The organism is Candidatus Amarobacter glycogenicus (assembly GCF_016704105.1).
GTDB lineage: Bacteria > Chloroflexota > Dehalococcoidia > Tepidiformales > Tepidiformaceae > Amarobacter > Amarobacter glycogenicus.
In genome coordinates this window covers 57116-114575 of sequence record NZ_JADJAT010000002.1, presented here as the reverse complement: position 1 = coordinate 114575, position 57460 = coordinate 57116, and the positions used below count along the sequence as shown (strand labels likewise).

51 protein-coding genes, 1 tRNA gene, 1 other RNA gene, 1 pseudogene and 1 riboswitch (2 of these 55 cut by a window edge) are annotated in these 57460 nt (G+C 64.5%); of the genes and pseudogenes, 26 read left to right on the top strand and 28 right to left on the bottom strand.

Annotation, left to right across the window (positions count from 1 at the left end; all coding sequences use genetic code 11):
• The 3 genes in view from IPG14_RS05290 to IPG14_RS05280 are tightly spaced (at most 3 nt apart) and all read left to right on the top strand, a layout consistent with a single transcriptional unit that may run on beyond the window.
• Positions 1–431, top strand: partial view of a hypothetical protein gene (locus tag IPG14_RS05290; protein ID WP_343384412.1) — the 3' portion only. Its footprint begins 532 nt before the window's first position; the window shows 431 of its 963 coding nt (coding positions 533–963); the start codon falls outside the window, past its left edge; the stop codon is at positions 429–431.
• 3 nt (positions 432–434) lie between these two features.
• Positions 435–1445, top strand: a complete 1011-nt coding sequence (locus IPG14_RS05285) for a phosphotransferase family protein (RefSeq protein ID WP_343391111.1) — start codon at positions 435–437, stop codon at positions 1443–1445.
• On the top strand, positions 1445–1837 hold the full coding sequence (locus tag IPG14_RS05280) for a DUF6285 domain-containing protein (protein ID WP_343389551.1): 393 nt from the start codon (positions 1445–1447) through the stop codon (positions 1835–1837). The genes IPG14_RS05285 and IPG14_RS05280 overlap by 1 nt, the downstream gene beginning before the upstream one ends.
• A 41-nt stretch (positions 1838–1878) precedes the next feature.
• On the opposite strand, the gene IPG14_RS05275 is transcribed toward IPG14_RS05280, so the two are convergent.
• The 3 genes from IPG14_RS05275 to IPG14_RS05265 form a co-directional block, all read right to left on the bottom strand.
• Positions 1879–1954, bottom strand: a tRNA-Phe gene (locus IPG14_RS05275).
• Between the two features lie 98 nt (positions 1955–2052).
• Positions 2053–2634, bottom strand: a complete 582-nt coding sequence (locus IPG14_RS05270) for a hypothetical protein (protein WP_343384415.1) — start codon at positions 2632–2634, stop codon at positions 2053–2055.
• 44 nt (positions 2635–2678) lie between these two features.
• Positions 2679–3443, bottom strand: coding sequence for a response regulator transcription factor (locus IPG14_RS05265; protein ID WP_343384416.1), 765 nt, complete (start codon positions 3441–3443; stop codon positions 2679–2681).
• Between the two features lie 185 nt (positions 3444–3628).
• Here IPG14_RS05265 and IPG14_RS05260 point away from each other — a divergent pair, with 185 nt between their 5' ends.
• The 13 genes from IPG14_RS05260 to tilS all read left to right on the top strand — a co-directional run bounded on the left by IPG14_RS05260 (position 3629) and on the right by tilS (position 12237).
• Complete coding sequence (locus IPG14_RS05260; protein ID WP_343384417.1) at positions 3629–3775, top strand: hypothetical protein; 147 nt, start codon at positions 3629–3631, stop codon at positions 3773–3775.
• A 95-nt stretch (positions 3776–3870) separates the two neighbouring features.
• Positions 3871–5526: a methylmalonyl-CoA mutase family protein gene (locus IPG14_RS05255; protein WP_343389552.1), complete on the top strand. Its 1656-nt coding sequence runs from the start codon at positions 3871–3873 to the stop codon at positions 5524–5526.
• A complete protein-coding gene (locus IPG14_RS05250; RefSeq protein ID WP_343384419.1) occupies positions 5526–6044 on the top strand; it encodes a DinB family protein in 519 nt (172 codons plus the stop codon). The genes IPG14_RS05255 and IPG14_RS05250 overlap by 1 nt, the downstream gene beginning before the upstream one ends.
• Before the next feature lie 35 nt (positions 6045–6079).
• A complete protein-coding gene (mce, locus tag IPG14_RS05245; protein ID WP_343384420.1) occupies positions 6080–6496 on the top strand; it encodes a methylmalonyl-CoA epimerase in 417 nt (138 codons plus the stop codon).
• 1 nt (position 6497) lies between these two features.
• On the top strand, positions 6498–6914 hold the full coding sequence (locus tag IPG14_RS05240) for a VOC family protein (RefSeq protein WP_343384421.1): 417 nt from the start codon (positions 6498–6500) through the stop codon (positions 6912–6914).
• Positions 6911–7300 (top strand): VOC family protein, encoded by a 390-nt coding sequence (locus IPG14_RS05235; protein ID WP_343384422.1) that lies wholly within the window; start codon positions 6911–6913, stop codon positions 7298–7300. Before IPG14_RS05240 ends, IPG14_RS05235 begins: the two co-directional genes overlap by 4 nt.
• A 35-nt stretch (positions 7301–7335) precedes the next feature.
• Entirely contained in the window at positions 7336–7743 is a 408-nt protein-coding gene (locus tag IPG14_RS05230) for a cobalamin B12-binding domain-containing protein (RefSeq protein WP_343384423.1), read from the top strand.
• A 3-nt stretch (positions 7744–7746) separates the two neighbouring features.
• Complete coding sequence (meaB, locus tag IPG14_RS05225; protein WP_343391110.1) at positions 7747–8682, top strand: methylmalonyl Co-A mutase-associated GTPase MeaB; 936 nt, start codon at positions 7747–7749, stop codon at positions 8680–8682.
• 23 nt (positions 8683–8705) lie between these two features.
• Positions 8706–9392 carry a TIGR03936 family radical SAM-associated protein gene (locus tag IPG14_RS05220; protein WP_343391109.1) on the top strand — a complete coding sequence of 229 codons (687 nt, stop codon included), beginning with the start codon at positions 8706–8708 and terminating at the stop codon, positions 9390–9392.
• Positions 9389–9886: a GNAT family N-acetyltransferase gene (locus IPG14_RS05215; protein WP_343391108.1), complete on the top strand. Its 498-nt coding sequence runs from the start codon at positions 9389–9391 to the stop codon at positions 9884–9886. The genes IPG14_RS05220 and IPG14_RS05215 overlap by 4 nt, the downstream gene beginning before the upstream one ends.
• Entirely contained in the window at positions 9883–10500 is a 618-nt protein-coding gene (locus IPG14_RS05210) for a histidine phosphatase family protein (protein WP_343384427.1), read from the top strand. The genes IPG14_RS05215 and IPG14_RS05210 overlap by 4 nt, the downstream gene beginning before the upstream one ends.
• Positions 10501–10526: 26 nt before the next feature.
• Positions 10527–10868, top strand: coding sequence for a septum formation initiator family protein (locus tag IPG14_RS05205; RefSeq protein ID WP_343384428.1), 342 nt, complete (start codon positions 10527–10529; stop codon positions 10866–10868).
• Positions 10777–12237: a tRNA lysidine(34) synthetase TilS gene (tilS, locus tag IPG14_RS05200; protein WP_343391107.1), complete on the top strand. Its 1461-nt coding sequence runs from the start codon at positions 10777–10779 to the stop codon at positions 12235–12237. The genes IPG14_RS05205 and tilS overlap by 92 nt, the downstream gene beginning before the upstream one ends.
• A gap of 85 nt (positions 12238–12322) precedes the next feature.
• Here tilS and IPG14_RS05195 read toward each other — a convergent pair whose 3' ends face one another.
• From IPG14_RS05195 to IPG14_RS05185, 3 genes are all read right to left on the bottom strand, one after another.
• Entirely contained in the window at positions 12323–13090 is a 768-nt protein-coding gene (locus IPG14_RS05195) for a 3'(2'),5'-bisphosphate nucleotidase CysQ (protein ID WP_343384430.1), read from the bottom strand.
• A gap of 37 nt (positions 13091–13127) precedes the next feature.
• Positions 13128–14033: an LLM class flavin-dependent oxidoreductase gene (locus IPG14_RS05190; RefSeq protein WP_343389558.1), complete on the bottom strand. Its 906-nt coding sequence runs from the start codon at positions 14031–14033 to the stop codon at positions 13128–13130.
• A gap of 100 nt (positions 14034–14133) precedes the next feature.
• Positions 14134–15597: a D-aminoacylase gene (locus IPG14_RS05185; RefSeq protein WP_343391106.1), complete on the bottom strand. Its 1464-nt coding sequence runs from the start codon at positions 15595–15597 to the stop codon at positions 14134–14136.
• Positions 15598–15694: 97 nt separating this feature from the next.
• Between IPG14_RS05185 and IPG14_RS05180 the strand changes: the two genes are divergently transcribed.
• On the top strand, positions 15695–17755 hold the full coding sequence (locus IPG14_RS05180) for a thioredoxin domain-containing protein (protein WP_343391105.1): 2061 nt from the start codon (positions 15695–15697) through the stop codon (positions 17753–17755).
• A 3-nt stretch (positions 17756–17758) separates the two neighbouring features.
• On the opposite strand, the gene IPG14_RS05175 is transcribed toward IPG14_RS05180, so the two are convergent.
• Entirely contained in the window at positions 17759–18127 is a 369-nt protein-coding gene (locus IPG14_RS05175) for a cupin domain-containing protein (RefSeq protein ID WP_343384434.1), read from the bottom strand.
• A gap of 108 nt (positions 18128–18235) precedes the next feature.
• On the opposite strand from IPG14_RS05175, the gene IPG14_RS05170 reads away from it, so the two are divergent.
• A complete protein-coding gene (locus IPG14_RS05170; RefSeq protein ID WP_343384435.1) occupies positions 18236–18814 on the top strand; it encodes a TetR/AcrR family transcriptional regulator in 579 nt (192 codons plus the stop codon).
• 155 nt (positions 18815–18969) lie between these two features.
• Here IPG14_RS05170 and IPG14_RS05165 read toward each other — a convergent pair whose 3' ends face one another.
• The 10 genes from IPG14_RS05165 to IPG14_RS05120 form a co-directional block, all read right to left on the bottom strand.
• Positions 18970–21717 carry a pitrilysin family protein gene (locus IPG14_RS05165; protein WP_343391104.1) on the bottom strand — a complete coding sequence of 916 codons (2748 nt, stop codon included), beginning with the start codon at positions 21715–21717 and terminating at the stop codon, positions 18970–18972.
• 39 nt (positions 21718–21756) lie between these two features.
• Positions 21757–22206, bottom strand: coding sequence for a hypothetical protein (locus IPG14_RS05160; protein WP_343391103.1), 450 nt, complete (start codon positions 22204–22206; stop codon positions 21757–21759).
• Positions 22207–22307: 101 nt separating this feature from the next.
• Positions 22308–23522 carry a GNAT family N-acetyltransferase gene (locus tag IPG14_RS05155; RefSeq protein ID WP_343391102.1) on the bottom strand — a complete coding sequence of 405 codons (1215 nt, stop codon included), beginning with the start codon at positions 23520–23522 and terminating at the stop codon, positions 22308–22310.
• A gap of 58 nt (positions 23523–23580) precedes the next feature.
• On the bottom strand, positions 23581–24414 hold the full coding sequence (locus IPG14_RS05150; RefSeq protein ID WP_343391101.1) for an MBL fold metallo-hydrolase: 834 nt from the start codon (positions 24412–24414) through the stop codon (positions 23581–23583).
• Between the two features lie 39 nt (positions 24415–24453).
• The gene (locus IPG14_RS05145; RefSeq protein ID WP_343391100.1) at positions 24454–25251 is read right to left on the bottom strand and encodes an ECF transporter S component; all 798 of its coding nucleotides are present in this window, start codon (positions 25249–25251) and stop codon (positions 24454–24456) included.
• Positions 25244–26080, bottom strand: coding sequence for a hypothetical protein (locus IPG14_RS05140; RefSeq protein WP_343391099.1), 837 nt, complete (start codon positions 26078–26080; stop codon positions 25244–25246). Before IPG14_RS05140 ends, IPG14_RS05145 begins: the two co-directional genes overlap by 8 nt.
• Positions 26067–27659 (bottom strand): ATP-binding cassette domain-containing protein, encoded by a 1593-nt coding sequence (locus IPG14_RS05135; RefSeq protein WP_343391098.1) that lies wholly within the window; start codon positions 27657–27659, stop codon positions 26067–26069. Before IPG14_RS05135 ends, IPG14_RS05140 begins: the two co-directional genes overlap by 14 nt.
• On the bottom strand, positions 27656–28744 hold the full coding sequence (locus IPG14_RS05130; protein ID WP_343391097.1) for an energy-coupling factor transporter transmembrane component T: 1089 nt from the start codon (positions 28742–28744) through the stop codon (positions 27656–27658). The genes IPG14_RS05135 and IPG14_RS05130 overlap by 4 nt, the downstream gene beginning before the upstream one ends.
• Positions 28745–28755: 11 nt before the next feature.
• Complete coding sequence (locus tag IPG14_RS05125; RefSeq protein ID WP_343391096.1) at positions 28756–29856, bottom strand: prenyltransferase/squalene oxidase repeat-containing protein; 1101 nt, start codon at positions 29854–29856, stop codon at positions 28756–28758.
• Between the two features lie 143 nt (positions 29857–29999).
• A riboswitch (cobalamin riboswitch) is annotated at positions 30000–30131 on the bottom strand.
• 41 nt (positions 30132–30172) lie between these two features.
• Positions 30173–31405, bottom strand: a complete 1233-nt coding sequence (locus IPG14_RS05120) for a PLP-dependent aminotransferase family protein (RefSeq protein ID WP_343384445.1) — start codon at positions 31403–31405, stop codon at positions 30173–30175.
• A gap of 252 nt (positions 31406–31657) precedes the next feature.
• Here IPG14_RS05120 and gltB point away from each other — a divergent pair.
• Positions 31658–36212 (top strand): annotated as a pseudogene (gltB, locus tag IPG14_RS05115) (glutamate synthase large subunit).
• Positions 36205–37644, top strand: coding sequence for a glutamate synthase subunit beta (locus IPG14_RS05110; protein ID WP_343391095.1), 1440 nt, complete (start codon positions 36205–36207; stop codon positions 37642–37644). The pseudogene gltB and the gene IPG14_RS05110 overlap by 8 nt, the downstream one beginning before the upstream one ends.
• Here IPG14_RS05110 and IPG14_RS05105 read toward each other — a convergent pair.
• The 5 genes from IPG14_RS05105 to IPG14_RS05085 all read right to left on the bottom strand — a co-directional run bounded on the left by IPG14_RS05105 (position 37637) and on the right by IPG14_RS05085 (position 43237).
• Positions 37637–38224 carry a serine acetyltransferase gene (locus tag IPG14_RS05105; RefSeq protein ID WP_343391094.1) on the bottom strand — a complete coding sequence of 196 codons (588 nt, stop codon included), beginning with the start codon at positions 38222–38224 and terminating at the stop codon, positions 37637–37639. The two genes, IPG14_RS05110 and IPG14_RS05105, sit on opposite strands and share 8 nt — an antisense overlap.
• 41 nt (positions 38225–38265) lie before the next feature.
• On the bottom strand, positions 38266–39276 hold the full coding sequence (locus IPG14_RS05100; protein ID WP_343391093.1) for a polyprenyl synthetase family protein: 1011 nt from the start codon (positions 39274–39276) through the stop codon (positions 38266–38268).
• A 1-nt stretch (position 39277) separates the two neighbouring features.
• Positions 39278–41197, bottom strand: coding sequence for a 1-deoxy-D-xylulose-5-phosphate synthase (gene dxs / locus IPG14_RS05095; protein WP_343391092.1), 1920 nt, complete (start codon positions 41195–41197; stop codon positions 39278–39280).
• A gap of 116 nt (positions 41198–41313) precedes the next feature.
• The gene (locus IPG14_RS05090) at positions 41314–42573 is read right to left on the bottom strand and encodes an ATP-binding protein (RefSeq protein WP_343391091.1); all 1260 of its coding nucleotides are present in this window, start codon (positions 42571–42573) and stop codon (positions 41314–41316) included.
• A gap of 1 nt (position 42574) precedes the next feature.
• Positions 42575–43237 (bottom strand): response regulator transcription factor, encoded by a 663-nt coding sequence (locus tag IPG14_RS05085; RefSeq protein WP_343384451.1) that lies wholly within the window; start codon positions 43235–43237, stop codon positions 42575–42577.
• A 222-nt stretch (positions 43238–43459) separates the two neighbouring features.
• Here IPG14_RS05085 and IPG14_RS05080 point away from each other — a divergent pair, with 222 nt between their 5' ends.
• Positions 43460–44563: a class I fructose-bisphosphate aldolase gene (locus IPG14_RS05080; RefSeq protein WP_343391090.1), complete on the top strand. Its 1104-nt coding sequence runs from the start codon at positions 43460–43462 to the stop codon at positions 44561–44563.
• Between the two features lie 71 nt (positions 44564–44634).
• Here the strand turns inward: IPG14_RS05080 and IPG14_RS05075 are convergent, their stop codons facing one another.
• Positions 44635–45405: a response regulator transcription factor gene (locus IPG14_RS05075; protein WP_343384453.1), complete on the bottom strand. Its 771-nt coding sequence runs from the start codon at positions 45403–45405 to the stop codon at positions 44635–44637.
• A 264-nt stretch (positions 45406–45669) separates the two neighbouring features.
• Complete coding sequence (locus IPG14_RS05070; RefSeq protein ID WP_343384454.1) at positions 45670–46404, bottom strand: FliA/WhiG family RNA polymerase sigma factor; 735 nt, start codon at positions 46402–46404, stop codon at positions 45670–45672.
• A gap of 336 nt (positions 46405–46740) precedes the next feature.
• Between IPG14_RS05070 and IPG14_RS05065 the strand changes: the two genes are divergently transcribed.
• The 4 genes from IPG14_RS05065 (at position 46741) to ssrA (ending at position 50212) form a co-directional block, all read left to right on the top strand.
• Positions 46741–47859, top strand: a complete 1119-nt coding sequence (locus IPG14_RS05065) for a hypothetical protein (protein WP_343391089.1) — start codon at positions 46741–46743, stop codon at positions 47857–47859.
• A gap of 104 nt (positions 47860–47963) precedes the next feature.
• Entirely contained in the window at positions 47964–49286 is a 1323-nt protein-coding gene (locus tag IPG14_RS05060; RefSeq protein WP_343384456.1) for a S41 family peptidase, read from the top strand.
• Between the two features lie 74 nt (positions 49287–49360).
• A complete protein-coding gene (gene smpB / locus IPG14_RS05055) occupies positions 49361–49813 on the top strand; it encodes an SsrA-binding protein SmpB (protein WP_343391088.1) in 453 nt (150 codons plus the stop codon).
• A 34-nt stretch (positions 49814–49847) separates the two neighbouring features.
• Positions 49848–50212, top strand: a transfer-messenger RNA (tmRNA) gene (gene ssrA / locus IPG14_RS05050).
• A 1058-nt stretch (positions 50213–51270) separates the two neighbouring features.
• Here the strand turns inward: ssrA and IPG14_RS05045 are convergent.
• Complete coding sequence (locus IPG14_RS05045) at positions 51271–52230, bottom strand: LLM class F420-dependent oxidoreductase (RefSeq protein ID WP_343391087.1); 960 nt, start codon at positions 52228–52230, stop codon at positions 51271–51273.
• Positions 52231–52500: 270 nt separating this feature from the next.
• Here IPG14_RS05045 and IPG14_RS05040 point away from each other — a divergent pair, with 270 nt between their 5' ends.
• Positions 52501–54228: an FGLLP motif-containing membrane protein gene (locus IPG14_RS05040; protein WP_343391086.1), complete on the top strand. Its 1728-nt coding sequence runs from the start codon at positions 52501–52503 to the stop codon at positions 54226–54228.
• 81 nt (positions 54229–54309) lie between these two features.
• Here IPG14_RS05040 and IPG14_RS05035 read toward each other — a convergent pair whose 3' ends face one another.
• From IPG14_RS05035 to IPG14_RS05025, 3 genes are all read right to left on the bottom strand, one after another.
• Positions 54310–55020, bottom strand: coding sequence for an MOSC N-terminal beta barrel domain-containing protein (locus IPG14_RS05035; RefSeq protein WP_343391085.1), 711 nt, complete (start codon positions 55018–55020; stop codon positions 54310–54312).
• Positions 55017–56183: a (E)-4-hydroxy-3-methylbut-2-enyl-diphosphate synthase gene (ispG, locus tag IPG14_RS05030; protein WP_343391084.1), complete on the bottom strand. Its 1167-nt coding sequence runs from the start codon at positions 56181–56183 to the stop codon at positions 55017–55019. Before ispG ends, IPG14_RS05035 begins: the two co-directional genes overlap by 4 nt.
• Before the next feature lie 73 nt (positions 56184–56256).
• On the bottom strand, positions 56257–57460 hold the 3' portion of the coding sequence (locus IPG14_RS05025; protein ID WP_343391083.1) for a heavy metal translocating P-type ATPase. 1169 nt of this gene lie beyond the right edge of the window; 1204 of the gene's 2373 nt are visible here — the last part of the coding sequence; the start codon falls outside the window, past its right edge; it ends in the stop codon at positions 56257–56259.

Sequence of the window (57460 nt, the reverse complement as noted above, 5' to 3'; positions counted from 1 at the left end):
GCCCAGTACTGGAAATCGCCGGCCACGGCCTGCGCGACCATTCGTGGGGCCCGCGATACTGGCAGTCGACGCCGTCGTATCGCTGGATCACCGGCAACTTCGGCGACGACATCGGCATGGTGCTTTCGGTCGTCGGGGGGCGAGTCGGTGGTGTGTTCCACCGTGGACCGGACGAGTTGATTCGCATCACCGAGGCGGAGCTCGACACGAGTTACGAAGGCGACACCAACTACCACCAGGGCCTCACCGCGAAGGTCAAACTCGAGAATGGCGAGAGCCACACGATCGTCGGCAAGGTGACCGGGTTCATTCCGCTGCGAAACCGGCGGTCGGGCATGTTCACGCACATCGGCGAGGGGATGACCGAATACACCCTGGATGGCCAGCGCAAGGGCTACGGCCTGAGCGAATACCTCGACCAGGCGGAGTAGTCCGTGGATACGGCGACCGTCGAAGCGGGACTGAGGAAGTTCCTTCACAAGAACACGGGCCACGACCCGGCCTTCGCCGGCCTGGCGCGGCTTTCGGGCGGGGCCGGGCGGGAAACGTGGACGTTCGATGCACAGCTGGGCGATGAGAAGCTCGAGGGCATTTTCCGTTGCGACCCAGTGGCGGGGATCGAGTCGAGCGCCCCACGCATCCTTGAGTTCCACCTCCTGAAGGCGGCGATGGATGCCGGTGCGATCGTCCCGGAACCGCTCTGGGATGGCGACGAAACGTTCCCGGTGAAGTTCTTCGTCATGCGGCGGGTGCCTGGGGAAGCCCTGGGAGGCCGGCTGATCCGCGGCGAGCAGTACGCGCACGCTCGCGAGATTATCCCGACCCAGCTGGCCCAGAGCCTCGCACGCATCCACCGCATCGATCGGGCGGAGCATCCGGAGTTCGAGATCCTCCCGGCACCGGTCGAGGGTGCTTCGCCGGCGCGGCACGAAGTGGAGAACTACGAGCGGATCTTCCGCGAGGTGTCGCCGGACCCGCATCCGGTGTTCGAACTCGCATTTCGCTGGCTCTACCAACACTTGCCGAACCCGCCGGAGCGAGTCCTTGTGCACGGCGACTACCGGTTGGGCAACTTCCTCTACGGTGAGGATGGCCTCAGGGGCATCATCGACTGGGAACTCGCACACTGGGGCGACCCGATGGAAGACATCGGATGGCTGGCGGTGAAGTCGTGGCGCTTTGGCGGCGATAAGCCGATGGCGGGCATCGGAGACTACGAACCGTTTTTCGCAGATTACGAAGCCGCGGGGGGTTGCCCCGTGGATCGGGACCGTGTCCGCTTCTGGGAACTGTTCGGCAACCTGAAGTGGGGCGTGATCACGATCACGCAGGCGGCCAACTACTTCTTCGGCCGCAACAAGACGGTCGAGATGGCGAGCATCGGCCGCCGGACCGCGGAGACGGAGTGGGAGCTACTGCGGCTCCTGGAACAGGCAGGCATCTGATGCAAGACCGACCGACGATCGACGAGTTGCTCGAGGCGGTAGCGGGGTATCTCCGCGATGACGTGATGGTGAACACGACCGGGCGGACCAACTTCCACGGCCGTGTCGCGATGAACGCGGTCGAGATGCTCCGGCGGGAGATCTCGACGATCGAGGACCACTATGCCCGGGAGTGGGACGGGCTCGACCACCTGCTCGGAGTGGAGCCGATGCCGCCTCACCTCGCCGCGATGCGCGAATCGTTGCTGGCCCGCAACCGCTCGCTCAGTACCCGCATCCGAGAGGGTGACGCCGACTCGGGGGACTTCCGCCACCAGGTGGTCAACCACCTGCGCAAGGTGATCCACGACAAGCTGGTGGTCTCGAACCCGGCGCTGGCGGCCGAGGGATAAGAAGGAGCCCGATGTTGCCATCGGGCTCAGATTCAGAAGTGTGGTGCTGAGGCCCAGGGTCGAACTGGGGACACCGGCATTTTCAGTGCCGTGCTCTACCAACTGAGCTACCTCAGCAACCGGTCGATCGTAGGTTTGCCGGGCCCCTCGGTCAAGATTCAGCCTCGTCGGACAGGGCCGGCGTCACGGTGTCTGCGCTTTCGCCGAAGGCAACGTCAGGGGTGTTCGAGTTCCACCACGAGAGTCGCCCGTTCGTTGTCGATGGCGCTGATCGACACTCGCGAGACCCCGACCAAGTTGGAGAGCCGTTCCTGGAAATCGAGGAGTTCGCCGAATCCAGACCCTTTCACATCGACCTGCATCCTGTGGACCTTGCCGGGAGCAGCCGGTTCCGCGGGCTCGTGAGTTGCTGGCGCTGGCGCGATGGGTGCTGCCGGGCTGTTGGCGACGGCGTGCTGGCCTTTGAACCCGGAGGCGAGGCCTTCGAGGCCCGTCACGACGTTCTGAATACCAGATACGGCCGAGAGGTAGTCGTCTCGGAGCCGGAGGAGCGGCGCGGTGATGGCCTCGGCGATTGTCTCGGCGAGTGCTGACGGAGGGAGTGGCGCCGCCGCGGGCTGGGTTGCCGCGGCATTCAGGCGATCTTCGAGTTCTCCGAGGCGGTCGAGGAGTTGTTCGTAGTCGTGCCGAAGCAGGTCGTACCGCCGTCGCAACTGGCGCACAGCAGCATCGCCCGATGCGGCTTCGTTGAGCCGTTCCAGGAGGAAATCCTCCGGCCCTTGACCCTGTTCGCTCACTATCTCTCCCCGGAGGTGCCAGACATCCCCGGGAAACCGGGGTATCAGGCGGTCGTCGCTGCACTCCGGAGAGCGGGGGTGATGGCACTCCCACCCTCAAGCCGGTAGCCAAACCCGCGGACCGTCACCAGGTAGCGCGGTTCGCTTTCGTTCGGTTCCAACTTGCGCCGGATACGACGGACGTAGACCTTGAATACGTCCTGAGCTTCCCGCGGAAGGTATTCGTAATCGCTGGAGACGGCGTTGAGGACTTCGTGGGACTTGAGGACTCGGCCGCTGTGGCGGGCCATGTACTCGACAATCCGGAATTCCGACGCTGTCAGCGCTACGAACGTTCCCGCGCGTTGCACCTCGCATCTATCTACATCGACGCTAAGGTCCCCAACCTGAAGAAGGCCGGAAACTTCTGCTGGCGCTGCATCATATGCGCCTGCGCGCCGGAGTACGGCGCGAACCTGGGCAGAAACGACTCGCGCGTCCGTCCCAAGGTCGAGACATGCATGGGCGCCGGCCGAGAGCATGTCGGCGATGAGGTGTGCTTCCGCGCTATCGTGGAGACCGATGACGGGCACGCCGGCGCCGGCGAGCTGGGAGACTGCGAGCGGTCCCGCTGCTGACCGAGGGTCGACCATCCACGCGACGACGTGGAATTCTCCAGAGAGCGCCAACTGGAGAGCGCTGTGCCCCGGCTCTCGCTCGAGGACGGCGATGCCGCCGCCATGAAGCGCCCGGACAAACCCGAGCGTGCCGCAATCCGAAGGTGCGACGAGCAGGCAGCTCACAAAGGAAGACTGGGTGCGAGTGGTCACATTCCCCCAAGCTGTCCAAAGGCCCACCACCTCTGGGTAGCGCGATTATAGGGAGATTTGTCAAGAGGTAAAGCCCCTATTTATGACTCGTCGGTTTCCTGATACCCGGAGGGGGTGGCGGCCGTGCCGTGACGAGGGGGAATCCCCGATTGCAGAAGGAGCGTGCGACCGTCGATGGTACTGGTATGGGACATCCACAACGGATCCACACCTACGATGACGAACTCCATGAGCGCCGGCGCCATCTCGCCGTGGTCCGCGAGCCACTCGACTTCGAGGCAGAACGGCTGAGGCGGCTCCAGGAGAAATCGAAGGACACCGTCAACCCGTAGTCCGGTTTGGCGCGGAAATACGAGAACTCCTATACTCCGGGGTACCGTGCGCCGATTCCGGCGCTACCTGTTTGTCTGCTGGAGTCTCCACATAAATGCCAATCACTACGAAGCGCGAGTGGCTCCAGGGGCCCTACGCCAAGGCCATCGAGCGCGCGCCTGAACGCGCCAAAGCGTTTGAAACGACCGGGAAGATGCCGGTCGACGCTGTGTACACCGCTGACGACCTGAACGGCTGGAACCCGAATGAACAACTCGGATTCCCCGGCGAATACCCGTTCACCCGCGGCATCCAGCCGACAATGTACAGGGGCCGCTTCTGGACGATGCGGCAGTACGCTGGCTTTGGCACGGCCGAGGAATCGAACCAGCGCTACCGGTATTTGCTTTCCCAGGGTCAGACCGGGCTTTCCGTTGCCTTCGACTTGCCGACCCAGATCGGTTACGACTCTGACGACCCGATGGCGGCGGGCGAAGTCGGCAAAGTCGGAGTCGCCATCGACTCCATCGAGGACATGCTGACGCTGTTTGACCAGATCCCCCTGGACAAAGTCACGACCTCGATGACGATCAATTCGACGGCAGCGATCCTCCTGGCGTTCTACGTAGCGGTTGGAAAACAGCAGGGCATCTCACCGGACAAGCTGGGCGGAACCGTCCAGAACGACATCCTGAAGGAATACATCGCACGCGGGACGTACATCTACCCGCCGCAGCCGAGCATGCGGCTGATCACCGACATCTTCGCTTACTGCAAAGACGTGGTGCCCCAGTGGAACACGATTTCGATATCGGGTTACCACATGCGCGAGGCTGGCTGTACGGCCGCGCAGGAGATTGCGTTCACGCTCGCCGACGGGATCTCGTACGTTGACGCGGCGATCTCGGCGGGCCTCGATATCGATGACTTCGCCGGGCGACTGAGCTTCTTCTTCGCCTGCCACAACAACTTCCTGGAGGAAGTTGCCAAGTTCCGGGCCGCGCGGCGGCTCTGGGCGAAAATCATGCGGGACCGGTTCGGGGCGAAGAGCGCGCGATCCCAGATGCTGCGGTTCCACACGCAAACCGGCGGCGCAACGCTCACGGCGCAGCAGCCTGAGAACAACATCGTACGCACGGCGGTGCAGGCCCTGGCAGCGGTCCTCGGTGGCACGCAGTCGTTGCACACAAACTCGATGGACGAGGCGCTCGCCCTGCCGACGGAGAAGGCCGTGCAGATTGCCCTCCGGACGCAGCAGATCCTCGCCTACGAAAACGGGGTGGGTGATGTTGCCGACCCGCTGGGCGGGTCGTATTTCGTCGAAGACATGACGAACCGGCTCGAGGCGGAGGCCGAAGAGTACATTCGCACGATCGACAACATGGGCGGCTCGCTCGTCGCTATCGAGCGCGGGTTTCAGCAGAGAGAGATCCAGGAAGCGGCGTACCGCTTCCAGATGCAAGTGGAGGCGAAGGAGCGCGTCATCGTCGGCGTCAACGACTTCATCAATGTGGAAGAGAACGCGCCAGACCTCCTTCGCGTCGACCCGGCGCTGGGACAACGCCAGGCGGCGAAGCTCGCGAAGCTCCGCGCGAACCGGGATGGTGCGGCCGTGGAAGCGCTGCTCCACAAGCTCGAGCAGGCGGCGCGCGGCACCGAGAACCTCCTTCCGATCATGGTTGAGTGTGTCGAGGCCCGCGCCACGCTGGGCGAAATCAGCCACCGCCTCCGCAGAGTGTGGGGCGAACAGCGCGAGCCGGTGTTCATCTAGTGACTGACGACGACGTACGGGTGCGGTCCGATGAACGGCGACGGTTGCTAAATGAGCTGGAGCTCGAGCGCAACCAGTTGATGCGTAACATCGAGACGTGCCGCATTCGCGATATCGACCGGCCGTTCATCGGGGTTTGGTCGCTGAAGGACATCGTCGGGCACGTCGCCACCTGGGAAGCGCACTACGTTACGGCCATTCGCGAGGTGCGCGCGGGGAAACCGTCACCGCTGCAGGATTTCGACGAATCAAAGCGCGATGCATGGAACCAGGATCACGTCGAGCGCAAGGCTGACCTGAACTTCTGGAGCGTCCTTGAGCAGCTCCGGGGCGGCCGGCATCGTTTGCTCGATGAACTGGAACAGATCAGCGACGAAGAGCTGACGGCGGAGGACGGCGAGTACGTGCCGATCGTCCGCTCCACACTCGAACACGACCGCGAACACTGGCACCAGATCGCCGCGATCCTGGCCGGGATGGCGGGCGTTCGCAAGACGACAGCCGAGGAAACTGACTAGGCCGGCCCTGCCGTGCCGAGGGAGAAACGCAAAGCATGCTCACGAAAATCCACCATGTCGGGGTCGTCGTTCACAACGCCGACGAGGCCATGAAGTTTTACCGCGATGCGCTCGGTTTGAAGGTCACCGCTGACCGGGTGATCGAGGACCAGGGAGTTCGCGGCGTGTTGCTTGAAATCGGCGGCTCGGAAATCGAACTTCTCGAACCGACCCGGGAGGACACGGGCGTGGCGAAGTTCCTGGCGACGCGCGGCGAAGGCATGCACCATATCTGTTTCGAGTCAGACGACGTCGATGCAGAACTCGACGGGGCGCGTGCGAAGGGAATTGAGCTGATCGACCAGAAGCCGCGGCTCGGGCTTGCCGGCATGATCTGCTTCCTTCACCCGAAGTCGAACCATGGCGTGCTCGTGGAGTTCGCGACGCCGGTCAAAGACGGGCACGGTCACTAGAATGGCTATCGGCGCAACACACATCGACCACATTGTCATTTCCTCGAACAACAGCGGCGCAGTCGCTCAGACGTTCGCAGACAACCTCGGGATCGAGATCAAGCGCAAGATGATCCGTCCGGGGACATCGGCTCAGCTCGCGTTCGCGAAGCTGCAAGAAGTGGTGCTCGAGTTCGCCGGTCCGCCGCAGGTGAACCCGGACGAAGAAGTGAAAGCGAAGCTCTGGGGCATGGTCCTCGCTGTGGAGGACATCGACGCGGCGGTAGCAGACCTCCGCTCGAAGGGCTACACCGTTGGAGACCCCACGAAGGCCGTCCAGCCGGGGGCGAAAATCGCCACCGTCAAGGGCGGGACCAGCGGTGTGCCGTTTGCGATGATCCAGTACAACGCGCTGCCGATCGAAGGTGCTTCCGCATGAGGGTGAAGCGCATCGACCATGTCGGGATTGTCGTTAAGGACCTTGATGCCGCACTGACAACCTATGCGCGGAATTTCGGGTTCGCCGCGGACGCTTCGCGCGGCGGGGATGTCGCGGCCCTCGGCATAAGAAACGCATTCATGCCGGTGGGGGAGAGTGACCTGGAGTTCATCCAGGCCGTCGCCGATGAAGGTCCGGTCGCGCAGTTCGCGAAGGAGCGCGGCGAAGGCACCTTCATGCTCTCAATCGAGGTCGAAGACATTGATGCCGCCGTCGAACGCCTGCGCGGGACTGGCGCACGGGTTGGGTCACCCAACAACGGCGTAGCGTTCGTGTCGGCCAAGTCCGCACACGGCGTCAATTTGCAACTCGTGCAACGCAAGTAACGGCGCCACACACTTCAAGCACAAACGAGGTTCCCATGAGCACTACCGCAACGGCACAAATCCGCGTACTCATCGCCAAGCCCGGCCTCGACGGCCACGACCGGGGCGCCAAGGTCGTCGCACGGGCTCTGCGGGACGGTGGTTGCGAAGTCATCTACACGGGGATTCGCCAGACGCCTGAGATGATCGCCGAAGCGGCACTCCAGGAAGATGTGGATGTGGTGGGCCTGAGCATCCTATCGGGCGCCCACCTGGAGCTTTTCCCGCGAGTCGTGGATGAGTTGAAGAAGCGCGGGGTAGACGACGTGCTCCTGTTCTGCGGCGGAATCATCCCGGAAGAGGACACGGCAGCATTGACCAGTCTCGGTTTCAAGGCGGTGTTCCGGCCGGGTACGAATACCCAGGACATCGTGAAATTCGTCTACGAGAACGTGAAGAAGTAACCAGTGGATGACCTCGTCGAGCGGTTCTTGAAGAAGGACCGCCGGGCTCTCGCGCGCATCATCAGCCGGGTCGAGAACGAGACACCGGAAGGCAGGGAGTACCTACGCCTGCTTTTCCCCCACTCGGGGAAGACACACATCATCGGGATCACCGGTGGGGCCGGTTCGGGGAAGAGCACCCTGACCGGCGCGCTCGCCGCCGCCTACCGAAAGCGTGAAAAGACCGTCGGGATTGTTGCGGTCGATCCGTCCAGTCCCTTCACGAAAGGGGCGATTCTCGGCGACCGTATCCGCATGCAGGACCTGGCACTGGATCCGGGCGTCTACGTCCGCAGCATGGCGGGACGCGGGGCACTTGGGGGCCTGGCGCCGACCATCGCCGACGTGGTCGCAGTGATGGACGCATTTGGATTCGATGTCGTGATGATCGAGACGATCGGCGCGGGACAGGACGAAGTCGAAATTGCCGGGACGGCAATGACCACGATCCTCGTGAACAACCCGGGCACAGGAGACGACATCCAGGCGCTTAAGGCCGGGATAATCGAGATCGCCGACATCCTCGTGGTGAACAAGGCGGACCACCCCGGCGCCGACATCCTCGTGAGCCAGCTGCAGGCCTTACTCGCCCTCTCTCCGGCCGGTTCGCGACGCCCCCCGATCCTGAAGACAACGGCCACCAAGGGCGATGGGCTGGATGAGCTCCTCGATGCGGTCGCCGAGCACTACGCTTACCTCCAGTCGTCGGGACTGCTGTCGAAGCACCGGGAAGAAGATGCCAGGCACCAGGTGCTCTCGATTGCGCGCCAGATCTTGCTGGAGCGGATCCGGCAGGCGACCCCGGAGGAAGCCCTGCAGGCACTTGTCGAACGGATCGCCGCGCGCGAGTTGGACCCTCACACCGCGGCGGAAGAGCTCGCGGGCAACGTGCTGGCTTAGCGCTGGATGGTACGATTCAGCGTGTGACAACCCAACGCATCCGCGTCTGGTTTCGGAAGAGCGAACGACTCCGCTACATCTCTCATCTGGATGTGCTGCGCGCGTGGGAACGCGCCTTGCGCCGGGCCGAGCTCCCCCTGGCCTATTCCCAGGGCTTCACGCCCCATCCGAAGCTCGCCTTCGGTTCGCCCTTGCCGATGGGATTCTCTTCGGAAGGCGAGGTGATGGACGTTACCCTCGACGACCGCATCGAAGTCCCGGAGTTCGTCCGGCGGCTGGGAGAGCAGACGACGGAAGACCTGGCTGTTGTGCGGGCTGAGGAGATTGCGCCAACGGCGCCGGCACCGCAGGCATCGATGCTCTGGGCGGACTACCGGCTCTCGCTTCCTGTGCCGCCAGAGGAGGCGGCGGCGCGGGTGAAGCAATTCACGGCGCTTGCCTCGCTCGCGTGGCGCGAAGAACGGGGAGAGCGCGTGCGGGAGTACGACCTGCGGGCCGCCTGCAGCTGGCTACGCTCGAAGGCAACCGAAGGCGGCACGGAGTTCGAGATGCGCCTGCGAGCGGACCAGGACCTGACAGCACGGCCAGAGGCCCTGGTCACCGCGCTTTTCCCGGAGCTGACGCCGCCGCTGATAACGCGGGTTGGCATCGTCCTCGACGAACCGTCGCCGGCACGAGACCTTTGGCGGCGGGTGGGACAGTACCAGTGACCGGGTACCGCATTCGCCCGGCGTCCGAAAGTGACGGACCGGCCCTCTATGAGCTCTGGCAAGGCCTGAGGCAACATAACGCGACGGTCGACCGGCGAGTCATCCCCGCCCCAGTGGCTGAATCCGAATTCATCGTGGACTTCCGGGAGGTCCTGGCGCGGCCACGATCGGCGGCATTCGTGGCCGCAGTCGACACGTCTTTGGCGGGGTTCATCGCCGGGACCATCGAACGCAACCTCCCGGACCGATTGCCGGCGGAACATGCGACGGTCGGATACCTGTGGGTGGAGGAGCGCTTCAGGCGCCAGGGGATCGCTCGTGCCCTGTTCGCGGAGGTGACTGGCTGGGCCCGGACCCAGAACGGCGTCTCGCACTTCGAGATGGCCGTACTGAGCGCGGATGACGCTGCCGCCGGATTCTGGCGCTCCATCGGATTTTCGCCTTTCATCGAGCGCCTGTGGGCCCCACTCGGCGGCGCGGAGGAAGACGCGTGACCCTGTACCTCGTGCGCCACGGCGAGACGGCATTCAACCGGGACGGCCAGGGCCTGGGCCGCAAGGACGTCCCGCTGACGGAGCGTGGGTTAGCGCAGGCGGAGGCCGTGGCCGGGCGGTTCGCCACGGTAAAGGTCACGCGGGTTCTCTCGAGCCCACTGACACGCGCGCTCACGTTGGCCGGACTGGTCGCTGCGAGACATCAACTCCAGCCCGAGGTCATGGAATCGCTGACGGAACTCGACATCGGCGAGACTGACGGAATGAGTTTCGCAGAGATGCGGGGACGCTTTCCCGATTTCCTGAAGACGTGGGCGAGCGACGACGGCTGGCAGGCGCGAATGCCCGGCGGCGAGAGCATCGAGGACCTCGGGAGGCGAGTCGAACCGTTGGCGCAGGAACTGCTCAGGGGTTCCGTGGGGGATGTGGTCGTCGTGAGCCACAACTTCACCCTTCGCGTGCTTATCTGCGAGATGCTTGGGCTTTCGCCGGCTCGCTTTCGCTCGTTCGAGATGGGACTGGCGGCCGTCACTTCTCTCTGGGTGCGCGACGGCCGGGCTGGTGTGCACAGCGTAAATGACTCGTGCCACCTCTCGAACTTGAACCTTGCATAAGGGAGACGTAGCTTTCCCCAAAGCGAATGGGAGCGCTCACTACCACCCGCACGCGCCTGTTGATCGTCCTGTGTTTCGCTGTCGCGGGATACGGTCTCTATACGGCTGCGACCGGGTGGTACCGCAACAGCCAGCTCGAGAGTGATCGCACGGCGGCGGAACAGCGCGTGCGCGCACTCGAAGAGGAGAAGGCGTACCTCGAAGCGGTACGCGCGTACGTGGCCTCGGATGCGTACGTGGAACAGCAGGCGCGGCGTCAGCTTGGATACGCCCGCGATGGGGAGACCGTCTTTGTCGTCAGCAGCCCCCCGGTCGAGCAAGGGAGGGAGCAGAGCGGCTCCTGGTGGCAGCGGCTCTTCCCAAGGTAGGGCCGTCACCGAGTCCGTCTTGAAGCGCGTCCACGCGTTGAGCCAACGGGAGCGGATGTTTCGGCGCGTTGGGAAGGTGTTGGTCGCCGTTTCGGGAGGCGCGGACTCGATGGCGTGCCTGGTCATCCTGCGGGAGCTCGGGAGAAGCAGCGGATTCACGGTTGAGGCATGCCATTTCGACCACAAGCTTCGGGCGAATTCGGGGGACGACCTCGATGCCGTCCGCACGATGTGTGCCGGCCTGGGTGTCGAGTGCATCACCGGTGAGGGCGATGTGGCAGCCGTGGCAGCGCAGATGCGGCGCGGCATGGAAGACGCGGCGCGCGAGATGCGCTACCAATTCCTCGCTTTCGTTGCGGAGAAACAGGGAGCGGACTGCATCGCGACGGGGCACACTGCCAACGACCAGGCAGAGACCATCCTGATGCACATTATCCGCGGAAGCGGTGTGCGCGGCATTCGGGGGATGCTGCCCGTGTCTGAAGTTCCCGGTTCTGAGGCACAACGGCTCATCCGGCCGCTCCTGGAATGCTCGCGGGGCGAAACGGAAGCGATCTGCGCGGAACACGGAATTACACCGCTCATCGACCCCTCGAACGAAGACGAACGCTTCACGCGGAACCAGGTGCGGAAGCAGTTGTTGCCGGTGCTGGAGCGGTTCAACCCATCCGCGACCGAAGCACTGATAGGCCTCGGAGAGAGCGCGCGCGAGGCATTCGCGCCCATCGAGCGCCGGTCGTTCGAGGTCCAGCCGATTGAGCGGGGACCGATCGGCGCGCTGTTCGCACTCGCGGCGTTCGATGGCGTACCGGCTGAAGCACTGGGACTCATCATCGAGCGAGAGGCCACGTTCCACCATCTCAGCCCGGAGACGAATCGAACGCGAGTGAGGAACCTGCAAGAGGTGCTGGCGAGCGGCTCGGGTTCGGTGCTCTTCGGAGACACCGAAGTCGAGGCTTCTTGCGGCTTCGTCCGTCTTGGGCCGCCGCTTGAGACGGTTGCACCGTTCGCGCCCGCTGTGCTGGATGTCCCGGGCGTTACACGCGCCGGGCCAGGTCAGGCCCTGGTGCGTACCGACGCCATCGAGGCAACACCGAGCGCGCCCGTGGCAGCCATCGACTCCAAAGTCTGTTCGGGGACGCTGCGCATCCGGCCAGCCGAAGCGGGCGACCGTATCACCTGGCACGGCCTAGAGCGCAAGGTTTCCGACCTGCTGATCAACGAGAAGGTGCCGGTGTGGGAACGTGCCGGGATGGTTGCCATCTCGGATGCGCTCGGCGTGGTGGCTCTCTTCGCAGCGAAGCGCATCTTCGTCCGGGACGGTGGCGAGCCAGACCTCTGGATCCGCCTGAGCGCGGTCCCGCGGTAAAAGGCGACGAGGTCGGACCCGGTTGCCCAGCCAGAACGTCCGTGGAACGCGGCGCGATGCGACGTGTTCTGATAGTGGCGCCCGGTCACTCCCTGCGGAGGCGCCGGAAGAATGTGGCCAGGCGGCTATGGAGCCCTGGTTCCGCCACGAGCAGGCCGCGGACGTAGGGATCCGCCTGGTTGAACGGCATCGCTTCGCCGAAGATATCGGATGCGCGGAGTCCGGCCGCCCGACAAAGCGCGATCCCCGCGGCGACATCCCACTCGGCGCGGCCGTGACCGCTGAGGGCGGCGTTTCCCTGGCCGCTCGCAAGAAGCGCGAGCCGGTATGCGACGCTGCCGACGCCGCGCGTTTCCGTCCCCTCGGGGAGGGGCGGGAGTTCGTCGTGTAGTTGTTCGCCGCGCCCCACCAGCACCTCGATGGAGTGGCCGGTGGATTCCGTCGGCACTCTTTCGGGGGCGGAGAGGCACTCGGCGGCGAAAAGCTCGCCCGTGGCGGGGTTGTGGACGACACCGAGCACCGGAAGGCCGCCGATGGCAAGGCCGATCGAGATGGCGTACTCGTCGATGCCCTGGAGGTACTCCCTGGTCCCATCGATCGGGTCCACGATCCAGACGCGGTCACGGCCGAGTCGTTCGGAGGTGTCGCGGTGTTCTTCGCTCAACCAACCGTCGGACGGGAATGCTCCGGTGAGAGCGGCGTGCAGCATTTCGGCGGCGCGGATGTCCGCTTCGGAGACGAGCTCCCAGCCATCTTTGCGCCCGTAACGGACACCGTCACGCCGAAGCCGGGCGACTTCTACCCCCGCCTCGAGGGCAGCATCGACCGCGACCTTCAGTTCCTGTTCGAGCACCGAGGCTATTGTCGTCCAGGCGGGGGTACCGCGCAGTTCAGGCGAAGGCCGCGAAGAGTTCGTCCATGGCCTTCACCTGGCCGCCGCTGGTGGAGGAAGGGACAAGGATGGGGGTCTTTACGCCGGCAGCGAACCAGGCTTCGAGACCTTCCAGTACATGCTTCCGGGTGCCGAAGAGCGTCGAATCGGCGAGCCAGCGATCGGTCATAAGGCCGGGGAGGGCGTCACGGTCGCGCCGTTCGAGCGCGGATTCGATCGCCTCCATCTCCTCTACATAACCGGCTTCCTTCCAATAGTTCCGGTAATTCGGAAGCATTAGATAGCTCGTGAGCGTCCTCTTGCTGACGTTCGCCGCTGCCGCCGGGTCGTTGTCGTCGATGCAGGTGGGGATCATGTCGCCGATGAAGAAGTCGCCTTCACGCTTCGTGGCCGGAATGTGGGAGAGCGAATCGGCCATATGAGAGCGAGAACCGTTGGCCCAGACCGCCCCTTCGGCGATTTCGGTAGAGAGTTCGACCATCCTCGTACGGAGGGTGGCCAGGACGATGGGCGGTAGAGGCCCTGTTTGCTGGGCGGCCGCGCGCATCGCGGCCACGTAGTTGCGCGTGTCCGTCAGTGGTTTGCCCGCCTTCACGCCCATGCGAACAAGTGCCGGTTCATGGCTCACACCGATCCCCAGGTAGAAGCGGCCATCGCTGATCTCGTGGATGTAGGCAGCGGATTGGGCGAGGTCGAACGGCACGCGGTAGTAGATCGGCATGATCGATGTGCCGAACTTGATGGTCCGGGTCGCGTGGGCCATGGAGAGGCAGAGGCCCATGCCGTCGCCGAAGCTGGCGCAATAGATCCCCTGGAAGCCTTTTTCTTCGAGTTTCTGGGCGATTTCGACGGTCCACTTGCGCCGTCCGGGCGCGGCGGCGAGGGAAACAGCAGGCATCTGCATGGTGGGTGCTCCGAAAAGAGGGAAGTAGTGGCGGACTATACGGGGTGGGATGCTTACGGCCTGTTGCGCCACCGATCGGATAGCGCTGGCTCCGGCCCTCTCAACGCTTGAAGCGAAGCATGCGCCCGCTCCCGACGCCGGTGTGCCTCCCGTTTTCGCAAGCGACCTCGCCGTTCACGATGACCATCGAGATCCCCGCCGGTTCCTGCTTGGGCTGCTCGTAGGTTGCGAGGTCCTTGACGGCCCCCGGATCGAAGAGGACGAGATCGGCGTAATAGCCCTCACGGACGAGGCCGCGGTCGACAAGGCCGAAGCGGAGGCAGGAGGCGTGCGTCATCCGGCGGACAGCGTCTTCAAGCGTGAGGACGTTGCGTTCGCGGACATAGCGAGCAAGAACCCTTGGCATAGTGCCAAAGAGGCGCGGGTGCGGGTTGCCCTTGAGTTCAGGGATGCCGTCGGAGCCGATGAGCATCTTCGGGTGGCGCAGATTCGTCTCGATGTCCGCTTCGTCGATGATGAAGTGAATGCAGATTACCTGGCGGCCGCGGGGGCTGGTGACGATTTCGCGGACAGTCTCGTCGATCGTCCATTCCTGTTCGGTGGCGATATCGGGGACCATCCTGCCCTCGAAGTCGCGGTGGTCCGGGCAACTGGCGATCATGACACCTTCGGCCCATTCCGTGTCGATACTGTCGAGGTTTACGTATTGCCACATTGGACCGCTGCCGGCGGTGTAGGGGTACACGTCGAGTGTGACGTCCATGCCGGCGGCGTTGGCAGCATCGATCTTCGCCAGCGAGTCCGTCACCCGGCCCCAGTTCCGGCGGCCCGCGGACTTGTGGTGCGAGATGTGGAGGGGGATGGCGGCCTCGCGGGCAATGTGGAGTGCTTCGTCGACTGCCTCGAGGAGCTTGTCGCCCTCGTTGCGCATGTGGGTCGCATAGATGCCGGTGTAGGGGCGGCACTCTTTTGCGAGGGCGACCACTTCGTCGGTCGTGCTGTAGCGGCCGGGTTCGTAGATCAAGCCGGTGGAGAAGCCGACGGCGCCCTGTTCCATCGCCGTCGCGATGTGCCCGCACATCTCAGCGACTTCGGCCGCCGTGGCAGGCCTTTTCTCCAGTCCGACGACGTGGGCACGCACGCGGTTGTGGCCGACCAGCATCGCGTTGTTGATGGCCGGCTTCTGCGCGAGGCAGGCTTCGAAGTAGCCTTCGAGGTCGCGCCACATGGTGCCTGGCCCGGAGATATCGCCCGGCATGTACTCACGGCCCGGCTCGTTGGGAATGGTGCTGAAGCCGCAGTTACCACTGATGTCGGTGGTGACGCCCTGTGCGAGCTTGAAAGCCATGTCCGGGTGAAGCAGGAAGGCCCCATCATCGTGGGAATGGGTATCGACGAAGCCGGGCGAGAGGACCTGGCCCTTTGCATCGACCTCTCGGGCGCCCGCGCCGGCGGTGCCGACTGCGGTGATCCGATCGCCTGAAATCGAGACGTCGGCGGGAAAGGCGGCGGCCCCGGAGCCGTCGATGATGCGGGCGTTGCGGATGACGAGGTCAGCGGGCATGGCGGGATTCTACGTCGGCGGAGCCAGTATTGGACGCTATCGTTGACGAAAGGTGCGCTCATGCCACGAATTGAGCCTCGTCCTGTACGCTCGATCGATGCCGAACCGCCTTGCCAACGAGACCAGCCCCTACCTGCTCCAGCATGCCGGAAACCCGGTGGACTGGTACCCGTGGGGCGACGAAGCGTTCGAAAAGGCCCGCTCCGAAGACAAGCCAATCCTGCTCTCGGTCGGGTACAGCTCATGCCACTGGTGCCACGTGATGGCCCATGAATCGTTCGAGGACCGGACCACCGCGGCACTCATGAACGACTACTTCGTCAACATCAAGGTGGACCGAGAGGAACGACCTGACGTCGACAGCGTGTACATGACGGCGGTCCAGGCGCTCACCGGGTCCGGCGGCTGGCCGATGACGGTGTTCATGGACGCCGAAGGCAGGCCGTTCTACGCGGGCACCTACTTTCCGCCCGATGACGGACACGGCCGGCCCGGCTTCGGGCGATTGCTGAGCTTCCTCCACGAGAAGTGGATGTCGGCCCGCGAGGAGGTATTGAGTTCGGCGGAAACGATTTCCCACCACTTGAAGCTGGCGGCTGAGCGCGTGCCGGGGCCGGGCGAGGCGCCGTCGCATCAGACGGCGAGCCGCGCGGTCGAGCTCTTTGGAGAAGCGTTCGACATGGAATGGGGCGGCTTTGGGGCTGCGCCCAAGTTCCCGAGCCCGTCGAACCTCGCTTTCCTGCTCTCGGTGCACGCTCGCGAGAAGGAAAGCGAGGTCGGCCAGTCCGCCCTGGACATGGTGGTACACACCCTCCGCGCAATGGCAACGGGAGGGATGTACGACCAGCTGGGCGGTGGGTTTTCGCGGTACAGCGTCGACGGCGAATGGATGGTCCCGCACTTCGAGAAGATGCTCTACGACAACGCCCAGCTCGCCCGCGTCTATCTCAATGCGTACCAGGTGACGAAGGATGAGGGCTTTGCCCGCATCGTGAGAGAGACGCTCGACTTTCTCCTGGAGGAGATGCGGGACGATGAGGGCGGGTTCTACGCGGCACTCGATGCGGACAGCGAAGGAATTGAGGGCAAGTACTACGTCTGGACCGCCGAAGAGATCCGCGAGGTGGCGGGCGACGACGCGCAACTGGTACTGGCATGGTACGGCGTAACCCGGGATGGCAACTTCCGCGACCCCCACAACCCCGAGCTCGTCGGGCGCAACGTGCTAAGTGCCCGGGCGAACCTCGAAGACCTCGTGATGCGCTTCTCCGTGCCGCCGGAGACGGTGCTCGAACGCGTGGAGGCAGCAGCCGAGGCGATGCTCGCCGTGCGGGCGAAGCGGGTTCCGCCCGCACTCGACGACAAAGTGCTCACCAGCTGGAACGGGCTGGCGATGGCCGCGTTCGCCGAGGCCGGGCGGGTCCTCGGGGAAGTCCGCTACCAGGTCGCGGCAGCGGAACTGGCGGCCTTCATTCGCTCGTCCGCATGGCGGGAGGGTCGCCTGTCGCATACGTGGAAGGCTGGCCAGGCCAAAGTCGAAGGCATGCTCGATGACTACTGCTTCGTAGGCCTGGGACTGGTCGAGCTGTTCAAGCTCACCGGGGACATGGCACTCCTGGAGTGGGCGAGGGAACTCTGGGAAGCCGTCCTCAGCCGCTTCCGGGACGTCGAAGGAGGGGGATTTTTCGAAACGCCGGCTGACAGCGAGCCCCTTCTGCTCCGGCAGAAAGCATTCTTCGATGCAGCGACTCCATCCGGAAATGGAGCTGCCGCGTTGTTGGGGCTCTGGTTGGGCCGCTACTACGGAAGAAACGACTGGGAGCTGCAGGCGGAGGAAGTCGCGGGGCAGGTCGCCGACCACCTGTTACGAGCCGTCGCCGGGTTCGGAACGATCCTCCAGGTGATCGAGTTCCTGGCTACACCGGGCCGGGAACTCGTTATCGTCGGGCCACCCGAGCGGCGAGTTGCATTCGAGGATGCCGCGGCTACCCGGTTCCTCCCGTGGACGGCCATCGCGCCGACGGCCGACGCGGATGGCCTGCCGATGTTCGAGGGCCGCGAGCCGAGCGGGGACGCAGCCCTCGCCTACGTTTGCGAGAACATGATGTGCCTCATGCCGGCACGCACACCCGAGGAACTCGTGGCGTTACTTGGGTAGCGGTCAGGCGCGGGCGTAATCGGTTGCACCGTACCAGTCGATCGTGACGACGGGTTCATCGCCGATGACCCAGGCGTCGTGGCCGCTCGGGAGCGAGGTGATGTCGCCGGGTCCCGCGACGATTTCGGTGCCATCGTCCATCCGAATGCCGAGCTGGCCGCTGACGTGGTACTGGAAGTGGGGGGCTTCGCAGCTGGAAGTCCCGGCAAGGGGCTTCACATCGTTGGACCAACGCCAACCTGGTTCGAAGGACAGCCGGCCGATGGCCGCGCCGCCAACCTGAAGGATTTCAGCGCGCCCGTTAGGAAACTCGCGGGTTTCTTCGGGCTTCGCGAAGGTCTTGTGCTCAGTTGCCTGCAATGTGATGGTCATGTCACTTCTTCCTGCGTGAGGGTCATTCCTGTGGAATGCCGACGTGTGTCTACCAACTAGTAGATAGCCTGTCAAGATGAACGATCCAGTTTTGGTAGGATTGCGAGCATGAAGCTGGAAAAGGGTGCAACGGCAAAGGTGATCCTCGATGCCGCGGAGGCGCTAACGCAGACGAGGGGATTCAACGGGTTTAGCTACGCCGACATCTCGGAGGCCGTAGGGCTTACCAAAGCGAGCCTGCACTATCACTTCCGGACGAAAGCGGAACTTGGCCGGCAACTCATCGTGCGGTACAGCGACACTTTCGAAGTGGCCCTGGCGGAGATCGGTGTTCGCGCGCCAGACGCGCCGGAGAGGCTGGAGCGCTACGTCAGCCTGTACACCGGCGTCATCGCGGGAGAGCGCCTCTGTCTGTGCGGCATGCTGGCCGCGGAAGTCACGACCCTGCCCCCGGCGATGGGGGACGAGATCCGGCGGTTCTTCGACCTGAACGAAGCCTGGCTGACGAATGTGCTTGAGCAGGGGCGTGAAGCCGGCTCGTTGCGATACGAGGGAAGCGCCCTCGGGGCTGCGAGGCTGCTCCTGGGTACGCTCGAGGGCGCGATGCTCGTTGCCCGTTCGTATGGGGATCCAGGCCGTTTCGAAGAGTCAGCGCACCAGTTGCTGGCGCAGTTCACGAAGGCGTGAAGTGCCTCCGGGATTCGAGCGGCGGACGAGTTCCGGGTCCTCATCGCTTACGACAAGCCTGGTGGCGGCGGATACCTCCATCAGGGCAGGCCACCGAGCCGATCCCAGCTATAGCGACCAGCCTGGCGCCACTGGCACTCCAGGGCTTCGCGGGTTCAGGCGAAGACGGCGTCCAGCGGCGTGATCCGGATGTGCTCAGGAGCCAACCCAAGTGGATACGCTCCGACTTCGCGGTCCTCGACCAGCAGGGGGCCGGCTTTTTCGCCGTCGTATGCGATCGTTGCCGGCACCGAGGAGAGAAGCTGGTCGCGCAGGGCCGCGGCGTTCGCCGAGATCATGACGATTTGGAGGTTGTCCGGGGAGATGTGCGCCCGGATGACTTCATTCACGCGCTCGGCCGTGAGTTTCGCCAGTTCTTCGCGGATGTAGCCGGTGTACTCGGGGATCCCGTACCAGTCGCTATCGAGGGCATAGCCGAGTTGTTGGTCCTGGGTCTTTGTGAGGACAAAGACGTTCTTCGCCAGGTATTCGCGGGTGGCTTCGAATTCCTCCGTGGGAATGCCGATTTCCACCATTTTTCGCAATTCGAAGAGGGCGAGCTTGAGCCCGAAGACCGCCTGCTCGGGGCGGAGCGGCCGGAGCCAGAGTTCGAATAGCTGGGCCCTTCGCCCGAGGTTCGGGTCGGGGAAGAACTGGTACATGCCTCGGGGGAATGCCTCGATGTAGGCATAGTCGCCATAGTTCATCCCGCGCACTTCCCGGATGCGGTTGTAGAGGCGGCCGTTGGATGCCCGGTGCTCACCGAGCCAGGCGCGGGCGAGCCACAGCGCGACGAAGTCGGGGTGGCCGCGACGAATGGCGATGGGGTGACCGATCGAGACCCCGACCGAGCGCGTGTCCTTCTCGATGACCTCCACGCGGAGCCCGTGCGGCTGGTTGCCGGTGACGGGGTAAGCGAGGCGAGGCTTGCCTTCGGGCAGTGCACCGAGGGCCTGTTTGAGCGCGTCTCCCGCGGCGGGCGCAATGTCCCCGGTGATGCCGAGAACCAGGTTGGCCCGGGTGTAGTGGCGGGAGACAAACTGACGCACGTCGTCCAGTGTGATCGCGGTAAGCCCGGAAATGGAGCCGAGTGTGGTGTGACCGTACGGCGTCCCGGCGAATAGGAGTTCCTGGAGCCGCTCTTTCCCCAGCTCCTCTTCGTTGTTCGACCTCAAGTCCTGCGTCAGCTCGTTGAGGTGCTGCGCCTTCAAACGCGAGAAATCTTCCTCGCGGAATCCGGGCGAGAGGAGCTGCGGCAGGGCGATTTCGAGGAACCGGTCGAGCGTGTCGCGATGGGCGACGCCCGTGAACGTGGTCATGTCGCGGTCGACTTGCGCCGAAAAGGATGCGGCGAGGGGAAAGAGCGCGCGGGTGATCTCATCGAACGGCAACTCCGAACTCCCGGCCTCGGTGATCATCGACGCGGCGAGCGCGGCGAGGCCGTGTTTTGCTGCAGGGTCGTCGGACGAACCTGTGGTGAAGAGGAGCTTAAAGCGGACGAGCGGCGATGGCGTTGGGAGCGCGATGGTCTTGATCGCGGTAGCCGAGTGAACGGGCGCGGTCAGTTCCGGGACGACTGTCATGGCCTGTGGCAGCGGGTCATGCGAGAGCGTCGCGACGACCACGTTCGCAGGCTGGAGGTACTTCCGCGCCACGGCGAGGAGGTCGTCCGGGGTGCAGGCATCGTAGGTCTCGAAGAGGTCGTTTAACGTGTCATAACGGCGTTCGAAACGGACGTAGCGGGCGAGCGTCGAGGCGATGGACTCCGAGTTGTCCAGCGTCCGTACGAAGGAGTAGCGGGCATGTGACTTCGCGTCATCGAGACGCTTTGCCGGAATGGGCCGGAAAACCGCCTGGGCGAGCGTTTGGGCGATCGCATCGCGGACGTAGACGGTGTCCTCGGGGCGCTTGACGCGGGCCATGATCGTAGCCAGCCCCGGGTCCTGCGACGCGGGCAGGTACGGGAACAGCTGGTCCACGACCTGTTCGCGTTCCACGAGGCGACGATAGAGGTCGGATGTTTCCCCGAAGAGAAGGTCAAAGACGAAATCGAGTGCGACGTACTCCTTCTCCGTCGCGGAAAAGGCTGGCCCGTGGAAACCGATGGTGACCCATGGCAGGGTCGGCGAGTCCCATCGGTGGTGGACGACAACGGGGGCAGATTGAGCCGGTTCGGGCGGAACGGGGACGGGCGTCCCACTGCCAGGGCGCCAGCTTGACCAGTGCTTCTCGACCATCGCGGTGGCGGCCTCGGGGTCAATGTCGCCGGCGATGATGACGGTGGCGTATTCGGGGCGGTACCAGCGTTCGAAGAACGTGCGCGAGTACTCGAACTGGTTGGGCATGTCTTCGATGTCGGCGATGAAGCCCATGGTGGTGTGCTTGTAGGTGTGGGTGGTGTAGGCGTGCTGGCGCTGGACTTCGAAGAGCTTGGTCAGCGGGTCGGCGGCGCTCTTGTTGTACTCGCCGAGGATGGCGCGCGCTTCGGTCTTGAAGTCGGACTCGGTGTAGCGCAGGTTCATGAAGCGGTCGGCTTCGAGCTCGAGGATGCGGTCCAGGTCTTCCTTCGCGAACGTGATGTGGTAGTTGGTGTAGTCGTCGGTGGTGTAGGCGTTCTGGCGGGCGCCAGCACGAGTGATGACTTCCTGGTAGGCCTCGGCCGGGAAACGCTCGGTGCCACGGAACATCATGTGTTCAAAGAAGTGGGCGAAGCCGGACTTGCCGGACTCGACCTCGTTCCGGGAGCCGGTCTGTACGGGGATCTGGAGCGAGACGAGGTTGGGGAAGCCAGTGTTCAGCGCGATGATGCGGAGGCCGTTGGGGAGGGTTGTTTCGAGGGCGGGGAACGGGAGTACGGGCGGCATGGAGGTTATCGTAACCGCCCGGGAGTTCTTACGAATCAGTTACTCGGGCCGGGGCGCCGCACGACCTTCTGCCTCGCGTTGGACCTGATACTTCGAGGACAAGTTGGCGCTGTGGCGCTCGCTGCAGCGCCGGAACGCATCCGCGCCGACCGCGGGGTCGACGCCTTCGGGGGTAAACCTCATGAACACCAGGTTCCCTTCGAGCTGGGGGTGCCCGGGCCGGACCGCCTGCAAGCCTTCGGCCTCGATGCAGTCCGCCGCCCGGTTCAGTGCTTGAATCATCTCGTCTCTGGAAACGTGGCCGTCGGCCAGGGCCGCCAATTGCTCGTCGGATGGGCGTTCCGGCCCGTACACCGGCTCGCCAAACGCCTGACCCTGTGTGGTGGCGTCAGCGCCGAATGCTGAGTATGCCGCGGCTGCGACGGCCCCGATCGTCGCAGCGAGGAGCAGGACGGCAGGGACGAACAGCCAGGGCGGGGCGATATTCATACCGCTTCTATATTACCCCCAAGTCCCCGAAGCATTTGTCTGGTGGAGCGATGGACTTCGTGGGGACTCAGACGATGCCTGAGTCTTCTCGCCCTGATCCACTAAAACCCGTTCGGGCAGTAGGGCGCGTACTCGGTGCGGAAGAGGGTGTCGGCGGTGCGCAGCGCCGCGGTGTCCTTCGCGACGAGCCGCCCGGCCCGGGCGAAGTGGCTGGCGGGCCGGTAGCCGGAAATGAGCGAGGCGAGGACGTTCGGCGTGACGGTGATGTCGGGACTGAGGTCCGTCCGACGGACAGACGTGGTCTGGCCGTCGGTCTCCAACAGATACGTCCCCACATTCCACGGGCAATCGGTGTCTTCCGGGACCCCGATCGTCAGTTCGCCGCGAGCACCGTATGGGCGTTGCGGGAGGGCCTTTTCGACATCGACGACGCGCATCCAAATGCCATCCGAGGTCTTGCGCTGGAGGACCCGGGGTTCGAGCAGGAGTTCCGGCGCGGGGTCGTCTTCGGCGACGCCACGCATGTCGATGCGGCGCACCAGGTCGTGGGCACGGAGGTAGTCCCAGAGTGCGCGGTACGCGTCCATGTCACGGGCGATGAAGTCGGAGACGTCCATGACCTGGTCCGGTCCAGGATCGGCGAAGTTGCCTTCTTTCGTCTGGTAGATGGCGTGGCCTGTGACTTCGCCGTCGGTGTTGCGGTAGACGGCGCAGTAGACGGGATGCTCCTTCACGTTCGCGCGAAGCGTGCTGGCCTGCCAGAGGATGGTCGAGCGGTGGATGCCGAGGTTCTTATCCTGGACCCACTGGATGTAGTTCTGCTTGACGAACGGGAAGCCTTCTTCTTTTTCGTACATCTCGACGGTGCCATCGGGCGAGCCGGGTCCGTTGAACTGTGCGACGCGGGGGTCGAAGGAGTATCGCGCTTGCCCGGTCGAAAGGCCGTAGCCGAACCGCTGGTAGATGGCGCCCATGCTCGCCCAGAGGATGGCGAGGGACTGGTCCCGGTCGCGCATGGTGGAGAGGGCGCTCGTCATGACCTGGCGGAGAAGACCCTGGCGACGGTAGGCCGGCAGGGTGCCGACGGCAGTAACGCCACCCATCTTCACGGGGTTGCCGTTGAGCCTGACGGTGAAGGGGAGTGTGGCGAGGGTGGTTGCGAGCCGGCCGTCGACGAGGGCGCATGTCGTCCAGTCGGCGGCCGGCCTGGTGAGGTCGTCATCGGGCGAAGGGGCCGAGGCAAATACGTAGTTGACGTTCTTCTGGTACTGGTCCAGTTCCTGAGCGTCTCGAAGGGCGCGAATCTCAACGGCCATGGCGGCATCTCCGGGCGCGGCAGCGCGAACGGCGAGTATAGCCGAGCGGCGAGGAGCCTCAGAGTGCCCTGAAGGTCCGCTTTCCATCGAGCCGGAGGAGGCGGCCGATGCCGGGATGTTCCCAGTGACCCGCCATCCAGAGCCGCTGCTCGTCAATGGCCCAGTCGAGCAGCCATTCACGCGTCTTGCCGGCGAGGAGAGGGTCGTTGTCAAAGGCCGGGGACCAGTCGGGGTGAAGGAGCTGCACGGGGTGGTGAGAGGCGTCGCCCACGATGACGGCCCGTTCGCCCTGGGAGACGATGCCGATTGCGACGTGGCCCGGGGTGTGGCCCGGTGTCGGAACGTAGGTGAGGTGTTCGTCGATCGCTTGTTCACCGGTGGCGAAGGTGATCCGGCCGGAGTCTCGCAGGGGTACGACGCAGTCGACGAGGTGGGCGTTGGCCGGGTCCTGCAGACGTTCGGGCTGCATCCAGAAGTCCCACTCGGACTGCTGGAACCAGAACCGGGCTTTCGGAAAGAAGATCTCAGGCGTGCCATCCGCGGAGTCGACCGTGTTCCAACCTACATGGTCGACGTGCATGTGGGTGTTGAGGACGATGTCGACTTCGCCGGGATCCAAACCCGCACCAGCGAGCGAGTCATTGAGGTGGCCAATCGGCATGTTCGGACGGCGGCGGCGGCCTACGCCGGTGTCGACCAGGATGGTCTTCCCGGCAGAGCGGAGCAGGAAACAGGTGATCGCCATGGGGAACAGGCCGCGCTCATCGGCCTGATGCCGGTACTCGGCCACGAATTCCTCGACATGGTCGGGCAAGAACATCGGCGGGTACATGAGGAGGCGGGTGTCGAGCAGGGGGGTCACTTTGACCGCGCCGATGGTGACGGTGTTCATGGGGATACCTCCGGGGGCGGATCTTACGCGCCCGGAGGGTTAGTGGAGTTCGAAGCTGAACCGTTCGCGAAACCTGACGAGAGCGCGCAGGAGCGGTCCTCCGACGAACACAAGGATGACTGCGTTACAGATACTTCGGAGCAGGTCCCACCCGAAACTCGTGAGGATGTAGTAGTTCCAGTAGCGGCGGACGGTTTCAACGGGGCCAAGACCGGCTTCGTAGGAGATGTCGGGGCCGGCACTGAAGAAGGGCCATGACCAAAGGTTCGTGATGGCTCCGAAAAGGAGGCCCCAGACGATGCCGAAGGCCACCACGGCAGCGACTTCGGTGCGGCGTCCGGCGTGGACGGTGACGAGCCTGAGGGCGCCGGCGCTCGATCCCATCCAGGCGCTGGCGAACATCTGGAAGGGGAGCCATGGCCCGAATCCCCCGGTGACGACCGCGCTAAGGAAGAACGACAGCGCGCCGAGCAGGAACCCCATCCGAAAACCGAACGCGTAGCCGCCAAGGATCACCAGGAAGAAGTACAGGTTCGCTCCCGCGGGGAGCGTGATGGTCCGCAGTACGGCGGCCAGCGCCGCGAGCACGCCGAGCGCGGCCAGCGACTTGCTGTTCAGCCCACCCGCGGTGAGGTCGGCCACGGCGAGGACGAGGCAGAGCGTGGCGGCGGCGGCGAAGACAATGGGAGCATCCGTCTTGTGTGCGAATGACTGGAGTCCGTCTTCGTGTAGCCCGGGGGCGAAGAAGGGATTCAGGTAGGCGAGGAGGCCGACGATGTTCAGGACGACGAACGTCACGACCCCCGGATCGAGCTTGCGACCGAGCGGGCTATCCACGGCGGGCCCTCCAAATGGCAGCCGCCACAATCGCTGCGGCGAGCACCGCCACGATCGTGGCGAAGGCAAGGAGCGTGCCTTCGGAAGAACCGCCACTGGCGCCCTGTGCACCTGAAACGACCGCGGTAGGGCCCGCGTCGGTTGGCTGGGGGACGCTCGCAGACCCCGGGATTGTCACGAGAGCCGAAGGCGAAGCGCCCGGCGGCATCGTGGAAGTCGAGGCCGCGCTCGTGCCTGGCGCCCCGATCGACAGTGTCGGCACTTGAGCGGGCGGCGCCGGAGAGACGGCGACAACCACCGGTGGCGCCGTTGGGGTCGCCGGGGCGGCACCACCCCGAGGGGAGTGGCCGCAGACCTGTTCGAAGGAGACGTCTTTGGGCGCCGGGGCGCTGTTCGGACTGCCTGCGCCCCACTTCCATCCATGGACCTCGCCATCCTTCGCCTTCAGGAGGTTGAAGGCGAGCGAGGAGTACACCCAATTCTTCCCATAGGCCCTCGTAAAGAAGGCCCAATAGGTGCAGTCGCCGCCCTGGCACTGACAGAAACAGGACGAGAACGAGTGGGCGTCGTCGCAGCCCTTCCCAGCCAACGAACAGAGTGCGAGCCCGCTTCCGCCACCGTAGGCGTCGAATGGCTGGCCAGCCGACTGGAGCAGTTGGTCGCCGCTGATGCTCTCTCCGGCAAAGGCGACGCAGTACGTCCGGACGTTCTCGCCGTCCTGGATGACGAGGCCAGCTTCGCCGTCGGCGAGCGCCGAAAGCGGAAACGCGCTGGAGATGGTCGCGACAAGGCCAAGAATCGCCAGCCGCGCAGCCTTAGATGGCGACATCGAACACCACCTCATCGAGTGCCACCGCACCGGGCACGAGCCGAGCGACCTGGGTAGGGTGTGGCCCGTTGGCAGCGAAGGCCTCGCGAGCGGGCAGGTCCGAGAGCACCACCCCGGCGTCCAGGGTAACCACCCGGGTGGCGAATTGGGCTGCGGACTCGATGTCGTGGGTCGCGATGATGGCAGCGCCCCCGCACGAAGCGTGGCGGCGGAGGCGTCCTGCAAGCTGCAGCCTGGCGGCCTGGTCCGCACCCCGCGTGGGTTCATCGAGCAGCCAGATGCGGGGCTCGTGCGCCAGCATTGCTGCGACGGCGACACGCTGCTGCTGGCCCACCGAGATGTCACGCGGGTTCCTGGAGGCGAACTCGGCGATGTTCCATGCTTCGAGCGTCCCGGCAACGCGGGATGCCGATGGACGATGGCCGTTGCGAAGGGCAAGCGTTTCGGCGAGTTCGTCCCGCACCGACTCGCGAAAGAGTGCGATCGATGGATCCTGGGGGACCAGGCCCGCGCGGCCGGTGATTTCGCGCGTTGAGCGAGGTTGGTCCCGGCCTGCCGCAGGAAACGCGACCGAGCCGGCGCCCGCGCGGGCGAGGCCGGTGATAGCCCGGAAGAAGGTCGACTTGCCGCTCCCATTCTGGCCGATGAGGGCGACGATTTCGCCCTCTCGTAGCGCCATGGAGATGTCCCGGAGCACCCTCTGGCCTCCAAGGTCCACGGCGAGACCGTCGACGGCGAGGAGGACGTCTCCGGGGGTTGCGTCGGATCGCGGCCGCGCCGCGAGGCCGCGGGGAAGAGCGGCCCGCGTCTCCTCAAGCGTCAGGCGTGGCGCCAGGCCGAGGAGACGGCCCAGTCCAGCCGCCGGCGGTACGTCGTCGAGCGCAGAGAGTGCGTCGATGGGAGCCAGCGACATGGCTCGACCAGCGACAACGTTGATGACGCGAGTCGCGGACGGAAGAATCCGCTCGAGGCGGTGTTCAGCCACGAGGACCGCTATGCCGCGGGTGGCTTGCAGTTCGACCACCATCCGCAGTAACGCGGCCGCGCCGAACTCGTCGAGTTGGGAAGTCGGTTCATCGAGGAGGAGCATCGCCGGTTCCAGGGCGAGGACGGACGCGACGGCGACCCTCTGGCGTTCACCGCCGGAGAGTGTCGCGAGCCGGCGGTGGCGCAAGTGGCCGATGCCCATCTCCGCGAGGACGAGGTCCATACGCCGGAGCATCTCCGCGCGCGTGATGCCACGCTGTTCCATCGCGAAGGCCACTTCGTCCACCACCGTCTCGGCGACGGCCTGCGCCTCCGGCGATTGGAAGACCATCCCCGCGACGGTTGCGAGCTGCCTTGTGGACGTGCGGATTGCGTCGAATCCGGCGACCGTGACCCGCCCAGAAATGACCCCGCCGTGAAACTGCGGGATCAGACCGTTGAAGAGGCGAAGGAGCGTGGACTTCCCGCCGCCGGACGGCCCCGACAGCAGGCAGAACTCGCGCGGCCTGACATGCACTGATACGTCGGCCAGCGCGGGCTCGAGGGAGCGAGGATAGGTGTACGTCACAGACTCGGCGGCGGCGAGCGTCATGGTGCACCCTCGGCGAAAGCGGTGGCGACCGGTGCATCCGGCGGCGACGCGAGCGCTGGCCGACCGAGAAGGAAGACCGAAGGCCATGCGACGGAGGCCACGAGCCCAGCCTCCGCCAGTGTGAAGCCGGGCATCTGCAGTCCCGCAAAGGGGTTGTAGCCAAGAGTGCTGAAGCCGGCAGCACGGGCGACGGCGATCATCACGACCACAACGCCTGATGCCACGATCGTGACGACCTGGGATCGTGGCAATTCCTCCGCGGCGAAAGTGGTCGCTGCGTGAGAGCGACGGGCTTTCCAGAACCACCATGCCAGTGCGGCGAGGCCAGCTGCCGCGCACAGCGCACCGGCGGGCTTGCCGGAGCTGTTGTAGAACCACAGCCAGGCGGACGCGAGAAGCAGCGGAGCCGAAGCAGCCGCTGCGAATCGCGCGGACCGACCGGGAGCTCTGGACACTGCATAGCCACGTGCCTCCATGGCCTCAGCGAGCTGCATCGAGCGTTCCAGCCCGTTGATGACCGCGGGCACGACCAGTGACGGCAGCTCGCGGAGGCCACTCCGGGCACCGCGAAGCGCGCGAACCTCGCGGATCCGGCGCAGGTCCTCAATGCTTGATGGGAGGAGTGTGAGCCCCACGGTCAGGACGAGACTGGCGTAGTAGAGGGCACCCGGAGTGATCCGGAGGACGCGATACGGGCTCACAGCGCCGCTGAAGACACCGAATGCGAGGAAGATGCAAAGAATCGCGAGGCCCCGAATCCCGGCCGCAGCGAAGCCCTCCGCACTCACCGGGCCGCCGAAGCGGAGGCCGCCCAGCCACTCCGGCATCTCCGGCCCGGGAATCGTGAAGAGGATGTGGTCGCCGTAGCTCCCGTTGATGGTTGCCACAACGATCGAGACCGCGAGCATGGACGAACCAAACAGCGCCATGACCCGGAAGCTGGCGACCCCTGTCGCAGTCCGGGGAGCCAGCGTGGCGACCAGGAGGATGCAGAGGAGCAGGACCGCGAGATACAGCGGGTTGGTGGTGGCGAGCGCCACCACGGTTACCAGCGTTACCCAGGCGACCCATGCTCCCGTATGCATCGAGTACCCCGCTACCGGCGCCGCCAGCGGCCGGCGGAAAGTGCCGCAGCACCTGCGCAGAGGACTGCGATCCCGGAGATAGCAGGTAACCCACCGGCACTTTTCGACCGTTCCCCGGTCCCGGTGGACGGCGGCTTCGGCGCTGCGGTCTGCGAAGCGACGGGCGTCGCGGACGGAGACGGAACGGGGGTGGCAGCGGCGGCCGGGCGCGTGCGCGTAACCGGCGAATCGGGGGCGTTGCAGAAGGTCCGGCCGGCGAGGGCGGGAAGCGCCTGATTCGTCGCATAGGCGGCGTCGAACCCCTTGAACGAGCCGTTGGGCTGCTGTTGGGACACCAGGAACTGCACCGGCGTGACTCCGCCCCTTTCGTAGCCGGCGGCGTCCGGGTTCTCGCCAAGCGCGATAAGCGCCTGGATAACGTAGGCGGTCGACGACGCATTCGACTCCGATGGGTCGAAGCCCCAGCCCCCATCGTTGCCCTGGGAAGACTTCAGGTAGGCGAAGGCCTTCGTGATAGCGGAATCGGTTTTGGGAGTGCCGCTGGCGAGGAGGGCCTGGAGAGCGATGGCGGTCGTGTCCGGGTCGGCGAATCCGCCGAACCCCCAGCCGCCGCCCGGGGCGAGTTGGGTGGACTTCAGGGCGGCCACGGCTGCCGGAGGAACGGTGTTCCCGGTGCAGGCGAGCCCCAGCATCGCGACAGACTGGCTGAAGTCGTCGCCGCCGTAGGTTCCTTTCGCGGGATCGTAGCCCTGGTTCACGCGGGCTATGAGATCGATCCCGGCGATGGCTTTCGGGTTCATCCCGAGTGCCCTGGCGCCGAGAGCGGCCTTTGCCGCCGCAGCGGGAGAAGCCACCCCGGTAACTTTGGCGGTCAAGAACTGAACAGGCCCGTTGCCCCCGACCAGGTCCTTAGCCGGGTCGTAGCCGGCGGCGCGGACGGCGAAGACTGCATCGACGTTCTGTCCCAGGTCGGTCGTGCCGTACGACCCGTCGGCATCCTGGATCGACTTGATGAAGGCTGAGCCGGAGAGGACAGCACTGGTTTCCGGCAGAGCGGCGGTGGCCACGAGCACCGGGAGGACACCCAGAGCCGCGGCGGCGGCGAAGAGCAAACGACGAAACATAAGAACCCCAAAGTCCACTGTGCCGTTGAAGGCGGAGGCAAGACTGTTGGGCGGGTAAACAGAAGAACCCGCCAGGGCTGGCGGGTTCAGGTAATAGTAACCATCACTCCGACCCCTTTCTGCACGAAGGATCATCGGCGGCGGAGGAGGGAGGGTTTTCTGGCTCGGCCCGAAGGGGCCTCACAGTTGCGGCACAGCACCGGAATCACACCGGCTTGCCCCGGTTCCTTCCCGAAAGAAGGACCCTCTCCGATATTCGATTGTCACCCCGGACTGTCCAACTTCCTGGCCAGCCGGTCAAGGGTCATTTCGCGGCGGTGCGGGCGGCGACTTCGGCCATGGCCTCACCAAGCCGGTGAATGCCTTCCTCGATCTCTTCCATCGCGACATAACTGAAAGCGAGGCGAATGTGGTTTGTGGCGTTGCCATCGGCGAAGAATTGCGGCCCCTGCCCGACAACCACCCCTTTTTCGTTGGCGGCCATCTGAACGTCGCGGGAATTCAGGCCCGGCCGCAACTGCAGCCAGAGAAAGAAGCCGCCGAGAGGACGGGTGTAGGTGGCGTAAGGCGCCGTGTAGCGAGCGAGTGCGTCTTCGACGCGTTCCAGTTTGCGGAGGTAGATGCCGCGCAGGTTTTCGATGTGCCTGTCGAGGTCGCCGTTGCGCATCATCTCGGCGATGACGCGGCCAAGAAATGGACTGCTCCCCATGTCGTAGCGAAGGGCAGCCACGCGGCTGATGAGTGCGGGCGGGCCCATGATCCAGCCCATCCGCAGTCCGGTAGCAATGATCTTGGAGAAGCTGGAGACCTTGATCCCGTGGTCTCCGTTGCTCAGGGCGAAGACCGAAGGGGGCGGAGTCTGTTCGAACCAGAGCTCTCCATAGGCGTCGTCTTCGAGCACGAATGTGTTAAAGCGCCGGGCGAGTTCCAGCAGTTTCTCGCGCCGGTCGAGCTGGAGCGTGCAGCCGGCCGGGTTCTGATGCGTCGGGATGCAGTAGATGAACTTTGCCCGTTTCCCCTGGTCCGCGAGCTTCTGGAGTTCGTCTTCGAGGATGTCGCAGCGCATCCCCTGCTCGTCCATGGGAATGGCGACCTGTGTGGCGCCAAACGAACGGATCGTGCGCATGCTGCCGGGAAAGTTCGGGCTTTCGACCATCACGACATCGCCAGGGTCGAGGAGGGTTTCACAGACCATCCCGATGGCGTGCGCGGAGCCCGAAGCGATGATCACGTTATCCCGGGTGAGTGGAATCCCCTCGATTCGCGAAGAACGCTCGGCAATCGCGTCTCTGAGCGGGAGGGGGCCGAAGGTCCCGCCGTATTCCAGGGCTTCCTTCTGTTCGCGCTCGATGACGGCCCTCGCGGCACGCAGGAGCTGCTCGCCGGGCAGCGATGGGATGTCGGGCAGGCCGCCCGCGAAAGAGATCAGGTGGCGAGGATCGGGCGTTGCCGCGGCCCAGACCTGCGGGCCCAGGATCCTTGAGCGTGCACTCACCATCTCTTCGAGGTGTTCGGGGGTCCAAAAGAGGTCGGCCATGGCTTCCGTCCGGGGAGTAGAGGTCGGAATACCTTAGCACGCGTCTCAGGCAGTTATCTGCAGCGTCCGGGTCCGTGGGGCTCGACGGATGGCTTGACGATTGAGTTATACTGCTGGCTCACCCAGTTGCTTGCTCGTGATTGCGATTGTTTTCACAATCTGCGGACCGAATCTAATCGGGCACCGCAGGGGCATCGCCATTGCAAAACGAGAGAGCTCCTGGAGTAACAACACGTTTTGAGGAAGACGACGATGGGCCATCCGCATTTGCCGTCCGCGCAAGGGTTATACCGCCCGGAGCACGAGCACGACAGTTGCGGCGTGGGGTTCATCGTCCATCTGAAGGGCCATCGTTCGCATCAGATCGTGGACGACGGTCTCAGCGCGCTGGAGCACCTGAACCATCGCGGTGCATCGGGCAGCGAGCCGAACACGGGTGACGGCGCGGGCATCCTGATCCAGACGCCCCACGAATTCTTCCGCCGAGAGTGCGCTAAGCTTGGCATTCGACTACCGGAGGCCGGCCAGTATGGCGCCGGCCTCTTCTTCGCCTCGCCGGATGCCCGCGCCCGTGCGCAGGGAATGGCGCTCTTCGCGGCGATCGTCGAAGAGGAAGGCCAGCATCTCCTCGGTTGGCGGGAAGTCCCAACAAACAATGCCTCGCTGGGGCAAACGGCACTCGAGGCGGAGCCGTTCATCCAGCAGGTCTTCGTCGGCCGGGGAAGCGATGTCACCACGGAAGACGAGTTCGAGCGTTGCCTGTACGTCATTCGGAAGCGGTTCGAGAAGGCCATCGACCGCTGGGGGATCAAGGAAGCGGACTGGTTTTACTTCGCGAGTCTCTCCTGTCGGACATTCGTCTACAAAGGGATGTTGACGGCTATCCAGCTCCGTGAGTACTTCCCGGACCTGAGCGACAAGCACGTGATCAGCGCGATGGCGATGTTCCATTCGCGGTTCAGCACGAACACCTTCCCGAGCTGGGAACTGGCCCACCCGTATCGAATGGTTGCGCACAACGGCGAGATCAACACGCTTCGCGGCAACCGCAACTGGATGGCTGCGCGCGAGGCGCTGTTCGCATCGCCGCATTTCGAAGACATTCACAAGATCCTTCCGATCATCAACGAGCACGGGAGCGACACGGCGAGCCTCGACCAGGCGCTCGAACTGCTCGTCCTCGCCGGGCGCCCACTCGCCCACGCGATGATGATGCTCATCCCCGAGGCCTGGCAGGGCCATGAATCGATGAGCGCGGAGAAGAAGGCCTTCTACGAATACCACAGCTGCCTGATGGAGCCCTGGGACGGCCCCGCCTCCGTGGCGTTCACGGATGGCAAGGACATCGGGGCGACCCTCGACCGCAACGGGCTCCGGCCGTCGCGGTATTACGTGACCGACGACGACATCGTCATCATGGCGTCGGAGGTCGGTGTCTTGCCGATCGCGCCTGAAAAGATCGTCCACAAGGGGCGCCTGCAGCCGGGAAAGATGTTCCTGGTGAGCATGGAAGAAGGCCGGATCATCGACGATGCCGAACTGAAGGGGAGGCTCGCGACTGAGCGGCCATATGCCGACTGGTTGAAGCGGAACCTGGTCTCCATCGATGAAATCCCGGAGGCCGAGGCTCTGCCGGCGCCCGACACGGAAACGCTTCTGCGGGAACAGATTGCTTTCGGATACTCCATCGAGGACCTGAAGTACATCCTGGGGCCGATGGCGAAGAACAGTGAAGAAGCGCTCGGCTCCATGGGAACCGACACCCCGCTGGCCGTGCTTTCGACCCGACCACAGCCGCTCTACAACTACTTTCAGCAGCTCTTCGCCCAGGTAACGAACCCGCCTCTGGACGCGATCCGCGAGGAACTTGTGACTTCCGTGAAAACGGTCATCGGCCCCGAGGGCAACCTCCTCGACCCGGAGCCCGAAAGTTGCCACCTGGTGAGCCTGGAAAGCCCGTTCATCGGCAACGAAGAACTCGCGAAGTTCAAGTCGCTGAAGGATCACGCGCTTCGCGCGACCGTCCTGCCGATGACCTTTCCGGTGATGGCAGGCCCTGCGGGTCTGGAGCCGGCGATGCAGTCCCTTTTCGAGGCCGCCGACGTCGCCATCGAGGGCGGGGCGAAGGTCCTGATCCTCTCGGACCGGGGCGTCGACTCGGAACATGCGCCGATCCCCTCGCTGCTGGCAGTCGCGGGATTACATAATCACCTGATTCGAGAGAAGAAGCGCACCCAGGTCGGGCTGATCGTCGAAACGGGCGATGCGCGCGAAGTTCATCATTTCGCCCTGCTGATCGGATACGGCGCGGGCGCGATCAACCCCTACCTCGCCCTGGATTCACTGGCCCAGGTCCAGAAGGATGGGTACATCGATGAAGGCATCTCCGTCGAGGACCTGCAACACCACTACCTTAAGGCGATCAAGAAGGGCGTAGTGAAGGTGATGTCCAAGATGGGCATCTCGACCATTCACAGCTACCGGGGAGCGCAGATCTTCGAGGCCATAGGTCTTTCGGATGTCTTCATCGATCGGTACTTCACGAAGACGGTTTCGCGCATCGGCGGGATCGGTATCGATGAGGTCGCTATCGAAGCTCTCGCCCACCACCAGCGCGCCTATCCGCCCCGTGACGGCAGCCTGCACGAGCTTCAATGGGGCGGCCATTACCAGTGGCGGCGCGACGGAGAGTTCCACCTCTTCAACCCGGACACGGTGTTTAAGCTCCAGCACGCGACGCGGACCGGCCAGTACAACATCTTCCGCGAGTACACCAAGCTCGTGGATGACCAGGCCGAGCGAATGTGTACCCTCCGGGGGCTGTTCGAATTCAGGCCGGACCGGCCGCCGGTGCCCATCGAGCAGGTCGAGTCGGTTGAGAGTCTCTTCAAGCGCTTCGCGACCGGGGCGATGTCGTTCGGATCGATCAGCGCCGAGGCCCACGAGACGCTCGCGATCGCAATGAACCGCATCGGTGGCCGCAGCAACACCGGCGAAGGTGGCGAGGACCGCCGGCGATTCACCCGGGATGCGAACGGTGACTTGCGGCGAAGCTCGATCAAACAGGTTGCTTCGGGACGATTCGGTGTCACGAGCGAATACCTGGTCAACGCCGACGAACTCCAGATCAAGATGGCCCAGGGCGCGAAACCCGGCGAAGGCGGACAACTTCCGGGGGCGAAGGTCTATCCGTGGATCGCAGAGGTCCGTCACGCGATGCCCGGCGTTGGACTGATCAGCCCACCTCCTCACCACGACATTTACTCTATCGAGGACCTTGCACAGCTCATTCATGACCTGAAGAACTCGAACCCTCGAGCGCGGATCAGCGTGAAGCTCGTCGCGGAAGTGGGCGTGGGCACCGTCGCTGCGGGCGTGGCAAAGGCGAAGTCCGACCTCGTGTTGATCAGCGGCCACGACGGTGGCACAGGCGCGAGCCCGCTGACTTCTCTGAAGCATGCCGGCATCCCGTGGGAGCTCGGCCTTTCCGAGACGCAGCAAACACTGGTGTTGAACAAGCTGCGCGATCGGATTGTTGTCCAGGTTGACGGCCAGATGAAGACGGGCCGCGATGTCATCGTGGGTGCGTTGCTGGGCGCCGAGGAGTTCGGTTTCGCGACCGCGCCGCTGGTGGTCATGGGCTGCGTGATGATGCGGGTCTGCCACCTGGACACGTGCCCGGTTGGCATCGCGACGCAGAACCCGGAATTGCGGGAGAAGTTCTCGGGGAAAGCCGACCATGTCGTCAACTTCTTCACTTTCATCGCGGAGGAGGTCCGCGGCTACATGGCCCAACTGGGCTTCCGCTCGCTGGATGAGATGATCGGACGGAGCGACCTGCTCGACGTGCGGCGGGCGGTGAATCACTGGAAGGCGCAGGGACTCGACCTCTCGGCGATCCTTTACCGGCCTGAGAATGCTGCGAGTGTCCCGGTGCGCCGGGTTGCGGACCAAGACCACGGCCTGAGCCGCGCGCTGGACAACCAACTCCTGGAGCTGTGCAAGCCGGCCCTGGAACGCGGGGAGAAGGTCTCTTTCGAGATGGACATCCGCAACGAGAACCGGACCGTGGGGACCATGCTGGGGAGCGAGCTGACTCGCAAGTACGGCGCCGCAGGGCTGCCGGACGACACGATCGATATTCTCTTCCGGGGCTCGGCGGGCCAGAGCTTCGGCGCGTTCGTCCCGTCCGGTATCACGCTGCGGCTTGAGGGGGACTCGAACGACTACGTCGGGAAGGGGCTTTCCGGCGGCAAAAGTCATCGTCTACCCACCGCCCACTTCGCCTTTTGTTCCCGAAGAGAACATCGTCGTCGGGAATGTGGCGCTCTATGGCGCGACGGGAGGAGCTGCGTTCTTCCGTGGAGTAGCGGGAGAGCGCTTCATGGTGCGGAACAGCGGCGCCGTGGGCGTGGTGGAGGGGACGGGCGACCACGGATGCGAGTACATGACCGGCGGCCGGGCAGTCGTCATCGGTAAGACGGGCCGGAACTTCGGCGCCGGCATGAGCGGCGGGATCGCCTTCGTCTTCGATGAAGACGGGAGTTTCCCGGAGCGCTGCAACATGGAGATGGTTGGGCTCGAACGGCTGGAAGAGCACGAGGACCTCGACCTGGTCCAGGGGCTGCTCGAACGGCACCTGGAATACACGGGGAGCACGGTCGCGCAGCGCATCCTCCGGGACTGGCCGGTGCTCGCCACCAGGTTCGTGAAAGTGATGCCGCGGGAGTACCGCCGGGTGCTGGATGCAGCACGGACGCGCGCCTCGGATGAGGACCGCGAGACCGCGGGGGTGGGGCGTGGCTAAACCGACCGGGTTCCTTGAATTTGAGCGGGAAACGCCAACGCGCCGGGCGGTTGAATCGCGCGTCCACGACTGGCTGGAAGTCTACGAGGACTTCCCGGTTTCACATCTCAAGCAACAGGCGGCGCGCTGCATGGACTGCGGCATCCCGTTCTGTCACCAGGGGTGTCCCCTTGGGAATATCATCCCCGACTGGAATGACCTCGTGTACCGCGACAAGTGGCAGGACGCCATTGAACGGCTGCACGCGACCAACAACTTTCCGGAGTTCACGGGGCGGCTCTGTCCCGCACCGTGCGAGGGGGCATGCGTCCTCGGGATCAACAGCGACCCGGTCACCATCAAGCAGGTCGAGCTGACCATCATCGAACACGCTTTCGCTGCGGGTTGGGTGAAGCCGCAACCGGCCCGGGTGAAGACGGGTAAGACCGTGGCGGTCATCGGTTCTGGGCCCGCCGGCCTCGCCGCGGCACAACAGCTCGCTCGCGCCGGGCACGGAGTGACGGTGTTCGAACGAGACAGCCGTATCGGCGGACTCATGCGGTATGGGATCCCTGACTTCAAGATGGAAAAGCGATTCCTGGACCGCCGCATGGAACAGATGGCGGCGGAGGGCGTGGTGTTCAGGCCCGGCGTGAATGTCGGCCGGGACATCGACGCGCGCGAACTTCTCGCGCAATTCGACGCGGTCTGTCTTTCCGGCGGCGCCACGCACGCACGCAACCTTGAGGTACCCGGCCGAGAGCTCGAAGGCGTGTACTACGCCATGGAGTACCTGCCGATGCAGAACAAACGGAACGCGGGAGACGAGATCCCTGCGTCCAGGTTCATTTCGGCGGAGGGCAAGCGCGTCATCATTCTCGGTGGTGGCGATACCGGCGCCGACTGCCTTGGGACCGCGCTTCGGCAGGGAGCGCGTGAGATCCTGCAGTATGAAATCCTCCCGAAGCCGCCTGCGTCGCGATCGAGCGACAATCCCTGGCCGACCTACCCCAACATCTACCGGGTCTCCTCGGCACACGAGGAAGGCGGCGCTCGGGACTACAGCGTGATGACGAAGTCCCTCTCGGGCGAGAACGGGAAGCTAACCACGCTCCATGCGGTGAGGGTGGAATTTGTGAGCGAGGATGGCCGCCAGGTCATGAGAGAAGTGCCGGGTTCGGAGTTCACTGAACCGGTCGACCTGATCTTCCTCGCGATGGGATTCCTTGGGCCAGAAAAGCCGGGGATGCTGGAACAACTCGGCGTGGAGTTGACCGAGCGCGGAAACGTGCGGGGCGACGAGAACAAGATGACATCCGTGCCGGGCGTCTTCACCGCCGGCGACATGACCCGTGGTCAGTCGCTGATCGTCTGGGCTATCGCCGAGGGCCGTGCAGCGGCGCGGGGCATCGACCAGTACCTGATGGGCGAGACGCTGCTCCCGATCAATTAGAGCCGGCGTCGCTGCGTGAAGCCCGCCCCAGCGGTCGCTCGTGCGACACGATGCGTGCGGGCACGCCGACCGCAGTCGAGTTCTCCGGTACGTCGATCATGACGACTGCATTCGCACCGATCCGGGCGTTGTCGCCGACTGTCACAGGACCCAGGACTTTGGCGCCGGTCCCGATGAAGACGAACCTCCCGAACTTGGGCCCAACGAGGCTGACATCCGGGCCGCCGGTGTTCAGACCGAGTGTCACGAACGGCGAGATGGAGCAGTCCGGCCCTATCGTCACCTCACCGTCGATGATGACGTGACCGTGATTGAGGAGGAGGCCTGGCCCGATTTGCACATGGTCACCGATAGAGACACCAGCCAGCACCATGGTCAGCCGCCGGCAGCAGAACGGAATGATGGGCACTCCGTGTGCGCGGGCCCACGCCTGGAAGCGGTAAACCAGCAGGACCTGGAGCTCGTTCGACAGCAGAACCGCAGCGAGTGTCTCCGCACGCTCACCGAGGAGTCGGCGAACTCCCGGCACACTGTGCCAGGCTACGCCGATGCGGATGTCTTCGCGGACGTTCTCGAACACAGCGAGAAGCTATGGGAGCAACGGCAAACGGGCAATCTGCCCTAACGGTCGCGGTCGACCAGGTAGGCGCCGATTTCACGGAGCTGCTGCCGGACGGTCTCCGGGAGCTCGAAAGCCGCCAGCAGGGCGCCGGCTTCGGCGACGAGGCGGTCAGCCTCGGACCGTGAGTACTCACGGGAGCCGCCGGCGTCAAGCGCGCCGACAACTTCCGAAAGCTCATCTTCAGACATAACGGCGCTGGCATAAGCACGCTGGATCGTGTGTGCCGCAGAACCAGCGAGGCCGTGGACGACCGGAAGCGTCTTCTTTCGCCTGAGGATGTCGCTGCTCGTGGATTTACCGGTCTGGTTAGGATCTCCCCAGATTCCCAGGTAGTCATCCTGGACCTGAAATGCCAGCCCAACGGTCTCGCCCCAGCGCTGCAGCGTCCGGGCCTGGTGTTCGTCCGCACCCGCGAGCAGCGCCCCCATCGCCAGGGGCGCGCCGAGGAGTGCGCCCGTCTTCCCGCGGATCATCTCAAGGTATTCGTCCGGCGTGACGCTCTCGCGTGACTCGAAGGCAATGTCTTGCCATTGGCCGTATATCATCCGCGCCATTGCGTCGTTCAGGACTGCCAGCGCGGCGAGACGGCGACTCGCCGGTCCTGCGCCGTCCAGGAGGGCGGACACCGCCCGAGTGATCAGGAAGTCGCCGGCGTTTATCGCCTGTCCCTCTCCCTTCAACGCCCAGACCGTTGGGCGCGAGTGCCGCTCGGCGTCGCGATCCTGAACATCGTCGTGCACGAGGGAGAAGTTGTGGATGAGCTCGACGGCGACGGCTCCCGGGAGTGCCACTTCGGGTGGGCTGCCGAACAGCGTGGCGGCAAAGAGGCAGAGGGCGGGGCGAATGCGCTTGCCGCCGGTGGTGACCGCACTGCCAAGTTCGTCCTGCCAGCCAAGGACATACCGTGCTATCTCGACAAGTTCAGCAGGACCGTCGGCGAGGGCGGACTGCAAGGCAGTCTCGACCGCCGGCAGGTGCCGCGCGAGGGCTACCGGAAGGGGAGCGGGCATTTCAGGTCGCTGCCAGGGTGACGAGAGGCACGGATGGAGAGGCCCCGAGCAGCGCTTTCGCGCGTGCGGCGATCCCGGCCGCATCGAGCTGATAGATCTGGCGGAAGGTGGCCTGTGGACCGTGGTCGACGATTTGGTCCGGCATCGCGAGGTTGGCCAGGTTCTTCGTGGCCAGGCCGTTATCGGCGAGCAGTTCCAGCACCGCATCGCCGAAGCCACCCGCGCGGACGTTTTCTTCAGCGGTGACGAGCCCGCCTGTCGTCCGCGCATAGCGAAGGAGGAGTTCCTCATCGAGCGGTTTGGCATAGCGCGCGTTGATGACCGCCGCATCGATGCCTGCCTGCTCGAGGATGCCGGCAGCGAGCAGGCACTCCGAGACGGACGTGCCGAACCCTACGAGCGTAACGTCGCGGCCTTCGCGCAGGACTTCGCCGCGGCCGATGGGCAATTGCCTCATTGGCTCAACCGTTGAGGCACCCGGGCCGGAGCCGCGCGGGTAGCGCAGGGCGAACGGGCCGCTGTGGTTGACCCCCGTGTAGAGCAAGTCGCGCAGTTCGCGTTCGTCTTTCGGGGCGGCGATGACCATGTTCGGCAGGCAGCGGAGGAAGCTGATGTCGATGAAACCCTGGTGCGTCTTGCCGTCGTCGCCGACGAATCCCGCACGATCCATCGCGAAGACCACGGGAAGGCCCTGAACGACGACGTCGTGGACGACCGAGTCGAACCCGCGTTGCAGGAAGGTCGAGTAGATGGCACAGATAGGCTTAATGCCTTCGGTTGCGAGTCCGGCGGCAAAGGTCACCGCGTGCTGCTCGGCGATGCCAACATCGAATACGCGGTCCGGGTGCTTCGCATGTACGGGAGCGAGGCCCGTGCCCTCGAGCATCGCGGCGGTAACGGCGACGACGCGGGGATCGGACTCGATGAGCTCCCGGGTCGCTTCGGCGAAGACCTGGCTGTAGCTCGGTTTGGGCTTCGGGGCGTCGGGCGCCGCAGGTTTCTTCAACCAGTACGTGCCGCTGTGGCTCTTTATCGGGTCGGCGGCGGCCTCCGGGATGCCATGGCCTTTCTCCGTAAGAATATGGAGCAGGACGGGCTTGCCGGGGACTCGCTTGATCGCGTTGAAGGTCGCCTCGAGCTCCGCGATGTTGTGGCCGTCGATCGGCCCGTAGTACTCGAAGCCGAACTGCTCCCAGAACGTCACAGGGACGAGCAAGTCACGCACGCTGGCTTTCACTCGCTTAGCGCCCTGCCAGACCTGGCGGCCGAGCGGGAGGTGCTCGACGAACTCGCTCAGATCGCGCTTGGCGTTGCGATAGAGCGGATCGACGCGGATCTTGTTCACGTTCTTGCTGAGCGCACCAACGTTGGGCGAGATCGACATGGCGTTGTCGTTGAGGACGACGATGAGCTTCTGGGTACGGAGATGACCGGCATGGTTCATCGCTTCCAGAGCCATACCGGCAGTCATAGCGCCGTCGCCGATGACGGCGATGGAGTAGTAGTCATCGCCCTTGAGATCACGGGCGACGGCCATTCCCACAGCGGCGGAGATGGATGTGCCCGCATGTCCGGCGCCGAACACATCATGTTCGCTTTCGGTACGATCGGAAAAACCGGAGAGCCCGCCGAACTGGCGGATGCTCGTCATGCGGTCTTTGCGGCCGGTCAGGATCTTATGGACGTAGACCTGATGGCTGACATCCCAGACGACTTTGTCTTTCGGGGTATCGAACAAGCGGTGGAGGGCGATGGAGAGTTCGACCACGCCCAGATTGGAGGCGAGATGGCCGCCGCCGCCGATACAGTCCACGGTGTCGACGAGGAAGTGGCGGATTTCATCGGAGAGCTGTTCGAGTTGCTCGTACGTGAGCCCGCGGAGGTCTCTGGGGCCGTCAATACGATCGAGAATCTCGGTCAACCTGTGGTTCCCTCCGCAACTAAGTAGGCCACGTACCGACTCGCTGCGCGGTACGTCTGCTTACCTCGCGGGCGCGGGTATACGAAAGCTCAACGTACGTTCGCACCGGGTGGGGGTCAACCTTGCCCGGCCGAGATGGACAGTGCCGTTTCGGCAGAGGCGATTGCCTCGCTTCGCTCGGTGCGCCCGAGCGGTCGTGAAGCCGGTAAGGCGATAGTGAAGGCCGTGCCCTTCCCGACGTCCGAGGAGACGTTTACGGTTCCTCCGAGGGACTCGACCAGCTCCTTCACGATCGCCAGGCCGAGGCCCGTGCCACCTTCGCGGCGGCTCCGACCACGGTCGACGCGGTAGAAACGGTCGAAGATGCGTCCAAGGTTCTCAGGAGGGATGCCGGCACCGTTGTCCGCGACTTCGATCAGTGCGCTGGCACTTTCCTGCCGTGTGCGGACGGTGACCGCGCTTCCTTCGCCAGAGTACTTGATGGCGTTGTCCACGAGGTTCAGGACGCTGCGGTAGAGCAGGTCCGGGTTGGTGACGACCTCGATGCCGTCGGCCGAAGTGACGTTCAAGGAGACGTTCCGGGATTGGGCGACCGGCTGCATTTCGCGGATGACCTCCCGGGCGATTGTTCCGAGCTCGACCGGTTCGCGTTCGGGACGGTCGTGGTCTTCCCTGGTCAGGAGCAAGAGGTCTTCGCTGAGACGAGTCAGCCGGTCGGTCTGGCCCTTGATTGTGGCGAGGAGGTCCTGGTATTCCTCAACGCTCGCATCCGGATCCATCTCCGTGACCTCGATGTTCGTCCGGATTGCGGCGAGGGGCGTCCGGAGTTCGTGGGAGGCGTCCTGGACGAATTGGCGCTGACGCTCAAAGGAATGCTCGAGCCGGTCAACCATCGAGTCGAACGTTTGGGAGAGGGCCCAGAGTTCGTCTTTGGGGCCTTCGTAGTTGATGCGTTTACCAAGGTTGGAGGCGGTGATTTCAGCCGCGGCCTCGGTGATGTCTCGCACGGGGCGGAGCATCATGCCGGATAGGACATAACCACCGACACCGGACGCGACCGCGAGCCCAACCACGCTGAAGAGCGACCAGAGCCGGAGACGGTCGAGGTTCTCGGAGTAGATCTGGTCCTCGGCGTCACGGACGAGGAGCCCCGGGGTGATGGTCCGTCGCGGACCCGTTAACGCCCCACCGGGTCCCGGAGCCTCGGGCGCGTACTGTTCTGCGAGGATGTTCTCGATGCTGACCACCCGCGGCTGGTCGAGCCGCACCGCGATGTTGAGGGCCAGCACGAAAGCGACCCCGAACACGAGGAGAAGGCTGGAGTACCAGACGGTGAGCCGGAAGCGGATGCTCCGGGTGAACGCGGGGATATGCACCCTAGAGAACGTACCCCTTTCCACGGATGGTCTCGATGAGCTGATCGTCGAAGCCCTCATTCAGCTTGCGGCGCAGGTTGTTCATGTGCACTTTCACGGTTTGGGTGAAGGGGTTCGCATGTTCATCCCAAATGTGCTCCAGGAGCTCTTCCTGGGGGACTGCGCGGCCCTCGTTGCGAGCAAGGTAGTAGACGAGCGCGAACTCCTTCGGAGTCAGGTGAATGTCCCGTCCTTCCCGTTTGGCCCGGTTCGTGTTGGGGTCCAACTCGAGGCCGCGAGTGTCGATGACTGGCTCGCGCAGGCCGCCTTCGCGGCGTGTGATTGCCCGGATGCGGGCGGCAAGCTCACTGAAAGCGAACGGTTTGACGAGATAGTCGTCGGCGCCGTAGTCGAGGCCTTCGATTCGCTCGCGGATGGAGCTGCGGGCGGTCAACATAATGATTCCACCGGCAAAGCGATCTTCGCGGAGGCGGCGGCAGACTTCGAGACCGTCCACCCGGGGAAGGTTGAGGTCCAGGCAGATGACGTCGTAGGTGTTGACGGTTGCCTTGTCGAGTGCCTCGGCACCGTCGTGAGCGACATCAACGGCGTAGCCCTGCTTGGTCAGGCCGCGCTCGATGGCGCTGGCGATTGCATCTTCGTCTTCGACAACGAGTACGCGCATGGTCGAACTCCTCGCTCAGGTCTTGGAACCACCGTAGTCGGGCGGCTCCGAAGTAAAGGTAAAGATACATCTCTCGACACCGTGCCGGCGCCTGGCTCCCGCATTGAGTGAGGCTCTTCGCGGCTGCGCTGGGACCCGGACTCGATGGGTGTTCTGGCGGAATGGGGGTATGATTCGATTTCGGGACCCACGTGGCGCCCACGTTTGTTTCGAGGGATTTAGATGGTACTCGCTGAAGCGCCGGCTCGCGGTTTGAGCCTTTCGGGAATCGCCGACCTCCTCGGGGAGGATGCGAACACCCTCCTGAGCCACCAGTGCCAGACCATTCCCCGCGAAAGTCTTCATCTGCCGGGGCCAGACTTTGTGGACCGCGTTTGGGCCGGGAGCGACCGCACTCCACAGGTCTTGCGGAACCTGCAGGCGATCGCCGGCCATGGCCGTCTGGCGGGAAGCGGTTACGTTTCAATCCTCCCGGTCGACCAGGGGATCGAGCACTCTGGGGGCGCTTCGTTCGCGAAGAACCCGGCTTACTTCGACCCCGAGAACATCGTGCGGCTCGCGATGGAGGGGGGCTGCAACGCCGTGGCTTCGACGTACGGCGTGCTGGGCTCTGTGGCGCGCAAGTACGCCCACCGCATCCCGTTCATCGTCAAGGTGAACCACAACGAGCTCCTGACGTATCCGAACAAGTTCGACCAGATCATGTTCGGGACGGTGAAAGAGGCATGGAACATGGGTGCGGCCGCAGTCGGTGCAACCATCTACTTCGGGAGCGAAGAGAGCGGCCGTCAGATCGTCGAAGTCGCAGAGACGTTTGCCCACGCGCACGAGCTGGGCATGGCGACCGTGCTCTGGTGCTACCTGCGGAACCCCTCGTTCAAGGTGAACGGCGTCAACCATGAGACATCCGCGGACCTGACCGGCCAGGCGAACCACCTCGGCGTCACAATCCAGGCGGACATCGTGAAGCAGAAGCTGCCGGAACAGAACGGTGGCTTCAAGGCTCTGAATGCCAACGGGGTGAGCTACGGCAAGAGCGACGACCGCATGTACACAAAGCTCGCCAGCGAGAGCCTGATCGACCTGGCGCGGTACCAGGTGGCGAATGGCTACATGGGCCGAGTCGGCTTGATCAACTCTGGTGGGGCCAGCGCGGGCGAGAGCGACCTTTCCGAGGCGGTGAAGACGGCAGTCATCAACAAGCGCGCCGGTGGCACAGGGCTCATCAGCGGTCGAAAGGCCTTCCAGAAACCGATGGCGGAAGGTATCGCGCTCCTGAACGCCATCCAGGACGTGTACCTCTGCGATGGCGTAACGGTCGCCTGACCCGGGTTCGTGCGAACAAGAACGAGGCCCGGCAGTTGCCGGGCCTCTTTGTTGTCATAAGACGGGTGAACTCAGGCGGCGTCGGCGATGCGGGCTGCCGCGCGGAGGATTCCCCGGCGCTCGAGCATGTAGCCGAAGCCTCGAACGTTGACGATGTAGCTCGGCTCCGCCGGGTCCAGCTCCACCTTCCGGCGAATGCGGCGGATGTAGACCTTGACGATCTCCTGCGCTTCGCGGTCTGAATAGGTGTAGTCCTGGACGGCGCGAAGGATCTCGACCGGGCTGACGACCTTGCCGGCGTTCTTCGCCAGGTAAGCCAGGATCTTGAACTCGGTGGGCGTCAGCGGGATCGTTTCTTCGTCGCGGACGGCCTGGCAGCGGTCGAAGTCGAGGACGAGGTCCCGCACGGTGATCGTGCTCGGGCCGTCGTCGCGCGTTTCTTGCTGGGCCGGGGCCTTACGCCGGGCAAGGGCGCTCAGCTGGGCACTGAGGAGTTCAACGCCGTCTGTGTCCCGCAGGCAGACATCGGCGCCAGCTTCGAGCGCGAGGCTCATGCCGCTGGTGTGCGGTCCAGGAGCCATCACGAGGACGGCTGCGTTGCAAGCGCGCGCAACCTGGCGTACCAGGGCCACGTCGTCATCGTGCCGGGGATCAACCGCGAGGACCACGAGGTCCGGGTCGAACTGGCTGATGAGCCGTTCGGTTTCACGGTCGTGTGGGCGCTCCGTCGTGGTGAAGCCGTGACGCGCAAGCGCAGGCAGCACTTCGGAGGATCGGTACTCGCGTGTGTGAGTCACGAAGGCAACCTGGCTGCGGAAGCCTTCGTCGTATCGGTCCGCCATAAACATCATCCCCCATGTCCCCGCGGCGTTGCCCGGGAACTCGTCGTACCGGAGGGAGCGCCCCAGGGGCAGTCCTACCGGTGTGTCATTAACTATCTTCGGCAGCGATCGCCTCCCTAATAGGGTCAGTCGTGTTCAGGAAGGCCACAAATGTGGCGAACTCCGCGCGGCGCCAGGCCGCACCGGGAACTCACACGAAAGCGCCCGGCCGAAGGAGCCGGGCGCGCCGTGAAGTGCGGAGAGGAAGGCGCTTGCCCGGCTCGTTCAGGCGGCTTCGCGCAGAAGGGCGCGACGAAGCCGCTTCACCGCCTGGGCGTGGAGCTGAGAGACCCGTGTTTCAGAGACCGAAAGGACCGATGCAATGTCCTTCATGGTCAAATGCTCGACATAATAGAGAGACACTACCAGTCGCTCACGGTCGGGAAGCGACTGGACCGAACGAGCGAGATCTTCGTAGAGCTCACGCTCTTCGAATGAGCGCGTGAAGTCGATATCTTCGTCTGCGGTCGGCATTTCCGCCGCCGGGAAAGAGTCGCCGTCGTCGTCTCGTTCGAGCATCCGGTCCAACGACACGGTTACCCAGCGCGAGTTCGAACTGGCGTCGCGGTACTGGTCGATCGAGATGCCGAGATGAGCAGCGGCTTCGTGCTCGTTGGGCGACCGGCCGAGCAACGTCTCGAGCTCGCTCTGTGCGCGCTGGACGTCGCGGGCCTTCTGGCGCATCGTCCGGCTAAGGCGGTCCATGCGCCGGAAGGCGTCGATCATGGACCCTCGAATGCGCTGGACAGCGTAGGCGTGGAAGTTCGTGCCCTTCGAGGGGTCGTACCGGCGGACCGCCTCGACGAGACCGCAGGTTCCGTACCCCACAGCGTCCTCGAATTCGAGAAGGCCAGGGATTTCGAGTGGCAGCGAGCGGGCGACGCGGCGCACCAGGGGTGCGTATTGCATAACGAGCTGTTGCTGCTCTTCGAGCGTCAGGCGGCTGGGCGTGACGCTCACTTCAAGGACGGGTTCTCCACTAGAGGACGGCCACTGCATTTTCTTGCTCCCCCGAACAAGTACCCCGACCGCAACCGGTCTGACTTGGTTGTCGATCAGATGAGACGATTGTTCAGATCAGGCCGGTGACAGAACAACGCATGATCGGTGACGGCTCCGTGATGGTTGAGTGACAAGACAGGACATAAGGGAAAACCCTGAGTGACAGGCGGGTGAACCCTTACAGGTGGCCCAGGCCGTTCTGAACTGCATAACTGATATAGTGCGAAGTTCCACCGCGGTGCTGCGACGCCCCTCTGGCCATCCCCGGCTGGTGCAGTGGACAATCGGCGTCGAATGACGACCGTCGCAACCGCGGGGCAGGCTTCGGGAGTGATCGTGCGCCGCTTCGATGAAACGGCGGGCTGGACGGACGAGCACCGGCTCGAGGGTGGTTGGCCCACCGCGTCGCCAGGGAACGGAGGTTGGACCACCTCGGTGGTCGACCTCGAGACCCGGCTGGAGCACACGGCTCGCGAGGGAGCCCTGGAGGTGCCCGGGGCGGACACTCGGCCGGCGGCGCTGATCGGGCCGCGGCTGGCGCACTACGCGGCATGGGCTGATAGCGGTGATGTCTTGTGTTATGTCGTACCCGACGGCCAGGCACTCTCGCTCCGGACGTGGCGGCGCGGCGAAACCGGTTTCCGCACCCACCTCAGCGCATCCCCGCTGTTTCCAGCGTGGGTGCCGGGCACCAGCCAGCTGCTGTGTCACCACGGCGCGAGCCTGACGGCCTTCGACGCGGTGAGCGGCGACCAGCGGATGCTATCGGCGACCGCGACGGGATTCCGGACTCCCGCGGTCCGTGACGATGGAGGATCCATCGCCTGGGCCGAGGTCGACGCCGGCCAAGTTCATGTTATGACGAGCAGGCTACAGGGAGAGTCAGCAAGAGCGGCTTCGTTCCCGAACGGCGTCGCGCTGGGGTTTCGTCCCGGGAGCGGAGAACTGACGGTGGCTGTCGCGACGTCTCCCGAGTCCGGAATCTTCGGCGAAGTCGTCACCCTCGCCGGGGAAGAAGGCGCCCGGCGACTCGTGAAGGGGCCCCTTGCGGCTTTCTGGTGGGCGCCGAACGGAGAAAAGATCATCACGCTCCATCCCACCTACAGCGGTGACGGGCGTTTCCAGGCGCGGCTGCACGACGCGCGGGGGCGGTTCGTGGGTGCGATGGAGTCGCTCATCCCGGCCCGAGACACCGCGACGATGATCGGGTTCTTCGACCAATTCGCGGTCTCGCACCCGTGCTGGTCCGCCGATAGCCGGTGGTTTGGGATCTGCGGTCGAACCTTGACCGAGGGACCTCACCCGTCGTTCTCCGGCGGCCAGGGGGACTTCGCGTGGGCCTGGGATACCCGGACCAGGGGGCTCCCGGAGAACCTCGGTGCGGCGACGATGCTGGCGTTCGACCGGGCATGAGGTAAACGGGGGGTAATTCGCGAAATTGAAGCCGCCGAATTTGCCCCTGTACACTCGCAACATCCCCCTCTCAGCGAGGGGTTCAAAGGACACCCACCAGACTGATGGATATCCCACGCGAACAGCCGCAACCCGGCCTCGGCGAGCGGCTCGCTCGAAACGCCGTCATCGTCTTCCTTGTCCTGGCGATGGTCACCCTGGCCTTTGGGCTGGCGTGGGGCATCCAGGACATCCGCCACGACGAGGGCTCCCAGTCCGCGCCTTCGAACGGCGTTGCCGCCCCCGGCGCCGCGGGGTCCAGCGTTGGTGCGGCAATCATCGATGAGATAGTCGACCTGCTGAAGAACCAGTATGTCGACAAGTCGATCCTGGATGAGGAGACGCTGCAGCAGGCGGCCATCGACGGGATCATCGCGGCCCTCAACGACTCTCACACTGAATACCTGAGTCCGGCGGAACTCAAGGCGGGCGCGCTCAGCCTGGATTCGAGCTACGACGGCATCGGAGCGAGTGTTTCCGATACCACCGGCGTCGTGACTATCGTCGCGCCCTTCAGGGACTCGCCCGCGGAAAAAGCGGGCATCCGCCAGGGAGATACCGTCCTCAAGGTCGATGGCGAATCGACTGAAGGCTGGACCTCCGAACAGGCAGTCCAGAAGATCAGGGGCCAGCAGGGCACACCGGTCACGCTGGAAGTGAAGCACACCGACGGGACGATCGAGACGATCAAGATCACCCGCGGCAACATCCCCATCGAGAGCGTGTACTCCGAGCCCCGGATCGAGATCATCCCTGGGGAAAGCGGCGAGAAGCTGGTGGATCGCGACGGGAAAGAAGTCACGGACCTCGCCTACATCAACATCTCGCAGTTCCATGACCGCACGGTCCAGGAGCTGAAGGCGAAGCTGAACGGTATCGAGAACAAGGGATACAAGGGCCTCGTGCTTGACCTCCGGGGAAACCCGGGCGGCTTGCTCCAGGCGACGGTTGACGTTGCGGACGAATTCCTGGCCGGGGGCACGATCATCTCGGAGGTCGATGCGAACGGGAAGTCGAAATCGTGGTCGGCGAAGCCGGGCGGGTCGGCGACGAAGATCAAGATCGTCATCCTGCAGGACGGCGGGAGCGCCAGCGGCGCTGAAGTGCTGGCAGCAGCGCTTCGTGACAACGGCCGAGCGCAGATCGTTGGTGTGCGGAGCTTCGGCAAGGGCACGGTGAACCAGCTTCAGCCGCTGAAGAACTGCGGCGACCCGGACGGCTGTGGCGCCCTCTACCTCTCTGTAGGGAGGTGGCTCACCCCGAACGGCGATCAAATCGAGGGCCTCGGAGTGAAGCCAGACATCGAACTGCCGATGACGTACGACGAGTACGTGGACCAGGGCGACATCCAGATGTTCAAGGCTATCGACCTGCTCCACGGGAAGTAGCCCGGGCGCTACACTGGGAGTCATCACCTCAACGGCCCCGTCGAGATGGCGGGGCCGTTTTCGTGCGAAACGTTATGGCAGATTCGACCATCGCCCAGAACCGCCGCGCGCGGCATGACTACGAGTTCCTCGCGAAGTTCGAGGCGGGCATCGTGCTAACCGGATCGGAGATCAAGTCCGTCCGGGAGCATCGTGTCCAGTTGCAGGGCGCCTACGCCCGGGTGAAGGATGGCGAACTCTGGCTCCAGGATGCGCACATCGCCCCGTACGCGAGCGCGGGCTATTCCGGCCACGACCCGGTGCGGGACCGCAAACTCCTGCTGCACAGGAAGGAGATCCGCAAGATCGAAGAGCTGATGGCGGGCAAAGGCTTCACGCTCATCCCACTGGCGATGTACTTCAAGCGCGGGAAGGCGAAGGTGGAGATTGGTGTCGGGCGCGGCCTGCATCATTATGACAAGCGCGAGAAATTGAAAGAGCACGACCAGAAGCTGGACATGCAGCGGGCCTTGCGGCGGGGGGCGTGAACGTCGAACAGGTGTGCTATCCTTGAGGTATCACGGGGACGAAGGGAATCGACAGGGAGCTAGGTAGCCGGATAGCAGGCCGAGGTTGGGCGTCACCCTCGTAAATCAGGCGGCCAAAAACAAATGGCAACAATCGCCAACTCGCACTCGCAGCTTAATACCCTGTAGAGGCCGTCCCTCCCGAAGCCCGGCCTGGTAGCGTCGGGAAGGGGCGTCACTAAAGCCAGGATGCCGTGGGCTCACGCCGATAGCGCCCGCGAAAGATCATCGGCTGGTTGGGAAACGTGGGGACCACCACTGCAGTTTCCCAGCGAGATCCCCATCGGTGGGAAAGCCTGTAGGACAATTCGGAGCTGATCTTCGCTGGACCGGGAGTTCAACTCTCCCGCGTCTCCACCAATTTTCGAATCTGGGGCCCGAGATCCTGGCCTGTTCCAGTTTGGCCCCCACTGGCCAGAATTCCCCGGTCGTTCGCCTCGCAACGACAGTACCGGGGCGTTCTCCAGCGGCGCTCCAGATAGCATCGGACCGGATTCGCTGCTCAAAGTGGGCCGAGGTCGTCAACTGGCCCGGGCTTGGTTCAGCGACGACCGCCGTAGCCAACAAGTCGTCGCCCTGGTCCAACCCGGTGTCCTCCGATGAACTTACGAAGGCCCAGGGCACTCCGCGACCACCTTTCTGACGACGCGCTGGGTGGCTTCATTCCCGCTGCTGTCTCCAGGCATCCGGCGCAGCAAGCCAATTCGACCGCTCCACTCGTCCGGAGTTCCGCGACTCCAATCAGTACCCGGTCAAACCGTGAAAGCCAGATCGTCGGCTGCCGCAGGTAGGGAGTCCGTGGCGGGCGCGATTCGGTCACACCAGCGGGCGTGCATCGGCCCGCGGATCGAAGACCGTAGCCGGCTGAATGCTTCCGGCCATCGCGAAGACGCCGCGGCCGTTTCGTTCTCGTTGGGGCCACTACGCCGCGTAGCCAGAATCGAGCCCCGATCACCCGGCGGTTCGCTGTTCGGCTTCCGACCGACGGCCAGAGGGCGTCGTTCCATGTCTCCGTGCAAAACTGGTGCATCGCGGTCATCAACTGATGATGGAGCAGTAGGTCACGCGCGCTGCTCTTGTCGGAACCAGCTTTTCGTTTGAACCACGTCATCGGCTTCGCCCCTTCGGGTTAGCGGGCGGAATGTTACATCGGGTTCGCCGTCCGCCAGCTGGCAATCCTCGTTCCCGCGAGCTCGACGGCCGATCCGTGGTTCGCGGCTGTTCCTGCGCGCCTTCGAGGACGTGGGCGCGGATCCGAGCGTCGCGCCGACATCGACGTCGGCGAGCACGAACCCGGGGTCGGGCTTTCGTTTTCCCGGACGATGACGGGGAGCGCATTGACGCCGGCCGATCCTTCCCTGGAGCGGATCCTGCGGAACTTTCGTGGCGGCTGGAACGGGCCGCCCGCGGCGGTTGGTCTAGTCGGCCAGGGCGTCGACGATGGCGGTACTCCCGGCGAAGTGATCGGCGCCCGGAGGCGGCACCGGCAGGATGAAGGCGGTATTCATCCCGGCTTCTGCGTAGGCTGGCAGCTGGACCTTGATCGCGGATGCCGAGCCGACCAGGGCCCGCTCCTGGATGAAGGTCGCCGGAATGTTGGCCAGGGCAGACTCACGCTCGCCGGTCGTCCAGCGCCGGGCCGTTGACTCGCAAAGCTCACCCCATCCGTCGGCGCCGAAGAACTTCTGGTAGACCGGCGACATGAGGTACGTCAGCATCTCCTGCTGATAGCGCGGCAGCACCGGGGCGATGTCGTCCGTAACCGTCGCTCGAAAGAACACTGCCACCTCGAACGGTGCGTCCAGGTGGAGTTCCCTGCGGGTGGCCCGGATGAGGTCCACCGCCCGTTTCACCTGCCTGGTGCTGACGAAGTTCAAGATGACGCCATCCGCGATTTCGGCGGCGAGGCGCAGCATGCCGTCGTTGAGGGCGCCAAGGTAGATCGGTATCGAGCCTTGGCCCCGGCGGGCGAGGCTTGAGCGGCGCATGGGGAACGCCCCCTCGGCGGTAACCCGTTCCCCGGCGAGGAGCTGGCGGACCAGGCTCACGTACTCGCGGGTACCTGCCAGCGGCTTTCCCCACGGGCGGCCATGCCAATCCTCAACGATCACGCTGGTGCTGGTGCCCAGGCCGAGCACGAAGCGGCCTCCTGAGAGGTCTGAGAGTGACTGGGCTGTCATCGCGGCCAGGAGCGGGTCCCGAGTCTGGATGGGGATGATCGCCGTTCCCACGCGCATCGTCGTCGTGACTGCGACGGCGCTCGCTGCCTGCGTGACGGCATCTGCCCCGTTGACTTCCGACACCCAGGCGCCAGTGAGTCCTCGCCGTTCGGCGTGGGCAATCAGCGCTGCCTGTTGGAGAAGATCGCGTCCGGACACGGCCAGTTCTAGACGATATGAAGCCATCTTCGAGCACCCACAGCTTTCTAGAAGCGCATCCTACCCGTTGATGAGCTTGAAGACGCAGCGACCGGTGATCCACGGGATGCCGGGCTTCCCAACGGCAGCGAGTGGATTTGTGCGGTGAGGTAAGGCTCGCGCGAGGCCCTGTCGCGACCCGAGCTGCCGGCGCGACGGGGCCCCAACCGGGGTTCCTCTTTGCGTCTTGTGTTGCTATTCCCAACGGGGAGGGATACCTTCCGGCACTGCATGGAACGACTGCGGTTCGACCGTTCCCCCGTCCGGGCTTCCCTCCGCGCGGTTGGGCTTGCCGTGTTCGTCCTGGCGTTTGGCAGCGTGGCTTCGTTCGGGCGGATGGAGACCGCGGTGGCTGCCTGCACGGGTGCAGCCAGCGCCGACATCCCGTTTCCCACCGTTGTCTCACCGGCTCCAATAGGACAGACGGTCCAGGGCCCGGCGCCGTTGCAGGTCGTCATCTCACTGAACGACAGCGCCATCGAGTCCACCCCGATCACGAGCTCGCTGGATTGGAACGACGGGAGTGCCGAGCAGCCCCTCGCCATCGTTAGCTGCGGCGACGATATCTACTCCTTCCCCGGGCAACAGCATTCGCACACGTATACGACCCCGGGTAACTACGCCGTCGTATGGCGAATCAACGCCCAGGGTCTCGGCCCGATCGCGCCGCTGGTTGTCTTCGTGAACGTCGAAGCGGCAGCAGCTACACCGATCCCTGCGACGGCCACTCCGGCGCCGCCGACTCCCGCAGCAACCGCCCCAAACCCAACCGCGACATCCCCCGCACCAGTGGCAACGTCTCCCGCTGCGACGACCGCAGCCACCAGCGAGGTCACACCGGCGACTCCGCCCCAATCGCCGGCCCCGACATCAACTTCGACCCCCGTGCCGCCGGTCCCGACGCAGGTGCCTTCGACGCCAACGCAGGCTGCGGTTGCCGCCGTCGCATCGGCTCGACCATCGGATTCGAGCCGGCCGAGCGTCGCACGAGAGGTGCCCGGCCCCGGCGACGTTTCGACGGACCCCGGGGTCATTTCGACCAATCTCATCCTCGCCGGTGTCACCGTCTGGGTATTCTTTAGTTCGGTGCTCTTCAACCAGACCGCCCAGCAACACCGCGAGGAGATCAGCGGCTGGTGGCGACGCTGGACCAGCATTGCGAGGGGACGAAAGCCCTTCGCCAGACGCCTGAAAGTCCCCAGGGCAGCGAGCATGGCCGGGGTTCTTGTGGCGACCGGGTTCATTTACGGATTCCTCGACCCGGGCTTTGGCTTGAACCGGTCCAGCGCGGTGCTTTTCGTGAGCGTCATCGTGGGTGTTGGCCTCGTCGGATTGCTGTATTCGGGGCTTGAAGCGTGGTCGCGTGAACGCACGCTGGGGTCAATCGCCGAGGTGCGGGCGTATCCGCTTTCGCTTGCCGTTGCCGTGCTGTCGGTGGTCGCGTCCAGGGCGCTTGGCCTCCAGCCGGGGGTGGTTTACGGGTTTGCCGCTTCGTGCGTCGTCCTCGGAGGGGCTGCTGGTGATGAACGGAACGAGGGCAGGGCGCTGGCGGTGCCGGTTGCTGCATGCCTTGGTCTCAGCACCGTGTGCTGGCTCCTCGTGACGCCGGTGCGGGCACTCCCTGGCGCGGCTCTCTCCGACACCATGGAGGCAATCGCGGTGATCGTCTTCATCGGGGGACTTGAGGGGCTGCTGATCAACCTGATGCCGCTCGATGTAATGGACGGAGCGAAGATCTACCGCTGGAGGCGCAGCGTGTGGGTCGGGTTGACGCTCGTTTCGGCCTTCCTGGCGTGGCACATACTCCTGAATTCGCAGCGTGCGTACTTCGACAGCCTGCGCACCGCCGGCTCGTTGTCGGTGCTGGTGGCTTTCGTCGTCTACACCGCGGCGGGCGTTGCACTGTGGGCATTCTTCGCTGTACGTCAGAGACGGAGCGGCCCAGCCGCAGCGACGTAGCACCATCTCGCCACTCGATTTACGTTTGAAGTTAGGCTCCGGCGAGATGCTAGCGCATCCTGCCGAGACCTCGCCGATACGTTAGAGCGTCACGGAGTCGCCAACGGCGATACGACCTTCCACGAGCACCGAGCAGTACATCCCGGCGTTGGCATTGTTCAGTTCGCCGGCCTTTTTCAGGACCGCGGGAGTGGACTCGCCGGTCTCGGGACTGAGCGTGATCATGTTGCAGCGCCGGTCCGGCTCGTGGACGGCGATGGTGGCTCCGCCGATCGTGACAGCTTTGCCAGCCCATGCGTTCTCAGCGAACGGCTCGTCGCCTATCTCGACGATGAGGTTCATGCGGAAACGGCGGTGGTCGGCCTCGACACCGGCAGCCTCAGAGAGCGCGCGGATGGTCGCGGTGGAGATGACCGAGACGTATGCGACATCCTGGCAACCGCGGTAGTCGGTCCGCAGCGCCGGCGCCTTTCCCGACCACTCCTGCAGTTTCGCCCTCATTTCCGGGCTGGTCAGGTCGAACTCGCCCTCAGGGGTAACCACGTTCACGCTTGGCGGCTTGTGTCTGTGCTCCGGTGACGCACCGCCGCTCAGAACCGGCTGGCAAAGGAGCATCTGCGGGCAATCTCGCGCCGTAAACCACGGAAATGACGTGTAAAGGCCTTCCTGGACGAAAGCGAACGCGCGGTCAAACGGCAGGCCGACGAAGTCGACGTCGACGGAGTCGAGCGACTCTCCACGCATGGATTTCACGGGGTAACGGGCGATGTGGGTGATGGTGCCAATGCTCATGCGTTCGCTCCTGCCAGCTTCTTCTTTTCAATAATCGCGTCGAGTTCGACCTTCAGGCGGTCGAGCACGACATCGTAGGGGAAGGCGCCCAGTTCCTGTTCGCCTTTCTTCAGGTTCACGAAAGTGGGCGCGCACCAGAGGCCGAGGTCCGCATCATCGGTTTCGCCGGGGCCGTTTACGCGGCAGCCCATGATGGCGATCGTTATGTCGTAAGCTTTGGCGTACACCGACATTTCTTTGACCTTGAAGGCAAGGTCCACGAACGCCTCGTTCTCGACTCGACTGCAACTCGGGCAACTGATGATGTTGAGGCCGTGATCCTGGAAGACGGGCACCGATCGGTAGCGGCCGGCCTCGACGTCGGCGATGATCTGTAGCCCGGCTTCGACTTCCTTCCACTTGTCGGCGAATGGCAGCGTGAGCGAGACCCGCAGGGTGTCACCGATGCCGCGGCTGAGGAGCTGCTCGAAGGCGATCCGTGTCTTGATCACGCCGTCAGGGAGCATGCCGGCTTCGGTCACCCCGAGATGGAGCGGGACATCCGGCCTGGCCGCAGCGAAGCGAACGTTGCCCTCGATGACTTTGCGAGGGTCGCTGTCTTTCATCGAAACCACGTAACGCGTGAAGCCCAGGTCATCCAGGATCCGGCAGTGCTCGAGTGCGCTTTCGACCATCGCTGTGACGCCATCGAGTTCGGGGGGATCGGCGCCCTGGAACTTCGCATCCATCGCGGGATCGACCGAACCGCAGTTCACTCCCACGCGTAGCGCGAGGTCATGCTTCACCGCCGTCTGGGCAATGAGCGCGACTTTGTCCCGGACCGGCTTGTCCTTTTCGTGGTGATAGAGGTGGCCGGGGTTGTAGCGGACCTTGTTGACATGGGGCGCCACCTGCGTCACCAGCCGGTAGTTCTCCTGCAGGTCGACCACAAGGTTGGCCTGGGGCACCCGCTGGCGGATGACGGCGAGGGCATCGACATCCTTCGGGTTGTCGACGGCAATGCGAACGAGCCCGGCGCCCGCATTGTGGATCATCTCCGCCTGGTGGACGGTCGCTTCGATGTCCTGGGTGCGGGTCGCGCACATCGATTGGACGACGATGGGATGGCCGCCGCCGATGGTAACGGAGCCGGCACGGACCGGCCGGGAATTGGCTCGCTTCATACACGGATCAGTCTACCAGTGCGCGCCGCGGCAGGCGTTATCAACAGCGAGCAGCGCGCGGGGGAACCCACGGTCAATGGGCCGTGTGTTCTTCGGGTTCGTCGTCGCCGCCAAACCAGTCACGGTCGATACCGGTGAAAACAAGGAGCGGCAGGACGAGCAGTGCCGTCGCCGCGGACATTGCCAGGACAGGCCCGCGACTGGCCCTGAGACTGTTCGCCCGCGAGGCCGAGTACTCATTTCCGCTGGCGCGGGCGAGAGCGCGGGCCTTCGTCCGGAGGCGGAGGCTGTTCGCCATCACACTCACGGAACTGAATGCCATCGCGGCGCCCGCAAGCACGGGGTTCAGCAGGCCGAGGGCCGCGATCGGGATCGTTACGACGTTGTAGCCGAATGCCCACAGGAGGTTCTGGCGGATCGTGTTCAAGGTGGACCGAGAAAGGGCGATGGCCTCCGCTATTTTCGAGACGTCTCCGTTCAGGAGCGTTATGTCTCCTGTCTCGATAGCGACGTCGGTCCCGGTGCTCATCGCGATGCCGATGTCTGCCTGGGCGAGGGCCGGTGCATCGTTGATGCCGTCGCCGACCATGGCGACGGCGAGACCCTCCGCCTGGAGCGCCCGGACGAACTCGAGCTTGTCGACCGGCCGCGCTCCGGCACGGTACTCGGCAATCCCGGCACGTTTGGCGACGGCTGCGGCGGCGAGGGGGTTGTCGCCGGTCATCATGATGACCCGCAGTCCCTGGCTCTGAAGCGCTTCGACTGCACGCGGGGCGTTTTGCTTGACATCGTCGAAGATGCCCAGGACACCAGCGATGCGTCCATCGAGAGCGACCAGAATCGCCGTCCGCCCGGCGGACTCGAGGCGCCCGAGCAGGGCGCCGATGTCGTTGCCCGGTGCGAACCCGGATTCTTCGAAGAAAGCCAGGTTACCGGCCATGACCAGCCGGCCCTCGACCATCGCCTGGACGCCTCGCGCGGTGACGGCTGAGAACTCTGAAACGGGCGGCAGATCCAGCTTCGCATCGACGGCAGCATCGACGACGGCGCGGCTGAGCGGGTGTTCGCTCCCGGATTCGGCGGCGGCGGCGAAGCGCAGCAATTCAGAGCGGGAGATGTCGCCGATTGGCTCGATGTCGAGCACCTGGGGACGCCCCTCGGTCAGCGTGCCGGTCTTATCAAGGACGACCACGTCGAGCTTTCGAGTCCGTTCCAGGACTTCGGCGTTCTTGATGAGGATACCGCGTTCGGCCCCGAGCCCGGTGCCAACCATGATG

What these genes read in the sequence shown, in the direction of transcription:
- IPG14_RS05185 (WP_343391106.1), bottom strand. Translation starts at nt 15,597, where the DNA reads ATGCCCGCTGACCTCGTCATCCGCAACGCCCGCATCATCGACGGCTCC.
- IPG14_RS05235 (WP_343384422.1), top strand. Translation starts at nt 6,911, where the DNA reads ATGAGGGTGAAGCGCATCGACCATGTCGGGATTGTCGTTAAGGACCTT.
- IPG14_RS05280 (WP_343389551.1), top strand. Translation starts at nt 1,445, where the DNA reads ATGCAAGACCGACCGACGATCGACGAGTTGCTCGAGGCGGTAGCGGGG.
- IPG14_RS05100 (WP_343391093.1), bottom strand. Translation starts at nt 39,276, where the DNA reads ATGCCCGCTCCCCTTCCGGTAGCCCTCGCGCGGCACCTGCCGGCGGTC.
- IPG14_RS05150 (WP_343391101.1), bottom strand. Translation starts at nt 24,414, where the DNA reads ATGAACACCGTCACCATCGGCGCGGTCAAAGTGACCCCCCTGCTCGAC.
- IPG14_RS05065 (WP_343391089.1), top strand. Translation starts at nt 46,741, where the DNA reads ATGACGACCGTCGCAACCGCGGGGCAGGCTTCGGGAGTGATCGTGCGC.
- IPG14_RS05155 (WP_343391102.1), bottom strand. Translation starts at nt 23,522, where the DNA reads ATGGCCGTTGAGATTCGCGCCCTTCGAGACGCTCAGGAACTGGACCAG.
- IPG14_RS05205 (WP_343384428.1), top strand. Translation starts at nt 10,527, where the DNA reads ATGGGAGCGCTCACTACCACCCGCACGCGCCTGTTGATCGTCCTGTGT.
- IPG14_RS05230 (WP_343384423.1), top strand. Translation starts at nt 7,336, where the DNA reads ATGAGCACTACCGCAACGGCACAAATCCGCGTACTCATCGCCAAGCCC.
- IPG14_RS05085 (WP_343384451.1), bottom strand. Translation starts at nt 43,237, where the DNA reads ATGCGCGTACTCGTTGTCGAAGACGAAGATGCAATCGCCAGCGCCATC.
- IPG14_RS05175 (WP_343384434.1), bottom strand. Translation starts at nt 18,127, where the DNA reads ATGACCATCACATTGCAGGCAACTGAGCACAAGACCTTCGCGAAGCCC.
- IPG14_RS05130 (WP_343391097.1), bottom strand. Translation starts at nt 28,744, where the DNA reads ATGCATACGGGAGCATGGGTCGCCTGGGTAACGCTGGTAACCGTGGTG.
- IPG14_RS05035 (WP_343391085.1), bottom strand. Translation starts at nt 55,020, where the DNA reads ATGAGCATTGGCACCATCACCCACATCGCCCGTTACCCCGTGAAATCC.
- IPG14_RS05140 (WP_343391099.1), bottom strand. Translation starts at nt 26,080, where the DNA reads ATGTCGCCATCTAAGGCTGCGCGGCTGGCGATTCTTGGCCTTGTCGCG.
- tilS (WP_343391107.1), top strand. Translation starts at nt 10,777, where the DNA reads ATGGGGAGACCGTCTTTGTCGTCAGCAGCCCCCCGGTCGAGCAAGGGA.
- IPG14_RS05040 (WP_343391086.1), top strand. Translation starts at nt 52,501, where the DNA reads ATGGAACGACTGCGGTTCGACCGTTCCCCCGTCCGGGCTTCCCTCCGC.
- IPG14_RS05135 (WP_343391098.1), bottom strand. Translation starts at nt 27,659, where the DNA reads ATGACGCTCGCCGCCGCCGAGTCTGTGACGTACACCTATCCTCGCTCC.
- IPG14_RS05060 (WP_343384456.1), top strand. Translation starts at nt 47,964, where the DNA reads ATGGATATCCCACGCGAACAGCCGCAACCCGGCCTCGGCGAGCGGCTC.
- IPG14_RS05240 (WP_343384421.1), top strand. Translation starts at nt 6,498, where the DNA reads ATGGCTATCGGCGCAACACACATCGACCACATTGTCATTTCCTCGAAC.
- IPG14_RS05120 (WP_343384445.1), bottom strand. Translation starts at nt 31,405, where the DNA reads ATGGCCGACCTCTTTTGGACCCCCGAACACCTCGAAGAGATGGTGAGT.
- IPG14_RS05165 (WP_343391104.1), bottom strand. Translation starts at nt 21,717, where the DNA reads ATGCCGCCCGTACTCCCGTTCCCCGCCCTCGAAACAACCCTCCCCAAC.
- IPG14_RS05180 (WP_343391105.1), top strand. Translation starts at nt 15,695, where the DNA reads ATGCCGAACCGCCTTGCCAACGAGACCAGCCCCTACCTGCTCCAGCAT.
- IPG14_RS05190 (WP_343389558.1), bottom strand. Translation starts at nt 14,033, where the DNA reads ATGCAGATGCCTGCTGTTTCCCTCGCCGCCGCGCCCGGACGGCGCAAG.
- IPG14_RS05160 (WP_343391103.1), bottom strand. Translation starts at nt 22,206, where the DNA reads ATGAATATCGCCCCGCCCTGGCTGTTCGTCCCTGCCGTCCTGCTCCTC.
- IPG14_RS05080 (WP_343391090.1), top strand. Translation starts at nt 43,460, where the DNA reads ATGGTACTCGCTGAAGCGCCGGCTCGCGGTTTGAGCCTTTCGGGAATC.
- ispG (WP_343391084.1), bottom strand. Translation starts at nt 56,183, where the DNA reads ATGAAGCGAGCCAATTCCCGGCCGGTCCGTGCCGGCTCCGTTACCATC.
- mce (WP_343384420.1), top strand. Translation starts at nt 6,080, where the DNA reads ATGCTCACGAAAATCCACCATGTCGGGGTCGTCGTTCACAACGCCGAC.
- IPG14_RS05255 (WP_343389552.1), top strand. Translation starts at nt 3,871, where the DNA reads ATGCCAATCACTACGAAGCGCGAGTGGCTCCAGGGGCCCTACGCCAAG.
- IPG14_RS05170 (WP_343384435.1), top strand. Translation starts at nt 18,236, where the DNA reads ATGAAGCTGGAAAAGGGTGCAACGGCAAAGGTGATCCTCGATGCCGCG.
- IPG14_RS05075 (WP_343384453.1), bottom strand. Translation starts at nt 45,405, where the DNA reads ATGGCGGACCGATACGACGAAGGCTTCCGCAGCCAGGTTGCCTTCGTG.
- smpB (WP_343391088.1), top strand. Translation starts at nt 49,361, where the DNA reads ATGGCAGATTCGACCATCGCCCAGAACCGCCGCGCGCGGCATGACTAC.
- IPG14_RS05260 (WP_343384417.1), top strand. Translation starts at nt 3,629, where the DNA reads ATGGGACATCCACAACGGATCCACACCTACGATGACGAACTCCATGAG.